48 protein-coding genes and 1 tRNA gene (1 of these 49 running past the window's edge) are annotated in these 57671 nt (G+C 66.6%); 31 read left to right on the top strand and 18 right to left on the bottom strand.

Translation table 11 applies throughout. The features are described 5' to 3' along the window. On the top strand, positions 1–1174 hold the 3' portion of the coding sequence (locus tag AVE30378_RS23855) for a D-alanine--poly(phosphoribitol) ligase (protein WP_129244228.1). The gene continues 275 nt to the left of window position 1, outside the view; only the last 1174 of its 1449 coding nucleotides appear in the window; the start codon falls outside the window, past its left edge; it ends in the stop codon at positions 1172–1174. Positions 1175–1181: 7 nt separating this feature from the next. Here the strand turns inward: AVE30378_RS23855 and AVE30378_RS23850 are convergent, their stop codons facing one another. The 5 genes from AVE30378_RS23850 to AVE30378_RS23830 form a co-directional block, all read right to left on the bottom strand. Then, the gene (locus AVE30378_RS23850) at positions 1182–1742 is read right to left on the bottom strand and encodes a YggT family protein (protein WP_129244226.1); all 561 of its coding nucleotides are present in this window, start codon (positions 1740–1742) and stop codon (positions 1182–1184) included. Between the two features lie 225 nt (positions 1743–1967). Beyond that, on the bottom strand, positions 1968–2669 hold the full coding sequence (locus AVE30378_RS23845; protein ID WP_129244224.1) for a histone H1-like DNA-binding protein: 702 nt from the start codon (positions 2667–2669) through the stop codon (positions 1968–1970). 424 nt (positions 2670–3093) lie between these two features. Next, complete coding sequence (locus tag AVE30378_RS23840) at positions 3094–4293, bottom strand: ribonucleotide-diphosphate reductase subunit beta (RefSeq protein WP_129244222.1); 1200 nt, start codon at positions 4291–4293, stop codon at positions 3094–3096. Between the two features lie 20 nt (positions 4294–4313). Further along, positions 4314–7244: a ribonucleoside-diphosphate reductase subunit alpha gene (locus tag AVE30378_RS23835; protein ID WP_129244220.1), complete on the bottom strand. Its 2931-nt coding sequence runs from the start codon at positions 7242–7244 to the stop codon at positions 4314–4316. 302 nt (positions 7245–7546) lie between these two features. Next, positions 7547–11053: an indolepyruvate ferredoxin oxidoreductase family protein gene (locus AVE30378_RS23830; RefSeq protein ID WP_129244218.1), complete on the bottom strand. Its 3507-nt coding sequence runs from the start codon at positions 11051–11053 to the stop codon at positions 7547–7549. A 128-nt stretch (positions 11054–11181) separates the two neighbouring features. Here AVE30378_RS23830 and AVE30378_RS23825 point away from each other — a divergent pair, with 128 nt between their 5' ends. Continuing rightward, complete coding sequence (locus tag AVE30378_RS23825; RefSeq protein WP_008159001.1) at positions 11182–11631, top strand: Lrp/AsnC family transcriptional regulator; 450 nt, start codon at positions 11182–11184, stop codon at positions 11629–11631. A gap of 61 nt (positions 11632–11692) precedes the next feature. Here AVE30378_RS23825 and AVE30378_RS23820 read toward each other — a convergent pair whose 3' ends face one another. Further along, positions 11693–12658 carry a Bug family tripartite tricarboxylate transporter substrate binding protein gene (locus AVE30378_RS23820; protein ID WP_129244215.1) on the bottom strand — a complete coding sequence of 322 codons (966 nt, stop codon included), beginning with the start codon at positions 12656–12658 and terminating at the stop codon, positions 11693–11695. A gap of 46 nt (positions 12659–12704) precedes the next feature. Then, positions 12705–13553 (bottom strand): alpha/beta hydrolase, encoded by an 849-nt coding sequence (locus tag AVE30378_RS23815; protein WP_129244213.1) that lies wholly within the window; start codon positions 13551–13553, stop codon positions 12705–12707. A gap of 86 nt (positions 13554–13639) precedes the next feature. On the opposite strand from AVE30378_RS23815, the gene AVE30378_RS23810 reads away from it, so the two are divergent. The 3 genes from AVE30378_RS23810 to AVE30378_RS23800 all read left to right on the top strand — a co-directional run bounded on the left by AVE30378_RS23810 (position 13640) and on the right by AVE30378_RS23800 (position 16530). After that, positions 13640–14539: a LysR family transcriptional regulator gene (locus AVE30378_RS23810; RefSeq protein ID WP_129244211.1), complete on the top strand. Its 900-nt coding sequence runs from the start codon at positions 13640–13642 to the stop codon at positions 14537–14539. 189 nt (positions 14540–14728) lie between these two features. Next, complete coding sequence (locus AVE30378_RS23805; RefSeq protein WP_129244209.1) at positions 14729–15235, top strand: hypothetical protein; 507 nt, start codon at positions 14729–14731, stop codon at positions 15233–15235. A gap of 95 nt (positions 15236–15330) precedes the next feature. Next, positions 15331–16530 carry an MFS transporter gene (locus AVE30378_RS23800; RefSeq protein WP_129244207.1) on the top strand — a complete coding sequence of 400 codons (1200 nt, stop codon included), beginning with the start codon at positions 15331–15333 and terminating at the stop codon, positions 16528–16530. 187 nt (positions 16531–16717) lie between these two features. Here the strand turns inward: AVE30378_RS23800 and gltX are convergent, their stop codons facing one another. Then, on the bottom strand, positions 16718–18124 hold the full coding sequence (gltX, locus tag AVE30378_RS23795; protein WP_129244205.1) for a glutamate--tRNA ligase: 1407 nt from the start codon (positions 18122–18124) through the stop codon (positions 16718–16720). Positions 18125–18256: 132 nt separating this feature from the next. Here gltX and AVE30378_RS23790 point away from each other — a divergent pair, with 132 nt between their 5' ends. After that, positions 18257–20698, top strand: a complete 2442-nt coding sequence (locus AVE30378_RS23790) for a bifunctional acetate--CoA ligase family protein/GNAT family N-acetyltransferase (protein ID WP_129244203.1) — start codon at positions 18257–18259, stop codon at positions 20696–20698. A gap of 22 nt (positions 20699–20720) precedes the next feature. Here AVE30378_RS23790 and AVE30378_RS23785 read toward each other — a convergent pair whose 3' ends face one another. The 6 genes from AVE30378_RS23785 to yjgA all read right to left on the bottom strand — a co-directional run bounded on the left by AVE30378_RS23785 (position 20721) and on the right by yjgA (position 25622). Continuing rightward, positions 20721–21413, bottom strand: a complete 693-nt coding sequence (locus tag AVE30378_RS23785; protein ID WP_129244202.1) for a cysteine hydrolase family protein — start codon at positions 21411–21413, stop codon at positions 20721–20723. Positions 21414–21422: 9 nt separating this feature from the next. Further along, positions 21423–22259 (bottom strand): ABC transporter permease, encoded by an 837-nt coding sequence (locus AVE30378_RS23780; RefSeq protein ID WP_129244200.1) that lies wholly within the window; start codon positions 22257–22259, stop codon positions 21423–21425. A 3-nt stretch (positions 22260–22262) separates the two neighbouring features. Next, complete coding sequence (locus AVE30378_RS23775; RefSeq protein ID WP_129244271.1) at positions 22263–23078, bottom strand: ABC transporter ATP-binding protein; 816 nt, start codon at positions 23076–23078, stop codon at positions 22263–22265. Continuing rightward, complete coding sequence (locus AVE30378_RS23770) at positions 23078–24082, bottom strand: ABC transporter substrate-binding protein (protein WP_165360284.1); 1005 nt, start codon at positions 24080–24082, stop codon at positions 23078–23080. Before AVE30378_RS23770 ends, AVE30378_RS23775 begins: the two co-directional genes overlap by 1 nt. A gap of 291 nt (positions 24083–24373) precedes the next feature. Beyond that, entirely contained in the window at positions 24374–25051 is a 678-nt protein-coding gene (locus AVE30378_RS23765; RefSeq protein ID WP_129244198.1) for an alpha/beta hydrolase, read from the bottom strand. Between the two features lie 19 nt (positions 25052–25070). Continuing rightward, on the bottom strand, positions 25071–25622 hold the full coding sequence (gene yjgA, locus AVE30378_RS23760) for a ribosome biogenesis factor YjgA (RefSeq protein ID WP_129244196.1): 552 nt from the start codon (positions 25620–25622) through the stop codon (positions 25071–25073). A gap of 58 nt (positions 25623–25680) precedes the next feature. On the opposite strand from yjgA, the gene pmbA reads away from it, so the two are divergent. From pmbA to erpA, 12 genes are all read left to right on the top strand, one after another. Further along, entirely contained in the window at positions 25681–27045 is a 1365-nt protein-coding gene (pmbA, locus tag AVE30378_RS23755; RefSeq protein ID WP_129244195.1) for a metalloprotease PmbA, read from the top strand. 164 nt (positions 27046–27209) lie between these two features. Beyond that, complete coding sequence (locus AVE30378_RS23750; protein ID WP_129244192.1) at positions 27210–28307, top strand: TRAP transporter substrate-binding protein; 1098 nt, start codon at positions 27210–27212, stop codon at positions 28305–28307. Positions 28308–28563: 256 nt separating this feature from the next. Next, complete coding sequence (locus tag AVE30378_RS23745) at positions 28564–29718, top strand: ABC transporter substrate-binding protein (protein ID WP_129244189.1); 1155 nt, start codon at positions 28564–28566, stop codon at positions 29716–29718. Between the two features lie 169 nt (positions 29719–29887). Next, a complete protein-coding gene (locus tag AVE30378_RS23740) occupies positions 29888–30769 on the top strand; it encodes a branched-chain amino acid ABC transporter permease (protein WP_129244186.1) in 882 nt (293 codons plus the stop codon). A 3-nt stretch (positions 30770–30772) separates the two neighbouring features. Beyond that, entirely contained in the window at positions 30773–31648 is an 876-nt protein-coding gene (locus AVE30378_RS23735; RefSeq protein WP_129244183.1) for a branched-chain amino acid ABC transporter permease, read from the top strand. After that, on the top strand, positions 31641–32429 hold the full coding sequence (locus AVE30378_RS23730; RefSeq protein WP_129244180.1) for an ABC transporter ATP-binding protein: 789 nt from the start codon (positions 31641–31643) through the stop codon (positions 32427–32429). The genes AVE30378_RS23735 and AVE30378_RS23730 overlap by 8 nt, the downstream gene beginning before the upstream one ends. Continuing rightward, entirely contained in the window at positions 32426–33136 is a 711-nt protein-coding gene (locus tag AVE30378_RS23725) for an ABC transporter ATP-binding protein (RefSeq protein ID WP_129244177.1), read from the top strand. The genes AVE30378_RS23730 and AVE30378_RS23725 overlap by 4 nt, the downstream gene beginning before the upstream one ends. 290 nt (positions 33137–33426) lie before the next feature. Further along, positions 33427–33855: a 50S ribosomal protein L13 gene (gene rplM / locus AVE30378_RS23720; protein WP_043544818.1), complete on the top strand. Its 429-nt coding sequence runs from the start codon at positions 33427–33429 to the stop codon at positions 33853–33855. Positions 33856–33864: 9 nt separating this feature from the next. Next, positions 33865–34257 (top strand): 30S ribosomal protein S9, encoded by a 393-nt coding sequence (rpsI, locus tag AVE30378_RS23715; RefSeq protein ID WP_006226692.1) that lies wholly within the window; start codon positions 33865–33867, stop codon positions 34255–34257. 181 nt (positions 34258–34438) lie between these two features. Then, positions 34439–35503: an N-acetyl-gamma-glutamyl-phosphate reductase gene (argC, locus tag AVE30378_RS23710; RefSeq protein ID WP_129244175.1), complete on the top strand. Its 1065-nt coding sequence runs from the start codon at positions 34439–34441 to the stop codon at positions 35501–35503. Positions 35504–35547: 44 nt separating this feature from the next. Beyond that, positions 35548–36294 carry a DUF6776 family protein gene (locus tag AVE30378_RS23705; RefSeq protein ID WP_129244172.1) on the top strand — a complete coding sequence of 249 codons (747 nt, stop codon included), beginning with the start codon at positions 35548–35550 and terminating at the stop codon, positions 36292–36294. An 86-nt stretch (positions 36295–36380) separates the two neighbouring features. Continuing rightward, entirely contained in the window at positions 36381–36752 is a 372-nt protein-coding gene (erpA, locus tag AVE30378_RS23700; RefSeq protein WP_006388644.1) for an iron-sulfur cluster insertion protein ErpA, read from the top strand. A 76-nt stretch (positions 36753–36828) separates the two neighbouring features. On the opposite strand, the gene AVE30378_RS23695 is transcribed toward erpA, so the two are convergent. Continuing rightward, positions 36829–37962 (bottom strand): anhydro-N-acetylmuramic acid kinase, encoded by a 1134-nt coding sequence (locus tag AVE30378_RS23695; protein WP_279636207.1) that lies wholly within the window; start codon positions 37960–37962, stop codon positions 36829–36831. Positions 37963–38045: 83 nt separating this feature from the next. Beyond that, positions 38046–39455, bottom strand: coding sequence for a M23 family metallopeptidase (locus tag AVE30378_RS23690; protein ID WP_129244169.1), 1410 nt, complete (start codon positions 39453–39455; stop codon positions 38046–38048). Between the two features lie 259 nt (positions 39456–39714). Between AVE30378_RS23690 and tyrS the strand changes: the two genes are divergently transcribed. From tyrS to nrdR, 4 genes are all read left to right on the top strand, one after another. Next, entirely contained in the window at positions 39715–40944 is a 1230-nt protein-coding gene (gene tyrS, locus AVE30378_RS23685) for a tyrosine--tRNA ligase (protein WP_129244166.1), read from the top strand. Between the two features lie 149 nt (positions 40945–41093). Beyond that, complete coding sequence (locus AVE30378_RS23680) at positions 41094–41747, top strand: YbhB/YbcL family Raf kinase inhibitor-like protein (protein ID WP_129244163.1); 654 nt, start codon at positions 41094–41096, stop codon at positions 41745–41747. Between the two features lie 256 nt (positions 41748–42003). Continuing rightward, positions 42004–43254, top strand: a complete 1251-nt coding sequence (gene glyA / locus AVE30378_RS23675; protein ID WP_129244160.1) for a serine hydroxymethyltransferase — start codon at positions 42004–42006, stop codon at positions 43252–43254. A 184-nt stretch (positions 43255–43438) separates the two neighbouring features. Further along, positions 43439–43921 (top strand): transcriptional regulator NrdR, encoded by a 483-nt coding sequence (gene nrdR / locus AVE30378_RS23670; protein ID WP_129244157.1) that lies wholly within the window; start codon positions 43439–43441, stop codon positions 43919–43921. A 20-nt stretch (positions 43922–43941) separates the two neighbouring features. Here the strand turns inward: nrdR and AVE30378_RS23665 are convergent, their stop codons facing one another. Further along, a complete protein-coding gene (locus AVE30378_RS23665; protein ID WP_129244154.1) occupies positions 43942–44904 on the bottom strand; it encodes a GlxA family transcriptional regulator in 963 nt (320 codons plus the stop codon). Between the two features lie 18 nt (positions 44905–44922). Then, positions 44923–45486 (bottom strand): cysteine hydrolase family protein, encoded by a 564-nt coding sequence (locus tag AVE30378_RS23660; protein WP_129244151.1) that lies wholly within the window; start codon positions 45484–45486, stop codon positions 44923–44925. 163 nt (positions 45487–45649) lie between these two features. Here AVE30378_RS23660 and ribD point away from each other — a divergent pair, with 163 nt between their 5' ends. The 9 genes from ribD to AVE30378_RS23615 form a co-directional block, all read left to right on the top strand. Then, positions 45650–46801, top strand: a complete 1152-nt coding sequence (gene ribD / locus AVE30378_RS23655) for a bifunctional diaminohydroxyphosphoribosylaminopyrimidine deaminase/5-amino-6-(5-phosphoribosylamino)uracil reductase RibD (RefSeq protein ID WP_341868041.1) — start codon at positions 45650–45652, stop codon at positions 46799–46801. A gap of 752 nt (positions 46802–47553) precedes the next feature. Beyond that, the gene (locus AVE30378_RS23650) at positions 47554–49470 is read left to right on the top strand and encodes a PrkA family serine protein kinase (protein WP_422393656.1); all 1917 of its coding nucleotides are present in this window, start codon (positions 47554–47556) and stop codon (positions 49468–49470) included. A 12-nt stretch (positions 49471–49482) separates the two neighbouring features. Beyond that, on the top strand, positions 49483–50742 hold the full coding sequence (locus AVE30378_RS23645) for a YeaH/YhbH family protein (RefSeq protein WP_129244145.1): 1260 nt from the start codon (positions 49483–49485) through the stop codon (positions 50740–50742). Next, positions 50739–52292, top strand: a complete 1554-nt coding sequence (locus AVE30378_RS23640; RefSeq protein ID WP_129244142.1) for a SpoVR family protein — start codon at positions 50739–50741, stop codon at positions 52290–52292. The genes AVE30378_RS23645 and AVE30378_RS23640 overlap by 4 nt, the downstream gene beginning before the upstream one ends. A gap of 136 nt (positions 52293–52428) precedes the next feature. Further along, positions 52429–52519: transfer RNA gene (locus AVE30378_RS23635), tRNA-Ser, on the top strand. Positions 52520–52653: 134 nt separating this feature from the next. Then, positions 52654–54288: a Na+/H+ antiporter gene (locus AVE30378_RS23630; RefSeq protein ID WP_129244139.1), complete on the top strand. Its 1635-nt coding sequence runs from the start codon at positions 52654–52656 to the stop codon at positions 54286–54288. 135 nt (positions 54289–54423) lie between these two features. Then, positions 54424–55110 (top strand): response regulator, encoded by a 687-nt coding sequence (locus tag AVE30378_RS23625; protein ID WP_129244136.1) that lies wholly within the window; start codon positions 54424–54426, stop codon positions 55108–55110. 257 nt (positions 55111–55367) lie between these two features. Then, positions 55368–56645 (top strand): EAL domain-containing protein, encoded by a 1278-nt coding sequence (locus AVE30378_RS23620; protein ID WP_165360283.1) that lies wholly within the window; start codon positions 55368–55370, stop codon positions 56643–56645. A 16-nt stretch (positions 56646–56661) separates the two neighbouring features. Further along, on the top strand, positions 56662–57671 hold a 1010-nt coding region (locus tag AVE30378_RS23615), incomplete at its 3' end, for a PAS domain-containing protein (RefSeq protein WP_482757347.1).

Below are 57671 nucleotides of genomic sequence, written 5' to 3'. Positions count from 1 at the left end.
GCGCCGCATCGTCGAGATCGTGCGTCCCGCGGCCGTCTACGACGCGGCGGCCGGCACGTTCACGCCGGGCCAGGGCGCCCAGTTGGCCGAGCGCGGCCTGGCCTACGTCATGTTCACCTCGGGCAGCACGGGCGATCCCAAGGGCGTGCAGATCGGCCGCGAAAGCGTCGGCCTGCTGGGCGACTGGATGCTGGGCAGTTTCGGCCTGGGCGAGGCGCCCGTGTTCATGAACCAGGCGCCGTTCAGTTTCGACCTGTCCATGTACGAGGTGTTCGCCACCCTGGCCTCGGGCGGCAGTTGCGTGCTGAACGCGCGCGAACAGATCGCGGCCGCGGGCGCGTGGATCCCCCGGCTGGCGGAGCATGGCGTGACCGTATGGGTGTCCACGCCGTCGTTCGCCCACCAGCAACTGGCCAACCGCGATTTCTCGCCGGCCGCGCTGCCCGCGCTGCGCACCTTCCTGTTCTGCGGCGAGCCCCTGCCCGCGGCGCTGGCCAGGAAGCTGCGCCAGCGCTTCCCCGGCGCGGTCATCCTGAATACCTACGGTCCGACCGAGGCCACCGTGGCCACCACCTGGATCGAAGTGACCGACGCCGTGCTGGCCGCGCACGATCCGCTGCCGGTCGGCCATGCCAAACCGGACAGCGTGCTGCTGGTGGACGAGGGCGGCGAGATCTGCATCGTGGGCGACCACGTGATGCGCGGCTACCTGAACCGCGCCGACCTGAACGAGGCCAAGCTCTACACCTATGCCGACGGCCGGCGGGCGTTCCGCACCGGCGACCTGGGGCAGATGGGGGAAGGCGGCTTGCTGTTCTGCCGCGGCCGGATGGACGACCAGATCAAGCTGAACGGCTACCGCATAGAGCTGGCCGAGATCGACGAGGCGCTGCACGGTTTGCCGGGCGTGGAGGGCGGCGCTTGCGCCGTGCTGCGCCGGCCCGACGGCACGGCGGTGCGCCTGATCGGCTTCGTGGCGGGCGCCGCTGAAGGCCAGGCGGCCAGCCTGCTGGCGCCGGACGCGCTCGACGGCTGGAAGGCGCGGCTGGCCCGGCGCCTGCCGCCTTACATGGTGCCGTCGGAACTGGTGGCCTGCCCGTCGCTGCCCATGTCGAACAACCACAAGATCGACCGCAAGAAGCTGATCGAGATCTACGCCGCCATTCCGGTGTAGGGGTGCTTCAGACGCCCATCATGCCGTAGCTCAGGCGGGCCAGGACCATCAGCACGATCTGCGCCACGATCAGCAGCACCAGCGGCGAGAAGTCGATCGAGGTGCGGGGCAGGATGCGGCGGATCGGATTGAGCATCGGGTCGGTCAGCGCCTGCAGCAGCGGCATCATGGGGGCCATCGGGTTGACCCACGACAGCACCGCCTGGATCAGCGTCAGCCAGACCACCAGGTTCAGCGCCCATTTGGCGGCCATGATCAGCGCCGACCCCATGGCGGCGGGCAGCAGTTCGAGAGGAATCAGCGCGCCGATCGCCACCAGCCAGATGAGCACCAGGTAGACCAGCGCCGACAGCCAGGCCGCGACCAGGCTCGTCCAGTCGATCTTGTTGCCGGCCGGAATGATCTTGCGCAGGGGCGTCACCAGCCAGTTGGTGGCCTGATAGACCGCGCGGGCGAGGGGATTGAAGGGGTGCAGCCGTATCGCGTGCATCCAGGCGCGGGCAATCAGCGCCGCTCCGAACAGCGTGAACACGATTTCGAGAAGGAAGCGGAAGATTTCACCGAGCATGGACACGATCACCCTGAAAAAGAGGAGACAATTGTCGCACGCTCAAGCGTGAAAAGAACGCCCCTGTGCCGGAACCGTCGGGGGGGCTCTTGCTGTCGGGCCGCCCCAAGGCAAAAGATGCCCTTTTTTGGGGGGGAGCTAGCCCGGTGGCACGGAGGCCAACAAAAAAGCCGCCCGGCCAAGGCCAGGCGGCTCTCGCGAAGCTAAGGCTTCGAACCGTCCTGATTAGGGACGGCCACCGGTCGGGAACGGCCACGACGCGGCGGGGTTCAGCGCGGTCTTCGCGCCCGGGGCGGCTGCCGTGGACGGCGGCGTTACGGGCTTCTTCGGAGCGGCTTTCTTCGCGGCAGGCTTCTTTGCAGCGGCCGGCTTCTTGGCAGCAGCAGGCTTGGCGGCAGCGGGGGCCTTCTTGGCGGCGGGAGCCTTCTTGGCAACGGCCTTCTTGGCAGCAGGCGCCTTCTTGGCGGCCGGAGCCTTCTTGGCAACCGCCTTCTTGGCAGCCGGAGCCTTCTTGGCTACCGCTTTCTTGGCGACGGCCTTCTTGGCAACCGCCTTCTTGGCGACGACCTTCTTGGCTACCGCTTTCTTGGCGACGGCCTTTTTGGCAACCGCCTTCTTGGCGACGGCCTTCTTGGCTACTGCCTTCTTGGCGACGACCTTCTTGGCTACCGCTTTCTTGGCGACGGCCTTCTTGGCTACTGCCTTCTTGGCGACGGCCTTCTTCGCTACCGCCTTCTTGGCGACGGCTTTCTTGACGGCCGGCTTCTTGGCGGCAACCTTCTTCACTGCCGGTTTCTTGGCGGCGACTTTCTTGACGGCTACCTTCTTGACGGCAGCTTTCTTGGCCGGAGCGGCCTTCTTCGCTACTGCCTTCTTGGCGGCGGGCTTTTTCACCGCTTTCTTTACGGCTTTCTTGGCTGTTGCCATGGTCATGCTCCTTAGGTTCAGGGGTCCCAGAACTTAAACCCGTGCCCCGACCCGCCAACAAGACGGATCGTGCCCGGGCTATTCATCGGCGCATGCCGCTGTTCTGTGCGAGCAACAGCTACTACGGTTTGCGCTAATGAATTCGGCACAGCCATTTGATATGGCCCCCGCTCCTTTGGCGCGAGCCATTTCAAATGGCGCCGGTGGGCAGTCTGATCACAGACCGCCTACCGCTTGTTCTACGTGTTCGAAACTGTCCCCGCGCCGCGCTTTCGGCTCGCTGCCCCCGAGGGGGTGCGTTTTTGCCTTGAGGCGGCCCGGCGACAAAACACCCTGACCGAGGAGAGCGCCATCAAGCCTGTCGCGAACGCGACGCTCCTTGATTCTGGAGCGTGCCCGCGCCGGGCCTGATGACGAACTGCGTTTACTCCCAGCTCAGCGTGCCACCGGTTTGGTATTCGATCACGCGAGTTTCAAAAAAGTTGCGTTCCTTTTTAAGGTCGATCATTTCCGCCATCCACGGGAAGGGGTTTTCTTCCTGCGGGAACAGCGGTTCGATACCGATTTGCTGGCAACGGCGGTTCGCGATGAAGCGCAGGTAGGACTTGAACATGGGGGCGTTCAGGCCCAACACGCCGCGCGGCATCGTGTCTTCGGCGTAAGCGTATTCGAGTTCGACCGCTTTGCGGAAGAGTTCCCGGATTTCTTCGCGGAATTCCGGCGTCCACAGATGCGGATTTTCCAGCTTGACGGTGTTGATCAGGTCGATGCCGAAGTTGCAGTGCATGGATTCATCGCGAAGGATGTACATGTACTGCTCGGCGGCGCCGGTCATCTTGTTCTGGCGGCCCAGCGCCAGGATCTGCGTGAAGCCAACGTAGAAGAACAGGCCTTCCATCAGGCAAGCGAAGACGATCAGCGACTTCAGCAGCGTCTGGTCGGCCTCGGGGGTGCCCGTCTTGAAGTTGGGGTCCGCGATCGCGTCGATGAACGGGATCAGGAACTCGTCCTTGGCGCGGATGGACGGGACTTCGTTGTAGGCGTTGAAGATCTCCGCCTCGTCCAGGTCCAGGCTTTCGACGATGTACTGATAAGCGTGGGTGTGGATCGCTTCCTCGAACGCCTGGCGCAGCAGGAACTGGCGGCACTCGGGCGCCGTGATGTGGCGGTAGGTGCCCAGCACGATGTTGTTCGCGGCCAGCGAATCGGCCGTGACGAAGAAGCCCAGGTTGCGCTTGACGATGCGGCGCTCGTCCTCGGTGAGCCCGTTCGGGTTCTTCCAGAGGGCGATGTCGCGCGACATGTTGATTTCTTGCGGCATCCAGTGGTTGGCGCAAGTGGCCAGGTACTTCTCCCACGCCCACTTGTACTTGAAGGGCACGAGCTGATTGACGTCCGTCTCGCCGTTGATGACGCGCTTGTCGGCAACCTTCACGCGCTGCGAGGTGGCGGAGCCGCTGACGGCCAGGCCGGCCGCGTGTTCAGGCGCGGCGGGCGTGGGCATGGCGGCGTCGCCGAATACACCGGTCGCCGCCCGTACTTCGGGCGCAGCCTGCCCGCCCGCCGCGGGGGCGGGCGATTGTGCAGGTTGCGTGGCGATGGTGTCGTCTTCCCAATTAATCATGATTCATTCTCCGGAGGCGGTTATTGGCAGGCTTCGCACTCTTCGAAGCCGGGGTCTCCCGGCCGCATGGTGCAAACCGCCCCGAGAACTTCGGGTTCCGGCAAAACAGGTGCGGCGGCCACGGCCGAAGCCGTGGATTGGCCACCCGCGGTGACGGCGTTCAATTCGCCGCCGCGTCCCGTGGACTTCTCGGCGCTGGTGGCGCCAAGGGTGCGCAGGTAGTAGGTCGTCTTCAGGCCACGCTTCCAGGCCAGCTTGTAGGTGTCGTCCAGCTTCTTGCCCGAGGCGCCGGCCATGTAGATGTTCAGCGACTGGGCTTGATCGATCCACTTCTGGCGGCGCGACGCGCATTCAACCAGCCAGCTCGGTTCGACTTCGAACGCGGTGGCGTAGAGTTCGCGGAGTTCGGAAGGTACGCGATCGATGCGGGACAGGCTGCCGTCGAAGTACTTGAGGTCGGCGACCATGACTTCGTCCCAGAGACCGAGTTTCTTCAGGTCACGCACGAGGTAATCGTTAACGACCGTGAACTCGCCGGAGAGATTCGATTTGACGTACAAGTTCTGGAAAGTAGGTTCGATGCACGCAGATACACCAATGATATTGGAAATAGTCGCGGTTGGGGCGATTGCGATGCAATTGGAGTTGCGCATGCCATGTTCTTTGATGCGCGCGCGCAACGTATCCCAATCGAGCGTGCTCGATTCATCGACCTCGACATGGCCGCCGCGTTCATCGCGAAGCATCTTCAACGTGTCTTGCGGCAGGATGCCGCGCGACCACAGCGAGCCTTCGTACGACTGATAGCGGCCGCGTTCTTCGGCCAGCAGGCTCGAGGCCCAGTACGCGTGATAGCACACGGCTTCCATCGAGCGGTCGGCGAATTCGATGGCGTCCTGCGAAGCGTAAGGCACGCGCATCATCTGCAGGCAATCCTGGAAGCCCATGATGCCCATGCCCACCGGACGATGGCGCGCGTTCGAATTGCGGGCCTTCTCGACGGCGTAATAGTTGATGTCGATCACGTTGTCGAGCATGCGCATGGCGATGCGCACCGTGCGCTTGATCTTGTCGTGGTCGAGTTCGAAACCGCCGCCGGCGGCCGGCTTCATGTGGGCGACCAGGTTCACCGAACCCAGGTTGCACACCGCGATTTCGGATTCGTTGGTGTTCAGCGTGATCTCGGTGCACAGGTTCGAGCTGTGGACGACGCCCACGTGCTGCTGCGGCGAACGGATGTTGCACGGATCCTTGAAGGTGATCCACGGGTGGCCGGTTTCGAACAGCATCGACAGCATCTTGCGCCACAGGGTCAGCGCCGGCATCTTCTTGAAGAGCTTCAGCTCGCCGCTGGCGACCTTGGATTCATAGCCGACGTAGGCCTTCTCGAATTCCTGGCCGACCTTGTCGTGCAGGTCGGGGCAGTCGGACGGCGAGAACAGGGTCCATTCGCCGGCTTCCATGACGCGCTTCATGAACAGGTCGGGAATCCAGTTCGCCGTGTTCATGTCGTGGGTGCGGCGGCGTTCGTCGCCGGTGTTCTTGCGCAGTTCCAGGAATTCCTCGATGTCCAGGTGCCACGTTTCCAGGTACGTGCACACGGCGCCCTTGCGCTTGCCGCCCTGGTTCACCGCCACGGCGGTGTCGTTGACGACCTTCAGGAACGGCACGACGCCCTGGCTTTCGCCGTTGGTGCCCTTGATGTGGCTGCGCAGCGCGCGCACCGGGGTCCAGTCGTTGCCCAGGCCGCCGGCGTACTTGGCCAGCAGCGCGTTTTCCTTGATGGCGTCGTAGATGCCTTCCAGGTCGTCGGAGACGGTGGTCAGGTAGCACGACGACAACTGCGAGTGCAGGGTGCCCGAGTTGAACAGCGTCGGCGTCGAGCTCATGAAGTCGAACGAGGACAGGATCTCGTAGAACTCGATGGCGCGGGCTTCGCGGTCGGCTTCGCGCAGCGCCAGGCCCATGGCCACGCGCATGAAGAACACCTGCGGCAGTTCGATGCGGGTGCCGCGGATGTGCAGGAAGTAGCGGTCGTACAGCGTTTGCAGGCCGAGATAGCCGAATTGCAGGTCGCGCTTGGCGTTCAGGGCGTGGCCCAGCTTGGCCAGGTCATAGCTGGCCAGTTCGGGCGACAGCAGGCCGCCTTCGATGCCGCGGGCGATGAACGTGGGGAAGTATTCGGCGTAGCGGGCGCCCATGCCGTCCTGCGACACTTCTTCGCCCAGCACTTCCTTGCGGATCGTGTGCAGCAGCAGGCGGGCGGTGACCTGGCTGTAGGCCGGGTCCTTTTCGACCAGCGCGCGCGCCGACAGGATGGCGGACTTGAACACTTCGTCGACGGGGATGCCGTCGTACAGGTTCTTGACCGTTTCCTTCAGGATGGCTTCGCTGTCGATGAATTCGGCCAGGCCTTCGCCGGCGGCGACGATGGTCGCGCGCAGTTCGGCCAGGTCCAGCGGACGGCGCACGCCGGCGTCGGTCACGTTCAGCACGTGTTCCTGCGGGGCGGCGGCGGCCTTCTCCTGGCCTTCGGCGGCGGCTGCCGCGGCGCGTTCCTGCGTGCGCTTCTCGCGGTACAGCACGTAGGCGCGGGCGACGTCGTGCTCGCCCGAGCGCATCAGCGCCAGTTCGACCTGGTCCTGGATGTCTTCAATATGGAAGGTGCCACCGTTGGGGCGGTTGCGCACCAGGGCGTTGACGGCCTGGCCGGTCAGATTTTCGACCAGCTCACGCACGCGCGCGGAGGCCGCGCCCTGGCCGCCGTTCACGGCCAGGAAGGCCTTGGTCATGGCGATGGCGATCTTGTTGGGTTCGAACCCGACCACCGAGCCATTGCGGCGAATGATGTTGTAGCTGGCCCATTGCCCGCCATTGGCGTCGGCAGGGGAATCGGTTTGAGAGGGCGGCACGGCCGAAGGCCGGGTCACAGAGGCGATCGTAGTCTGCATGGAAGCTCCTGTGCGAAAAGCGCGTAGATAACGACATGACGGGGTCATGTCCGGTACGAAATCGGGTCTTTGAGGGGAATCGCGACGCTTGGACGGACTAGTCCAAAAGGCGTGGCCGACGGGAATCAGCGCTTAGGCGACCACAACATGTAGTGTAGCACCCCTCGATGGACACTAATTCTAGTGATCGAGTACGACAGGGACAAGAAGAAGATAAGACGAAGCTCACAAAAGATTGTTACCAAATGCACTAGGCGCGCCCAGCAAGGCGCGCCCAGGAAGATGCCGCTCGGAGCGAATGTTTATGCGGTTTTCCGCAGGGGCATGTCGCGCGGGGCAGGCGCCGTATAGCTTTGCATCAATCGGCCTAACTCCGTCCGATATTTCTCGACGCTCGCCGCCTTGACGTGGCCGAAGCCGCGTATGGTTTCTGCAAGGGCGGCGATTGTAGCCGCTTGGGCAATCTTGTCCCCGTTCAACCCCACGAGCAACTGGTCTATGGTCTGGCGGTACTCGCGGATCAGCGCCCGTTCCATCTTGCGTTCGGCGGTGTGGCCGAAGGGATCGAACCAGGTGCCGCGCAGACCCTTCAGGCGCGCCAGCGCTTTCAGCGCCGTCATGGTGCGCGGGCCCAGCGTCATCTTGCGCGGCACGCCGGTGCGCGGGTCCTTGCGGGCGAAGACCGGCGGCGCCATGTGGAAGCGCAGGCTGTAGTCGCCTTCGAACTGGCTCTTCAACTGCGCCCGGAACGATTCGCCCGTGTAGAGCCGCGCCACTTCGTATTCGTCCTTGTAGGCCATGAGCTTGAAGAGGCCGCGCGCCACCGCCATCGCCAGGCGCGGGGTCCGGGCGTCGGGCGCCAGTTCGCGTTCGCGGGCCGCCACGGCCTCGACCACGTCCTGGAACTCGCGGGCATAGGCGGCGTTCTGGTAGGCGGTCAGGTCCTCGACGCGGCGGGCCACCGCGCGTTCGAAGGTCTCCGGCACGTGCAACTGCACCACCTGGGCGGCGGGCCGCAGCGCGGCGCCCAGCGCGTCGGGCTGGTGCGCGGCCAGGCGGCCGCTGTCGAACGCGGCGCGATTGGCGGCCACCGCCACGCCGTTGAGTTCGATGGCGCGGTAGAGGGCGGCCTGCGACAGCGGCACGCCGCCGCGCTGCCATGCGTAGCCCAGCATGAACATATTGGACAGGATGCTGTCGCCGAACAGCGCCAGCGCGGCGGCGTGCGCGTCGATCTCGGCGGTATGGGACTCGCCCGCCGCATGGCGGATCTTGGCCAGCAGCGCCTCGGGCCGCATGGCGGCATCGGGGTTGCGCGTGAAGTCGGACACGGGGGCCACATAGGTGTTGACGGTCACCTGGGTGTGGCCGCGGCGCAGCGCGCCCAGCGAGTCCGGCGCGACGGACGCCACCGGGTCGCACAGGATCGCCGCGTCGGCCTGCCGCCAGTCCAGGCGCACCGGGCCGTCCGGCGCGCCCGGGGGCGCCAGCCGGATGTGGCTGACCACGGTGCCGCCTTTCTGCGCCAGGCCGGTCAGGTCCAGCACGGCGGCGGACAGGCCCTCCAGGTGCGCCGCCATCGACACGATGGCGCCGATGGTGATGACGCCGGTGCCGCCCATGCCCGCGACCAGCAGGCGGTACGGGTGTTCCAGCGCGGGCGGGGCCGGCGGGGGCAACTGCGCGATCAGCTTTTGCAGGCGTTCCTGGTCGGCCTTGGGCGCCGCGCTCTTCCTGGGCTTGCCGCCCATGACCGAGACGAAGCTGGGGCAGAAGCCCTCCGCGCACGAGTAGTCCTTGTTGCAGCTCGACTGGTCGATGGCGCGCTTGCGGCCGTAAGGCGTTTCCAGCGGCACCACCGACAGGCAGTTCGACTGCACGCCGCAGTCGCCGCAGCCTTCGCAGACCGCGCTGTTGATCAGCATGCGGCGCGCCGGGTCGGGGAACTGGTTCTTCTTCCGGCGGCGGCGCTTTTCGGCGGCGCAGGTCTGGTCGTGGATCAGCACCGTCACGCCGGGGATCTCGCGCAGTTCGCGCTGCACGGCGTCCAGTTCGCGGCGGTGGAGCACCTTGATGCCCGGGCCCAGGTCCACGCCCTGGTATTTCTCGGGCTCGTCGCTGGTGACGACAATGCGGGCCACGTTTTCGCCGCGTAGCTGCTGGCAGATCTGCGGCACGGAGATCGGGCCGTCGACGGGCTGGCCGCCGGTCATGGCCACCGCGTCGTTGAAGAGGATCTTGTAGGTGATGTTGGCGCGCGCGGCCACCGCCTGGCGGATGGCCAGGTAGCCCGAGTGGTAGTACGTGCCTTCTCCCATGTTCTGGAAGATGTGCGGCATTTCGGTGTAGCGCGACAGGCCGATCCAGTCCACGCCTTCGCCGCCCATCTGGGTCAGGCCGCCGGTGTCGCGGTCCATCCAGGCGGCCATGTAGTGGCAGCCCACGCCGGACAGCGCCTGGCTGCCTTCGGGCACCTTGGTCGAGGTGCTGTGCGGACAGCCCGAACAGAAATAGGGGCGGCGGCGCATGCCGTCGGCGTCGTTGGACAGCGGGGCCTGGCAGTCGAAGGCGGACAGGTCGGCGGCCGGCGGCAGGCCGGCGGCGCGGCTGAGCCAGCCGGCGAGCGGACGCGCCAGCAGGGACGGGCGCAACTGGCCGGCCGACGGCACCATCGGCTCGCCGTCGAAGCCCTTCTTGCCCGTGACCGACGGGCGGTCCGGCATATTGAACAGCAGGTCCTTGATCTGGCTTTCGACCACCGCGCCCTTTTCCTCGATCACGAGGATGTGCGACAGGCCGCGCGCGAATTCCAGCAGGCGGCCGGCGTCCAGCGGCCAGGTCAGGCCGGGCTTGTAGATGCGGACGGGCGCGTTCGCGGTGACGGTGTCCACGCCCAGGCGCGACAGCGCTTCCATGGTGTCCAGGTGCGCCTTGCCCACCGTGACGATGCCGACGGCGGCCTTGGGGGCCGGACAGGCCAGGCGGTCGATGCTGTGGCGGCGCGCGAACGCGGCGACCGCCTTCATGCGCAGGTTCATGCGCGTTTCGACGGCCAGCGACAGGAAGTCGCGCGCCGAGTATTCCAGCGATTCGGGCGGCAGGTCCGGGTCGGCGGGCATGTCGTAGGACGCGACCGGGGCGGGCGTGAAGGAGTGCCCGCTTTCGATGGTTTCGGACACGGCCTTGAAGGCGACCCAGGTGCCCGAATAGCGCGACAGCGCCCATCCCCACAGCGCGAAGGTCTCGTATTCGTCGATGGAGGCGGGATGCACGATGGGCATCTGCCAGCCGATCAGCGAGGCCTCGCTGGCATGCGGGATCGAGGACGAGACGGCCGTGTGGTCGTCTCCCACCACCACCAGCACGCCGCCGTTGCGCGAGGCGCCCGCGGCGTTGCCGTGATGCAGCGCGTCGCCGGCCCGGTCCACGCCGGGGCCCTTGCCGTACCACATCGCAAAGACGCCATCGACCTTGCGGTCGGCGCGCAGGCCCGCCTGCTGCGTGCCCATGACGGCGGTGGCCGCCATGTCTTCATTGATGCCGGGCAGGAAGCTGATCTGGTTGGCGTCCAGCGCCTTCTGCGCCTTCCACATGGCCATGTCCACGCCGCCCAGCGGGGAGCCGCGGTAGCCCGAGACGAAGCCGGCCGTGTTCAGGCCGCGCTCGCGGTCCCGCCGGCTCTGGGTGAGCATGATGCGCACCAGCGCCTGGGTGCCGGTCAGGAAGATGCGGCCGGAGGTTCGGGTGAGGTTGTCGGCCAACTGGTAGTCGAGATCCAGCGGCGGTTCGGCGGCGGGGGTACCGTCCATGGTAAATACTCCTGGTTTCGGCACCATGATAGGTTCGCGAGGGATCAGGTTTATTGCGTTTTTGGATCGTGCTATCCCTATAATTCGAAATAAACGTTTCGTGTTGAACAAAACCAGGAGACTAAGAGATGGACAAGACCGATATCGGCATCCTCAAGGCCTTGCAGGAGGACGGCCGGGCTTCGGCGCAGCAACTGTCGGAGAAGGTCGGCCTGTCGGCCGCGCCGGTGTGGCGGCGGGTGAAGGCGATGGAGGCCAGCGGGGTGATTCAGGGGTACAGCGCGCAGGTGGACCGCAGCAAGGTGGGGCTGGGCTGCATGTTCGCCCAGATCAGCCTGGAACGGCATTCCGCGAACACGGTCGAGAACTTCGAGCGGTCGGTGCGCGACGCGCCCGAGATCCTGGAATGCTATGCGGTCACCGGGGATTCGGACTTCCTCTTGAAGATCCTGGTGGAAAGCCCCGAGGCCTACGACCGCTTCCTGCACCGGTTTCTCTTCAACATGCCGGGCATCCGCCAGACGCGCACCATCGTGGCGCTGCGCGAGATCAAGCACGAGCAGCGCCTGCCGCTGTAGCGGCGCGCGCGCTTCTCCTCTATCTATATAGAAGGGAGGCGCGCGGAAAGGGACGGGCCGCTTATTGGGGCTGGATGCCCGAGATGCGGATCCATTCCTTCCAGCGCGCCGTGTCTTCCTTCACGAAGGCGTCGAAGCGCGCCACGTCCATCGATTCGGGCGTCAGCCCCAGCGCGCGCAGCTTCTTCGCGGTGGCTTCGTCCTTGACCGCCGACTGCAGGTGGGCGTTCATCTTCGCCACGATGTCCGGGGGCGTGCCCGCCGGGGCGGACAGGCCCAGCCAGCCGGCCACGACGAAATCCGGATAGTAGGTCGCCATGGTCGGCACGTCGGGCCAGGCCGCCTGCGGCTGCGCGCCCGTGACGGCGATGGGGATCAGCCCCTTGCCGTCGATCTGGCCCATGGCCGTGAGGTAGTCCACGAAGGCGAAGCTGATCTGCTTGCCGCGCAGGTCGGTGATGATCTGCGTGATGTTCTTGTAAGCGGCGCCGCTGATCTCGATGCCCGCGCGCTGCTTGAACAGTTCGGACGGCACTTGCGAGGACGAACTGTAGTAGCCGAAGAAGACCTCGCCGGGATGCTTTTTGGCGTAGTCCACCAGCTCGGGCACCGTGCGGTACGGGCTGCCCGGCGCCACCACGCCGACCGTGCCGAAGGTGCCCAGCAGGCCGACCTGCCGGAAGTCCTTTTGCGCGTCATAGGGCAGGCTCTTGTACAGGAACTGGTTGGCGGCATGGGTGGAGTTCGTGGACAGCAGGAACGTATAGCCGTCCGGCGCCGCGTTGCGGGCGGCGTTGGTGCCGACGATGCCGCCCGCGCCGGGGCGGTCCTCGACGACGACGGTCTGGCCGGTCTGCTCGCCCAGGTACTGGGCGAAGGTGCGCGCGGTCAGGTCGGCCGCGCCGCCGGCCGCCGACGGCACGATGAGGGTCACGGGTTTCTCGGGCCAGCCGGCGGCCTGCGCCGTGGCGGCCAGCAGCAGGCCGGCGCCGATCAGCGCCGGGCGGAGTCGTCGGGAAATGGACATGCTTGTCTCCTGGTTGCGTTCTTGCGCGGTTGCGCTGTTGTCGTTGTCAGCCGAATTGCGCCCGATGCCATTCCAGGATGGCGCCGGCGCTGGCTTGCCAGTTGTCCGCGTACATCATGCAGTGCGGCTGCCCGGCAAGCACGGCGTGGGAAAAACCGTAGCGGCGAGCGATCGCCAGGTCCTGTCCGGGCGGATGCCGGTCATGGGTGTCCAGGCCGGCCTCCAGGCACAGGCCGGGCGCGCCGAGGGGGGCGGCGCCGACCGCCACGCGCAGCAGGTAGCGGTCGTTGAGCACCTGCGGGCTTTCGGCGCACAGGCGCCGGGAAACCGCGCCGACGTCGCGGCCGGGCGCCGTCGCCAGGAAGCGGGCGCGGATCTCGGCGGCGCCGGGCGCGGCGCGGGGCGCGGCGTCGGGCACCGGGGGCAGGGCCAGCGCGCCCGGCAGGTCGCCGGGAGGCGAGGGCGCCAGCAGCACCACGCCGGCCACCGGGCACTGGCGCGCGGCCAGCAGGGCCGGCAGCGCGCCCATGCTGTGGCCGACCACGACAGACGGCGCTTGCAGCGCGTCCAGCGCGTCGGCCACGTCGCGGCCCAGGTCGGCGATGGTCGCGGACGCAAAGGCCGCGTCCTGCGGCAGCGCGCCATGGCCGCGCACGTCCAGGGCCGCGCAGGCCAGGCCGGCGGCGGCGAAGTAGGCCAGGTAATGCGCGTAGCACCAGGCGCCGTGGTACGCCCCCGGCACGAACAGCAGGCCCGGCCGGCCGTCCCGCGGCGGCGCGCCGATCAGCAGCCGGCCGCGGCCGGCGGCGCGGGCGGGCAGCCTGTCGGCCAGGCTGAAGTCCAGCGGATCGGCGCTGGCGTCGAGGAGGGCGGGAGCAGGGGCGGCGGCATTCATATTGCGGCCATCTTAAGTGCCGGCCTATGATCAGAAAACTTTATTTTTCCAATGCTTCGATAAGCTTTCCAAATACACCGCAGCGCATGCCCTCCCAGCCCGACCTGTCGATCGCGCACTACCGCCATTTCCTGCTGGTGGCCGAGTTGCGCAGTTTCCGCGCCGCGGCCGCCCGCGCGTTCCGCTCGCAGCCGGCGCTGTCCCTGTCCATCCGCGAAATGGAGCAGCGGCTGGGCCAGCCGCTGTTCGAGCGCGGCAACCGCAACACGCTGACGCGTTTCGGCCAGGACTGCCTGCCGCTGGCGCGCGAACTGGTCGAGCATCACGACCGCGTGGCCGGCGCGCTCGCGGGGCTTGCCAGCAACGGCGCGGGCACCCTGACCATGGCCTCGGTCGCGACGGTGGCCACGCATTGGCTGCCCGAGCTGGTGGCCGCGTACCGCGAGCGCTATCCGGCGGTGGCCTTGCGGCTGTTCGACGACAACTCCGAGGGCGTCGAGCGCATGGTGCTGGCGGGCGAGGTCGAGCTGGGCGTGTGCAGCCCGGTGTCGCAGGACCGCCGGCTGTCGTTCGAGCCCCTGCTGCGCGACGCCTTCGGGCTGGTCTGCCACCGCGGCCATCCGCTGGCGGGGCGCAAGTCCGTCACCTGGCGCGAAATCGCCGGCCTGCCGCTGGTGGGCACGATGGCGCACCGCCAGCTTGCCGGCTACCCGCAGGCGGCCTTCATGTTGGACCGGCAGGTGTTCGTCTCCAACATGATGTCGCTGCTGGCGATGCTGGAGCGCGGAGTGGGCGTGACGGTGCTGGCCCGATTGGGCGTGCCGCCGGACTCGCCCGGGCTGGCGTTCGTGCCGCTGTCGCGGCCGCGCATCGAGCGCGAACTGGGCATCACCCGCCTGGCGGGCCGCAGCCTGTCTCCGGCCGCCGCGCGCATGGAGGAAATGCTGCGGGCGAAGGCGCTGCGCAGCGGCCGCGGTGTCGCTTGAAACCAACGCATTTTTGCGGTTTCCGGCGCTAAAGCCGGTTCTTTCCCGCGCGGACTGTTGCGCAATTGCACACCGCGCGGATCGCCGTTGATTCTTCCCTGGCGGCTCTTTAGAGTGCGGAATGTTTGCTGCGCGAAGAGGGCGCCGGTGTGATCGGCGCGGCGCGTCGACAGACGTGTTGAGGAAGTCATGAGCAGTGTGTATTTGCGTTCGGCCGGCATCGCCTGCGCCGTTCTGGTCCTGGCCGGCTGCGCCGCCAGGAAGCCCGCCGCCATCACCGAGGTCCGGCCCGCGGAACCGCCCAAGCCGGCGGCATGCGTGCCCGCCAGGAGCGGCGACCCGATGATCGGCACGTGGCTGTCGAACACCCGTCCGCGCGACGTCAGCGGCGATCTGCAATCGCTGATCGTGCTGTCCGCCGATGGCACGATGGCCTACGAATCCCTGTTGAAGATCGGCCGCAAGACCCGTCCCGCGCTGCGCGAGACGGGTTGCTGGACGGTGGCGGACGGCATCTACACGATGCAGACCACCAAATCCGCCGGCGAGCCCGTCGACGCCAACGATCCGATCTATCTCAACCGCTATCGCGTCGAAAAGGTCGAGCAGGCCAGGCTGACGCTGCGCGAACTGAAAAGCGGCGGCCAGCTCATGACCGCCCGCCGCATGCCGGCGGGCTACCGCCTGCCATACTAGCCGCGCAGGGCGGACGCTCCGCCTGGCGGTTTCGCCAAGACGGCCGGGCTGCGGTAAGGTGCGGTCTTCGTCCCCACCCTTGCCGCCGGTAATCCATGCCCGCCCTGTCTTCCGAAGCCCGCGCGATCGCGCTGCTTGCCCTGGCCGCCTTCGTCAGCGCCAGCGCGTTCCGCATCTGTGACCCCATGTTGCCGCAATTGGCGGCGGAGTTCGGCACCACCACGGGCCAGGCCGCGCGCGCGGTGACCGCGTTCGCCGTGGCCTACGGCGTGCTGCAGATGTTCTTCGGCCCGCTGGGCGACCGCTACGGCAAGTACCGCGTCGTCAGCGTGGCGACCTTCGCCTGCGCGCTGGGCAGCGCGGGGGCCGTGATGGCCGGATCCCTGGACGTGCTGGTGTTCTGCCGGGTCCTGTCGGGCGCGGCGGGGGCGGGCATCGTGCCGCTGTCGATGGCCTGGATCGGCGACAACGTCCCGTACGAGCGCCGCCAGGCGACGCTCGCGCGCTTCCTGACCGGCACCATCCTGGGCATGTCGGCGGGCCAACTGGCCGGCGGCCTCTTCGCCGATACGGTGGGCTGGCGCTGGGCCTTCGCCGCGCTGGTCTGCGGCTACCTCGCCGTCGGCGTGCTCCTGCTCATGGAAGTGCGCCGCCAGCGCGCCTCGGGCCTGGGGCGCGTGGATCCGGGCGCCGCGAGGCAGGGCTTCGTGGCGCAGGCGCGGCTGGTGCTGGGCACGCCCTGGGCGCGCGTGGTGCTGGCGACCGTCTTCGTCGAAGGCCTGCTGGTCTTCGGCGCCCTGGCTTTCGCGCCGTCCTACCTGCACGAGCGTTTCGGCATTTCGCTGACCGCCGCGGGCGCGCTGGTGGCCGTCTACGCCGTGGGCGGCCTGATCTATACGGTGGTGGCCGGCCGCATCCTCAAGCGCCTGGGCGAACGCGGCCTGGCCGTCGCTGGGGGGCTAGTCCTGGGCGTGGCGTTCCTGTCCTACCTGCTGGGGCCCGTCTGGATGTGGAGCCTGCTGGCGAGCGTGCTGGCCGGCTTCGGCTACTACCTGCTGCACGCCACCCTGCAGACGAACGCCACGCAGATGGTGCCGTCGGCGCGCGGCACGGCGATCGCCTGGTTCGCGTCCTGCCTGTTCATGGGCCAGGCGGCCGGCGTGGCCCTGGCGGGCGCGGTGGTCGATGAAATCGGGGCGCCCGCGCTGTTCGGCGGGTCGGCCGTGATGCTGCCGCTCCTGGGCGCGTTCTTCGCCCGGGCGTTGAAGGCGCGGCCGAGGGTGGGGGGGGGTTGACGTCTTGGGGGGTGTCAGACACCCGTGAGGCACCTGTCGGCATTGGCGGGCGTCTCGTACGGGTGTCAGACACAGACGTGCGCCAAGTGTCAGACACAGGCGCGTGCCAGGTGTCAGACACCCGTACGAGACGCCCGCCGGGCTGAAGCAGGCCTACCCGGGTGTCTGACACCCCCCCAAAAAAAACTCAGATCCCCGCCAGCCGCTTCAGCACGGCTTCCTTGCCCAGCAGGGCCAGCACCGCGTCCACGGCGGGGGTCTGGGTCTGGCCGGTGACGGCCACGCGCAGCGGAATGGCCAACTGCGGCATCTTCATGCCGCGGTCCGCCAGCACGGCCTTGATCAGCGCCGACAGCGCCTCGCGGGTCCAGTCGGTCCCCTGGGCGCGCTGGGCGAAGTCGGCCAGCGCTTCGCGGGCGGGGGCGGTAAGGTGCTGCTCCGCCAGTTCCGCGGGCGCGCCTTTGAATTCGGCGCAGAACAGCATGGCGCCGTCGGCCAGTTGTTCCAGCGTTTCGGCGCGGTCCTTCAGCAGCCCCATGACGCCCGGCAGGTCGATCTTTTCCGGGTGGCCGCCGCGCGTCGCCACGCGGGGCGCCACGCGTTCGGCCAGTTCGGCGTTGTCCATCTGCTTGATGTAGTGGGCGTTGACCCAGTTCAGCTTCTTCGGATCCCACTGCGACGCCGACTTGGACAGGTGCTTGGTGTCGAACCACGACACGAGCTGCTCGCGGCTGAAGAGTTCGTCGTCGCCATGGCTCCAGCCCAGGCGGGCCAGGTAGTTGACCATCGCCTCGGGCAGGTAGCCCTCGTTGTCGTACTCCATCACGTTGACGGCGCCGTGGCGCTTGGACAGCTTTTCGCCGTCCGGGCCCAGGATCATCGGCACGTGGCCGTATTCGGGCAGGGTGGCGCCGAGCGCGCGCAGGATGTTGATCTGGCGCGGCGTGTTGTTGACGTGGTCGTCGCCGCGCAGGACGTGGGTGATGCCCATGTCCCAGTCGTCGACCACGACGCAGAAGTTGTAGGTGGGGGTGCCGTCCGGGCGCGCGATGATCAGGTCGTCGAGTTCGCCGTTGTCGAAGCTGATCGTGCCCTTGACCATGTCGTTCCAGGAGGTGGCGCCTTCCTGCGGGTTCTTGAAGCGCACGACGGGCTTGCGGCCCTCGGGGATGGCGGGCAGCGTCTTGCCGGGTTCCGGGCGCCAGGTTCCGTCGTAGCGCGGCTTGTCGCCGCGGGCGCGCGCGGCCTCGCGCATGGCTTCCACTTCCTCGGGCGTGCTGTAGCAGTGGTAGGCGGTGCCGGCGGCCAGCATCTGCGCGACCACTTCGCGGTAGCGGTCCATGCGCTGCATCTGGTAGAAGGGGCCTTCGTCGGGCTGCATGCCCAGCCAGTCCATGCTGTCCAGGATGGCCTGCACGGCCTCCGGCGTCGAGCGCTCGACGTCCGTGTCCTCGATGCGCAGGACGAAGGTGCCCTTGTGGTGGCGCGCGAAGGCCCAGGAGAACAGCGCCGTGCGGGCGCCGCCCAGGTGCAGGAAACCCGTGGGCGAAGGCGCGAAACGGGTACGAATGGGGGAAGAGGCGTTGGAGGTCATAGATGGCAATGATAGCGGCTGCGGCGCCACAAAACGGCGTCGGGCTGTGTCCGCGTCAAGCGGATCGCGGGCTTGTCTTGTTACGATGAACGGTATTTTAGATTAGGGCTCGCGCCCTGGCCCGCCACCCCTATGCTGCGACACGCTCTCGCCCCGATGTTCGAACCCAGTTCGCTGGTGATCGTCGCCGACCGGCCCTTGCCGGCGACGGGTTCGCTGTCGCCCGCGCTCAAGGCGAAAACCACGGTGGTCGCGTGCGAGGTGGGCGCCGCGCCGGACCTGCCGGACAGCCTGCAGGGCCTGGCGGCGGGGGAGCGGCCTGATCTGGCCCTGGTTTGCGTGTCGCCGGCGGTCCTGCCGGAGACGCTGCGCCGCCTGTCGCCCCTGTCGCCCCGCTCGGTGATCCTGCTGCCGCACGAACTGCCCGATCCCTATCCGCGCGGCACGCTGGCGCTGTGCCGCGCCTGGGCCGAGGAAAACCGCTGCGAACTGCTGGGCCCGCGCTCTTTCGGCGCCCAGCGGCCGCACGCGGGCCTGAATCTCAGCCAGCATCCGGTGCTGGCGCGCGCCGGCCGCGTGGCGCTGCTGGCGCAGTCGCGCTCCATCATGGCCGCGGTCATGGACTGGGCCGAGGACGTGCACATCGGCTTTTCCACCGCCGTGTCGCTGGGCGACGAAGCGGTGGTGGGCCTGCCCAAGGTACTGGACTACCTGGCCAGCGACCCGCGCACCGACAGTATCGTGCTCTACCTCGAAGACGTGGGCCCGGCCCGCGAATTCATGAGCACGCTGCGCGCGGCCGCCTCCGTCAAGCCAGTGATCGTGCTCAAGGCCGGCCGGCCCGACACCGACAGCGGCGACGCCATCTTCGATGCCGCCCTGCGCCGCGCCGGCGCGGTGCGGGTGCGCTACTTCGTGCAGTTGTTCTCGGCGGTGAAGGTGCTGGGCTACACGCGGCGGCCCAAGGGCCGGCGCGTGGCGCTGATCTCCAACGGCAGCGGGCCGCCCCAGTTGGCCATGGACCTGATCGGGCCCGACGCGGCCGTGCTTCGCGCGGAACTCGCGCCCGCGACCCAGCGCGCCCTGGCCGCCATGCTGGAGCCGGACGCGGCCAGCGCCAATCCCGTCATCACCTACACGCCGCTGACTCCGGAGCGCATCCGCGCCATCCTGGACGCGGTGCTGGACGACACCGGCGTGGACGGCGTGCTGGTGCTGCTGGCGCCCGACGCGCTGGCGGACATGCCGGCCGTGGCGCGCGAACTGGCCCAGATCGCGCCCAAGGCGAAGAAGCCGGTGGTGACCTGCTTCATGGGCGACGCCGGCATGCGGCCCTTGCGGCGCATGCTGGACGACGCGGGCACCTCGGCGTTCCGCACGCCCGAATCGGCCGCCGACGCTTTCGGCGTGCTGGCGACCCATCACTACAACCAGCAGTTGCTGCTGCAGACGCAGCCGCCCGAGCCCGCCACCCACGTGCCCGACCTGGCCGCCGCCCGCGAGGTGCTGGCGCGGGTGCGGGCCGATTGCCGGCGCGAACTCACCAGCTCCGAAATCCGGACCCTGCTGGCCCTGTTCTACGTGCCGCTGCGCGATATGCCCACGGACGTCGCGGCCGCCGAACCCGAATCCCGCCCCATGGCGATCCGGGTCCGGCGCGATCCCCAATTCGGCCCGGTCATCCGCTTCGGCGCGGGCGGGCCGGACGCCGTGCTGTCCCTGTCCGACCGCGGCGTCGACCTGCCGCCGCTCAACGGCTTCCTGGCCCGCCAGTTGATCGAGCGCAGCCGGCTCTGGCGCCGGGTGCTGGCTCCGCGCATCGGCCACATGGCGGCCGAGGCGCTGCAACAGGCCGTGGTGCTGGTGTCGGAGCTGGTCTCGGAACTGCCCGACATCGAGACCCTGGACATCGATCCGCTCTACGCGGGCGAAACGCATCTGCGCGCCGGCGGCCTGCGGATGAGGCTGACCGAGAAGCCGGGCTGCGAATCGCCCCAGGCCGCGGGCTATCCGCACATGGCGATCCACCCGTATCCGGCCCGCCTGGTGCAGGTGCGCCGCTTCGAGGACGGCATCCCCTGGGTCCTGCGGCCCATCCGCCCCGAGGACGCCGAGCCGCTGCAGGAGTTCATCCGCGGCCTGTCCGAGCGTTCGCGCTATATGCGCTTCGTGTCCATGATGCGCGAACTCACGCCGCGCATGGTGTCGCGCTACACCCAGGTCGACTACCACCGGGAACTTGCCCTGGTGGCCGCCACGCAGGTGCCCAACCCGGCCAACCGCGGGCATCCGCGCGAGGTGCTGGTGGGGTTCGCGCACTACCTGCGCAATCCGGACGGACGCGGGGCGGAGTACGCACTGGTGATCGGGGACGACTGGCAGCGGCGCGGCCTGGGCCGCCAGTTGATGACGGCCCTGATCGACGCGGCGCGCGAACAGGGCCTGGAATACATCGACGGCCTGGTGCTCTCGGGCAACCGGCCCATGCTGGCGCTGATGACCAGCCTGGGTTTCACCAACGACGCGGATCCCGAGGATCCGACGATGCGGCGGGTCTGGCTGAACCTGGTCTGACCCGGCGGCGGGCCGGGCCCGCTCAGGCGGCTTTTTCGGCCGGCCGGGCGGGCCGGAGCCGCGCCGTCGCCTCGTCCACGGACAGCACGTCGCCGAAGAACAGGATCCAGCCGTGCAGCGCATGCTCGTGCTCGGCCGGCGTGACCGCCGCCAGCGCGTCGTCGACCATGATGCTGCGGAAGTCCCGCATCATCGCGTCGCGCGCGGTGGATTCGCAGCACACGTTGGTGACCGTGCCGGCGATCAGCAGCGTGTCCACGCCGCGTCCGCGCAGCAGGGGTTCCAGCTCCGATGAGCCGGGCGCCATGGCGCTGTAGAAGCGCTTGACCACCCGCAGGTCCGAATCGTGGGCGCGCAGATCCGGGTGCAGCGCGAAGCCGGGCGAGTCGCGGCGCAGCGTCTCCAGGCGTTTCGCGCTGCGCTCGGGCGTCAGCATCACGCGATGGTGGTGCGACCAGAACGAATCGGCGTTGTCGGAGGCGGTCTGCACCCAGACGATGGTGCCGCCGGCGGCCCGCACCGCGTCGCACAGGCGGTTGATGGGGGCGATGATCCCGCGGGCCGGCGCGCATTCGCCCTGGTAGCCCGGCAGCGTGAAGTATTGCTGCATGTCCACCACCACCACGGCCAGGCGCGCGGCGGGCAGTTCGTCATAGGGATGCAGGCGGCCCTGGCGGGCCACGACGCGATCCTTCACCCATTGGGGGAATTCCATGGCGGTTCCTTATCCGTAGCGCCGCGCCACGGCGGCTTCGATGCGATACACGACCAGGTACATCACGCTGGAAATCACGGCCAGCGCGGCGATGGCCGTCATGACGATGTTCAGCTTGAACACCTGGCTGCCGTTCATGATGAGAAAGCCCAGGCCGGAATCCGCCGACTGGAACTCGCCCACGATGACGCCCACCAGCGCCAGGCCGATGTTCATCTTCACGGCCGCGATGAGCGTGGGCACGCTGCCGGGCAGCACCACCTTGGTCAGCACCTGCCAGCGGCTGGCGCCGAAGGTGTGGGCGAGCTTCATCTTGTTCAGGTCGATGCCGCGAAAGCCCGCGTAGACCACCATGATGGTCACGAACACCGCGATCGCCACGGCCATGCCGTACACCGCGTAGTCCGACCCCAGCCACAGGTAGAAGATCGGCACGAAGGCGATCTTGGGCATGGCGTTGGCCACCACCAGGAAGGGGTCCAGCACCTTGTACAGGAAGTCGGACCACCACAGCGCGGCCGCCACCGCGATGCCGATCAGCATGCTGAGGGCGAAGCCCACCAGCGTCGCGGAGAGCGTGGTCATGATGTGCTTGCCCAGGCTGCCGTGGTTCCACAGTTCGATGAACGTGGGCCACAGGGCGCTGGGATAGCTGGTCAGCAGGGGATTGAGGACGTGCATGCGCGGCAGGATCTCCCAGGCGCACAGGAAGACCGCCAGCAGCAGGACCTGCGCCATCCGGATGTGCCGGCGGCGCGCGCGGTCGCGGCGCAGGTAGTCCAGGTACTTTTCGCTGGGCGCGCGCACGGCGCGCAGGGGAACGGTGTTGGCGACGGGCGCGTTCATGGGTCAACCCTCCACGTGGACGTCCAGCTCGTCCCAGAGCTGTTTGAAGTAGGTATTGAATTCCGGCCGCGAACGCGCCTGGAACGGCGTCGGCCGGGCCTGGCCGTCGCCATAGTGGATGCGGTACTGGCTTTTCAGGCGGCCGGGGCGGCGCGACAGCACGATCACGCGGTCCGTCATGGCGATGGCCTCGCCGATGTCGTGCGTGACCAGCACCACCGTCTTGCCCTCGCGGCGCAGGATGTCCACGACTTCGTCGGAGATCGCCAGCCGCGTCTGCGAATCCAGCGCGGAAAAGGGCTCGTCCAGCAGGATCACGTCCGGCTCGGTGACCAGCGTGCGCGCCAGCGCGGCGCGCTGGCGCATGCCGCCCGACAATTGGCGCGGCGTGTGCGACAGGAAGGCGCCCAGCCCGCATTTTTCCAGCAGGTGCACGGCGCGCGCCTCGCTGCGCGCATCGCGCCGGCCCTGGATCTCCGCGCCCAGCATCACGTTGTCCAGGATGCTGCGCCATTCGAACAGGTAGTCCTGCTGGAGCATGTAGCCGATGCGCGGATTGGGCTTGGTCACGGCCTGGCCGTCTATCGTCACCGAGCCCGAGGTGGGCGGGATCAGGCCGGCGATCAGGGACAGCAGCGTGCTCTTGCCGCAGCCGCTCTGTCCGATCAGGCTGACGAATTCGCCCGCGGCCAGCGTGAACGACACGTTCGACAGCGCCTCGGTCTCGCCTTCCTGGGTGAAGTACGACAGACAGACGTCGCGCAGCTCGATTTTCGCCGTGGCCGCGTCCGGCTTCAGGTTGTGGACGACCGCGCCCATCATTGCGCCTTCCTGGCGAAGTCGGCCACCACGACGTCCTCGTACTTCGCGCGGGCGCTGTCCTTCATGACCGCGCTGGCGACCAGCATGTCCTGCAACTGCGTCATCGCTTCCGCCGTCACCAGCGGCGAACGCTTCCAGATCTGGTATTTCTTGTAGCGCTCGATGGCCTCGGTCACGGCGGCCTGGTCCATGCCCGGGAAGTAGGTCATGATCTGCGGCGTCAGGGTGGCCGCGGGCGTGTCCTGGACGTATTTTTCGGCGCGCGCCACGACGTCGGTCCAGGCCTGGATGACCTTGGGGTTGTCGCGGATGTATTTGTCGGTGGCCGTGAAAACGGTGTAGTCCACCTGGCCCACTTCGTGGCCGACCGAAGCCACGATATAACCCTTGCCGTTGCGCACCAGTTCGCCGGCCTCGGGTTCCAGGAAGATGCCGTATTCGCCCTGGCCCGCCATCCAGGCGCCGGCGCGCGCCGGAATGCCGATGTTGTTCAGCAGCTTCACGTCCTTTTGCGGATCCACGCCATGCTTGCGCAGCGCCGTTTCCAGGAAGACCAGCGGGTTGGAGCCGGGGCGGAAGCCGATGACCTCCTTGCCCTTGAGCATGGACCAGTCGAACTTCTCCACCGGCTTGCGCGCCAGCAGGAAGAAGCCGTCGGTGGCGGTCAGCCCGGCGAAGATCCGGGGCTTGACCGGGGACTCGCTGTTCTGCACGTAGATGGAGGCCTCGGGGCCGATCAGCACGATGTCGGCGCTGCCCGAGAGCAGCGCGGTCATGCCTTTGTCGGTGCCCTGGGACGTCTTCATCGACACGTCCAGGCCCGCGTCCTTGAAGTAGCCCTGCGACAGGGCCACGTACTTGGGCACGTAGAGGATGGAGCGCACCACCTCTTCGTAGCGGACCTTCACCGGGGGATTCAGGGCTTCGGCCTGGGCGGCCAGGGGGGCGAGCAGCGCGAGCAGCGCCGCGCCCGCCAGTCGGGGCGATGGCAAGGATTTCACGGGACTTTCTCCTGCGTCTTGATGCCACGCCGATACCCGGCGCAACACACGGCCAATGGGATGGGTCGACTGCAACAACAGGGAAGCCCGAACACCTTTTGCCCGGGCCGGTAAGGCTTGGATCGAATACTATATTCAATACAAACAGGCGACAAGCCCTTTCGAGATCGGCGTTTTTCTCTATGGACGCACGGAAGCGCAGCCCTGAAAATTCAAGGCTGGAATACTAGTTGGTATACAAAATGGTTTTTGCCCCAAGGGGCGGGGCCGCGCAGGACGCGCGGCCCGGGGTCAGGCCAGGACGCCGCGCAGGAAGGTGGAAATGTCGGCCACTTCCTCGGCGCAGACCGAATGCGGCATCGGGTACGTGTGCCAGCGCACGTCATAGCCCAGCCGCTGCAGCTCGGCCAGCGAGGCCTGGGCGCGCGCCAGCGGCACCACGGGGTCGTACTGGCCGTGGGCCAGGAAAATCGGCGTGTCCCGATTGGCGCCCTTGCGTTCGGCCTCGGCCGTATCCATGAGCGGCAGGTAGCCGGACAGGCCCATCATGCCCGCCAGTTTCTCGGGCAGGCGGATGCCGGTGTGCAGGGTCATGGCGCAGCCCTGGGAGAAACCGGCCAGCACGATCTTCGAAGTCGGGATGCCCCGGGCGTTCTCGCGCGCGACCAGCTTGCGGATCGCGGCTTCCGAGGCGCGGATGCCCTGGCCGTCTTCGACGCGCACCAGGTCCATGACCAGGATGTCGTACCAGGAACGCATCGCCATGCCGTTGTTGATCGTCACGCGCTGCACCGGCGCGTTCGGGAACACGAAGCGCACCGCAAGGCCGGCGGGCAGGTCCAGTTCCGGCACGATGGGCGCGAAATCGTTGCCGTCGGCGCCCAGGCCGTGCAGCCAGATCACGGCGTGCGTGGGGTTGGGGGCGGGTTCGATCTCGATGCAATCGAGCAGGTCGGTCGTGGCGTTCATGGACGGCGGGCGGTGAAAATCAGGGGGTGAGGGTCTTCAGGGCCTGGAACAGCGCGCGGTAATGCTTCTTTTGCGGTTCCTGGCCTTGCAGCAGCGATGCGTTGGCCTGCCGCTCCTTGCGGGCGGCGCGGATCAGGGAGCGCAGTTGCTGGGCATCCGCCTGGGGATTGTTGGTGAGCAGCCGGGTGAGGGCGTCGTCGTCGTCCAGCAGGCGGTCGCGCAGCGTTTCCAGCCGGTGCATGGCGGCGGTTTCCTCGCGCGAACCGTTTTCCCAGACGTCCAACTGCGCGCGGATCTCGTCCGCGGGGGCGTCCCGCATCAGCTTGCCCACGAAGTGAATCTGGCGCCGGCGGCCTTCGCGCCCGGTGGTGCGCTGCGCCACCCGGATCGCCTCGTAGAGGCGTTCCGCCAGGGGCAACTGCTTGAGGCGTTCGGGCGACAGTTCGATCAACTGCTTGCCCAGGTCCAGCAAGGCGTGCATTTCGCGCTTGACCTGGGACTTGCTGGGGCGGTCGTAACCGTTCTCGTCGTAGCCGTCGCCGGCGGATTCTTCTTCGATATGGGAATTCATGGAAAACTGCGCAATGACAGACTTGGCTATGATAACCGTCTCTGCAAATTGGACTGCAATGGTTAAATCCTCCTCATCCTTGCCGCTGGCGGCGAATCACGCGCGTTTTTCCGAACTCGTCGAACAAACCCTCGCCTATGCGCGCCAGATCGGCGCCTCCGACGCCGCGGCGGAAGTCTCGGAAAGCCTGGGCCTGTCGGTCTCCGTACGCAAGAACGACATCGAAACGGTGGAGCAGACCCGCGACCGCTCGCTGGACCTGACGGTCTACGCCGGCCAGAGCCGCGGCTCCGCCTCCACCTCCGACTTTTCCGAGGCGGCGCTGCGCCAGACGGTCGAAGCGGCCTGGCATATCGCGCGCCATACCGCCGCCGACCCGGCCGCCGGCCTGCCCGACGCCGACCAACTGGCCACCGAATTCCCCGATCTGCGCCTGCATCACGCCTGGAGCGTGTCCACCGAAGAAGCGGCCGAACTGGCGCTGCGCGCCGAGCGCGCCGCCCGCGAGGTCGACCCCCGCATCACCAACACCGACGGCGCCACCGTGGGCACCTACGAAGGCCAGTTCGTGATGGGCAACACGCGCGGCTTCCTGGGCGGCTATCCGTATTCGCGCCACAGCCTGTCGGTGGCGCCCATCGCCGGCCGCGGCAACGGCATGCAGCGCGACTACTGGTACACCTCCGAACGCGATCCGGCCAAGCTGGCCTCGCCCGAGGCCATCGGCCGCTACGCCGCCGAGCGCACGCTGTCGCGCCTGTCGGCCCGCCGCATCCGCACCGGCAAGTTCCCCGTCCTGTTCGAAGCGCCGCTGGCGCTGGGGCTGGTGGGCGCCCTGACCCAGGCCGCCAACGGCGGCGCCCTGTACCGCAAGGCCAGCTTCCTGCTGGACGCGCTGGGCAAGCCGATCTTCCCCGAACACATCAACCTGACCGAAGACCCGCACATCCCCGGCGCCATGGGCAGTTCGCCCTTCGACGACGAAGGCGTGCGCACGCGCCGCCGCAACGTGGTGTCGGCCGGCGTGCTCGAAGGCTATTTCCTGTCGTCCTACACCGCCCGCAAGCTGGGCATGGCGACCACGGGCAACGCCGGCGGTTCGCACAACCTGGTGTTCAGCTCCACGCTGACCCGCCGCGGCGACGACTTCGAGGCCATGCTCAAGAAAATGGGCACCGGTTTCCTCGTGACCGAGCTCATCGGCCAGGGCGTCAACTACGTGACGGGCGACTATTCGCGCGGCGCGTTCGGCTACTGGGTGGAAAACGGCAAGATCCAGCACGCGGTGCAGGAAATCACCATCGCGGGCAATCTGGCCGACATGTTCAAGCAGATCGTCGCGGTCGGCGCGGACACCATTTCGCGCGGCACCAAGACCACCGGCTCGATCCTGATCGAAGCGATGGCCATCGCCGGGACCTGACCCCCGCCGGCGGCGGCCTCTTGCGGCCGCCGCCGCGCATCCTTTGCCGTCCGGCCTTTGCAATCCCTTACCGGATCGGGGCTTCCTCTCCGGGCCCGTCTCGGCGTGTAATATCCGGCGGGTATCGCTCGATGTCCCAGGTGTCGCTGTAAAGGAGCAAAGAGATGCAACGACGTTCATTCTTGAAGCGCGCCGGGCTGGGCGCCGTCGCGACCGGCGCTGCCGTCGGCGCGCCCGCGTTCGCCCAGGACATGCCGTCCGTCAGTTGGCGCCTGTCGTCCGGCTTTCCCGCCATCCTCGACCTGCGCATCGGCACCGGCGAGAGCTTCTGCAAGTTCGTCTCCGAAGCCACGGGCGGAAAATTCAATATCCGCCATTTCCCCGAAGGCGAGATCGTGGCCGCCGGCGACCTGATGGAAGCGGTGTCCACCCGGAAGGTGGAATGCGGCCACGTCTCTTCCCGCGCCTACTACTCCAAGAATCCCGTCTTCTGCTTCGACGCCGCCGTCCCCTTCGGGTTGAACGCGCGGCAGATGAACGCCTGGATGAGCGAGGGCGGCGGCCTGCGCCTGACCCGCGAACTCTTCAAGCCCGAAAAGATCATCAACTTTCCGCTGGGCAATACCGGCGCCCAGATGGGCGGCTGGTTCAACAAGGAAATCAAGCGCCTGGGCGATCTCAAAGACTTGAAAATGCGCGTGGGCGGCCTGGCCGGCGACGTGCTGGCGCGCATGGGCGTGGTCCCGCAGCACGCGGACATGGCGAAACTGGCCGAGGCCTTCGAGAAAGACGGCCTGCAGGCCGTGGCGGGGGCGGGCGCCTACGACGACGACAAGCTCGGCCTGAATAAAGTAGCTAAGTATTACTACGCACCCGGCTGGTGGGCCGGCGGCGAGCAGCTATCGCTGTACGTCAACGACGAAGCCTGGAACGCCCTGCCCAAGAATTACCAGGCCGTGGTGGAATCGGCCGTGCAGGCCGCGCATTCCGCGGCCACTGCCCGCTATGATGCCCGCAACCCGGGCGCGCTGGCCCAATTGGCGGCCAATGGCGCGCAGATCCGCGCGTTTCCCCGTTCCATCATGGACGTGGCGTTCGAGACCACCCAGAAGATGTACGAGGACTTGGGCGCCAAAGACCCCAGGTTCAAGGCGATGCACGATAGTTACATGGGTTTTCGCGACAGCGAGATGCCCTGGTTCCGCCTGACCGAAAGCGCTTACGGCCAGTATCTGGGCGTCGCGCTATCGGGCAGAATATAGGGCGGGGGCCTGTGCTGAATGGCATTCGGCATGCGTTAGGGTTTTTGCTAGTAACCCCGCATTTTTTACAAAAAAATGGGCGGTTTGTAGGCTTTTGTTGAATGGCGTTCGAGTATCGGCCTGATACAAAGGAGTAATATCCCGGGTCTTGACGCGCAAACATGGCGCCTTTAGGCGGCATCCGACGTCAATCCGGCAGGATTACAACAGCCCGGATTACCAATATTCCGAGACAGACTATAAGGTGGTACCAACCATGCAATCCAAGACCAAGAAGCTGCTGGCCGCGCTGATCGCCGCCGGTGTCCTCCCGGCTGCCCACGCAGCCGACATCAAGCTGGGCGTGGCGGAAGCCCTGTCCGGCGGCGCCGCCCAGTACGGCGTGTCGATCCGCAACGGTTTCCAGCTCGCCGCTGACGAAATCAACGCCGCCGGCGGTATCAACGGCAACAAGATCGTGCTCGTGGTCGAGGACGAACAAGGCAAGAAAGAAGAAGCGATCAACGTCTTCAAGAAGCTGATCTTCAAGGACAACGTCCTGATGGTCTTCGGCCCCACGCTGTCGAACTCGGCCCAGGCCGCCGATCCGATCGCCCAGGCCGCCAAGACGGTCGCCTTCGGCACGTCCAACACCGCCGACGGCATCACCTCCATCGGCAACTACGTGTTCCGCAATTCGGTCACCGAAGCCGACGTGCTGCCGGCCACCATCTCCACCGTCAAGGCCAAGACCGGCCTGAAGAACGTGGCCGTCCTCTACGGCAACGACGACGTCTTCACCAAGAGCGGCTACGACAACTTCAAGAAGGCCCTGGAAGACCAGAAGATCCCGGTCACCACGACCGAAACGTTCGCCAAGGGCGACGTGGACTTCAAGGCCCAACTGACCAAGATCAAGGGCACCAACCCCGACGCCATCGTGCTGTCCGCGCTGCTGGCCGAAGGCGCCCCGATCATGGTCCAGGCCCGCCAACTGGGCCTGAACGTGCCGGTCATCGGCGGCAACGGCATGAACTCCGTCAAGATTTTCGACCTGGCCCCCGGCGGCGCGTCGAACAATCTGTGGATCGGCAGCCCGTGGTCGATCGAGAACAAGGCGCCCGAGAACGTCAAGTTCATCGATGCCTACAAGGCGAAGTTCAACGGCGCGCCCGACCAGTTCGCGGCCCAGTCGTACGACGCCATGTACATCGCCGCCCAGGCGCTGAAGAACGTCAAGCTTTCCGGCGAACTGGCCAAGGATCGCGCAGCCCTGCGCGATGCGCTGCCCTCCGTGACCTGGACCGGCGCCACCGGCCCGTTCAAGTTCCGCCAGGCCACCGACCGCGCCGGCAAGCCCGCCGGCTACGACGCCGACCAGGCGCCGATCGTCAGCGTGACCAAGGACGGCAAGTACGTCATCGAGAAGTAAGCGCTACGCATCCCCGCGCGGGGGGATGCGCCTTGCGGACGGCGGCGCCGTCCGCAAGGCGCTTTTTATCGCAGGGCCGCCACCATAGAAAAAGCGCCTCCCCGCAAGGAGGCTCAAGGCCATGCAGTGGGCGCTGCATGGGGCCCTCACAGCTTTGGAAAGTCCCATCATGTTCGAACAACAATTCGTCAACGCCTTGTCGCTGGGCTGTGTGTATGCACTGTTCGCGCTGGGCTTCACGCTGATCTTCGGCGTGCTCGGGGTGATCAACCTGGCGCACGGCGCCGTCTTCATGGTTGGCGCCTACGCGGCACTGTTCGTCGTGCAGCATTTCAGCCTGCCCCTGTGGGCCGGGCTGATGGCGGCGTTCTTCGTTGCCGGCTTTACCGGGGTCATCATCGACTACCTGGTGCTCAAGCCGCTGCGCAAGCGCAATGCGCCCCACCTGATCCCCATGATCGCCACCATCGGCGTGGGCATCATCCTGAACAACGGCGCGCAGGGCATCTTCGGCGCCAGCAATCTGCGCTTCCCGCACGGCACCGTGCCCGAGGAAGTCATCGAGATCGCCGGCCTGCACCTGACCGTCATCGAACTGGGCATCATCTTCCTGTCTTTCGCGCTGATGGCCGTGCTGATGTACGTCATGCGCCGCACGCAATTCGGCCGCGCCCTGCGCGCCATCGCCGAATCGCCCAAGGCCGCCTGGCTGCTGGGCATCAACGTCGAAAAGCTGTTCGTCACCACCTCGTTCGCCGCGGCCGCCCTGGGCGGCGTGGCCGGCGTGCTGATCGGCCTGTACTCGAACGCATTGTTCCCCCTGATGGGCCAGCCCATGCTGCACAAGGGCATCGCGGTCATCATCCTGGGCGGCATGGGCGACATCCGCGGCGCCATGCTGGGCGGCCTGTTCCTGGGCTTCGCCGAGGTGCTGTCGGTGGCCTACATCGGCTCCACCATGCGCGATGCGGTGGCTTTCGGCCTGCTGTTCCTGATCCTGCTGGTGCGCCCGCAAGGTCTGTTCGGCAAAGTGGTTCAACGCAAGGCTTAAAGAATGAGCGGATTCGAAAACTTCTGGGCCATCTACGGCAACCTGGTGCTCACGCTGGGCACCAACGCCTTGCTGGCCCTCTCCATCTGGCTGACCCTGGCTTGCGGCATGCTGGCCATGGCCAATGCCGCCTTCATGGGCATCGGGGCGTACACCGCCGCGCTGCTCACCATGAACTATGACGCCCCGTTCTCGGTCGCGCTGGCCGGCGGCATGGCGGCGCCCGCGCTGGTGGCCGCGCTGATCGGCTTGCCGACCTTGCGGCTGTCCGGGGTCTACCTCGCGATGGCCACGCTGGGCTTCGGCGAAGTGGTCCGCGTGACCATCCTGAACACCGAGTCCCTCACCGGCGGCGCGCTGGGCCTCAACGGCATCCCGCAGTTGACGCAGTGGTGGCACGTGGTGCTGGCGGTCGTCATCGTGCTGTTCGTGCTGTGGCGCGTGCGCGCTTCCAAGATCGGACGCTCGTTCGACGCCATCCGCGGCGACGAAACCGCGGCCGGCCTGATGGGCATCGACGTGCGCGCCAACAAAATGCTGGCCTTCGTGGCCGGCGCGATGATCGCCGGCCTGGCCGGCGCCCTGAACGCGCACCTGACCTTCTTCATCGGCCCCAATGAATACGGTTTCGACCGTGGCGTGGAAATCCTGACCATGGCCATCCTGGGCGGCATCGGCGGCCTGGCCGGCCCCGTGCTGGGCAGCTTCATCATTACCGTGCTGCCCGAATTGCTGCGCGGTTTTGCCGATCTGCGCCTGGTCGCGAATGGAGTGATTCTGGTGGTGATTGTGTTGTTCCTGCCGCAAGGCATCTGGGATCCGGCGCGCTTCAAGCGCTGGATGCGCCAAGGACGCCAGGGAGGCAAGCGCCATGCTTGAGCTTTCTTCCGTCTCCAAGAGCTTCGGCGGCCTGCACGTGCTGCATGACGTCAGCCTGTCCGTGCCCGAAGGCGCCATCTTCGGCCTGATCGGCCCCAACGGCGCCGGCAAGACCACGGTGTTCAACCTGATCACCGGCCTGCTGCCGCCCAGCGGCGGCACCATCGCGTTCAACGGCCAGAGCGTCCTGGGCAAGCGGCCGCACCGCATCACGCGCATGGGCATCGCCCGCACGTTCCAGAACATCCGTCTCTTCAAAGAGATGACGCTGCTGGAGAACGTGGTGGTGGGCGCCTATCGCCACATGAACTACGGCTTCCCCAGCCTGCTGCTGGGCCTGCCGGGCTACCGCGAGCACGAAAAGCGCGCCCGCGAGCGCGCGCACGAACTGCTCACCTGGATGCGCCTGGACCACAAGGCCAACGACCTGGCCGACAACCTGTCCTACGGCGAACAGCGCCGCCTGGAGCTGGCGCGCGCGCTGGCCACCGAGCCCAAGCTGCTGCTGCTGGACGAGCCCGTGGCCGGCATGAACACCGGCGAACGCGCCGAACTGATGCGCGAGATCCTGGCCATCCGCGACCGCGGCTACACCATCCTCATGATCGAGCACGACATGCGCTTCGTCATGGGCCTGTGCGAGCGCATCGCGGTGCTGAACTTCGGCAAGATCATCGCTTGCGGCGGACCCGAAGAGATCCGCAACAACGAACAGGTCATCGAAGCCTATCTGGGCCGCGAGGACGACGAAGACACCGAACAAGCGGAGGCCGCCAAATGAGCGCCATGCTGGAAGTCCGCGGGCTCGAGGTCAACTACGGCCACATCGAGGCCGTCCGCGGCATCGACCTGGACCTGAACGCCAAGGAAATCACCGCCCTGGTCGGCGCCAACGGCGCCGGCAAATCGACCACGCTGCTGGCGCTGTCGGGGCTCCTGCCCAAGGCGCGCGGCAAGATCGTCTTCGAAGGCGAGGACATCACCAACCTGGCGCCCCATCAACTGGTGGCGCGCGGCATCGTCCAGGTGCCGGAAGGTCGGGCCATCCTCACGACCATGACCGTGCTCGAAAACCTGGAGCTGGGCGCCTACCGCCGCGGCCTCAAGAACGTCGGCTCGGACCTGGAATACGTGTTCAACCTGTTTCCGCGCCTGAAAGAACGGATCACCGGCATCGCCGGCAACCTGTCGGGCGGCGAACAGCAGATGCTGGCCATCGGCCGGGCGCTGATGGCCAAGCCGCGCCTGCTGCTGCTGGATGAACCGTCGATGGGCCTGGCGCCCATCGTGGTGCAGGAGATCTTCCGGTCGCTGCGGGCGATCAACGCCGACGGCCTGACTCTGTTCCTGGTCGAGCAGAACGTGCGCCAGGCGCTGAAGATCGCCCAGCACGGCTACGTGCTGGAGAACGGCGCGATGGCGCTGACGGGCACGGGCCGCGAACTGCTGGGCCATCCCCGCGTGCTGGAAGCCTACCTCGGCGCCTGACAGGGCGCGGGGATGCGTCCCCCGCATCGAATCGGCCGGCGGACGCCTCGCGCGCTGCCGGCCAGTTCTCTGCCACCACGGGGTTGCCCACTTTTTGAGCAACTGTGGTAGAATCATCGGCTTTCCCTCATTTTGGCTATTGCACGGGCGGGTAATAACGCTTAGGCGGGACGCCGATATCAGCCGGGGTTTGCCGGAAGCCGCAAGGTTTTTCCGGGATTTCGGCCCAGTTCGGGGAAAAGCACTGGCTGGATGGTCCAGCCAGGGAATTTTTATTCTTAGGAACCATCATGAAGACCTTTGTGGCCAAGCCGCATGAAGTCCAACGTGACTGGTTTGTGATCGACGCCAAGGGCAAAGTCCTCGGTCGTGTGGCCAGCGAAGTCGCACGTCGTCTGCGTGGCAAGCACAAACCTGAATTCACGCCGCACGTTGATACCGGTGACTACATCGTCATCATCAACGCTGCCGATATCGTCGTTACGGGTAGCAAGGCGAAGGACAAGAAGTACTTCCGCCACACGACGTACCCGGGCGGTATCCGTGAAACGAACTTCGAGAAGCTCCAAGAGCGTTTCCCCGGCCGTGCCATCCAGAAGGCTGTCAAGGGCATGCTGCCCAAGGGTCCTCTGGGCTACGCCATGATCAAGAAACTGAAGGTGTACGCCGGTGCCGAGCACCCGCACACCGCCCAGCAGCCCAAGACGCTGGATATCTAAGGAAACGCCATGATCGGTAACTGGAATTACGGAACCGGCCGTCGCAAAACCTCGGTGGCTCGCGTTTTCATCAAGAAGGGCACGGGTAAGATCGTCGTCAACGGCAAGCCCGTCGACGAGTTCTTCGCCCGCGAAACCGGCCGCATGATCGTGCGCCAGCCGCTGGAACTGACCGGCCACCTGGAATCGTTCGACATCAAGGTCAACGTGCACGGCGGCGGCGAAACCGGCCAGGCCGGCGCAGTCCGTCACGGCATCACGCGTGCCCTGATCGACTACGACGCGACCCTGAAGCCCGCGCTGTCGCAAGCCGGCTTCGTGACCCGCGATGCCCGCGAAGTCGAACGCAAGAAGGTCGGCTTCCGCAAGGCACGTCGGCGCAAGCAGTTCAGCAAGCGTTAATGTCTTGCAAAAAAGCCCGCTTCGGCGGGCTTTTTTTTCGTGCACGCCTATTTTCCGCGCGGAACTCCGCGTATTCCCTCCGGTCGGAAAGAAGGGTTGCGGTGCCATTTCGGGCGCTCTGCCGCAACACCCGATTTCCCGAGCGATACAATCGATCCTCGTTCTACGAAGAGCACACATCATGGCCCAAGCATCGAACACCCGCATCAAGGTTGGTATCGTCGGCGGCACCGGTTATACCGGCGTCGAGCTGCTGCGCTTGCTGTCGCAGCATCCCAACGTGGAGTTGACCGCCATCACGTCCCGCAAGGAAGACGGGCTGCCGGTGGCCGACATGTACCCGAACCTGCGCGGCCGCGTGAAGCTCGCCTTCTCCGCGCCGGAAAAGGCCACGCTGACCGATTGCGACGTGGTGTTCTTCGCGACGCCCCACGGCGTGGCCATGGCCCAGGCGCAGGAACTGATCGCCGCGGGCACCCGCGTCATCGACCTGGCCGCGGATTTCCGCCTGCAGGACATCCCGACGTTTGAACGCTGGTACAAGATTCCCCACACCTGCCCGGACATCCTGGCCGAATCGCAGTACGGCCTGGTGGAGCTGAACCGCGAAGCCATCTCCAAGGCGCGCGTCATCGGCAATCCCGGCTGCTACCCGACCACCGTGCTGCTGGGGCTGGCCCCGCTGCTCGAAGGCGGCAAGAAGCTGGTCGACGCCCAGACCCTGATCGCCGACTGCAAGTCGGGCGTGTCGGGCGCGGGCCGCAAGGCGGAAGTGGGTTCGCTGTTCTCCGAAGCGTCCGACAATTTCAAGGCGTATGGCGTCGCGGGCCACCGCCACCATCCCGAAATCGTCGCCCAGCTCGAGAAGATCGCGGGCGGCACGGTGGGCCTGACCTTCGTGCCCCACCTGGTGCCGATGATCCGCGGCATGTTCTCCACGATCTACGCGCGCATCCTGCCCGAAGCCCGCGACACCGACTTCCAGGCGCTGTTCGAACAGCGCTACGCGGATGAGCCGTTCGTGGACGTGATGCCCGCCGGCAGCCTGCCCGAAACGCGTTCGGTGCGCGCTTCGAACAATCTGCGCATCGCGCTCAGCCGCCCCGGCAATGGCGACCAACTGATCGTGATGGTGGTGCAGGACAACCTGGTCAAGGGCGCCGCCGGCCAGGCCGTCCAGAACATGAACCTGATGTTCGGCATCCCCGAATCCACGGGCCTGGACCAGGTCGCCATCCTGCCCTGATGTATCCGGGCTTGCGGCCGCCGGCCGCGGGCCGCCGTCCCTCCATGCCAGCCGACCCTCTCCCAACGCTCCAGCCTCGCCTTGCCGGCGGGCTGGCGCGCGTGGCCGCGGGCCTGCTGGCCGGGGTGCTGCTGGGCGGCTCCGCGGGCTATTTCTATGCCCGCCAGCTTTACCGGCCGCAGGACGCGGTCGTCATCAGCGTCCGGCAGGCCGAGGCCCAGGAAGAGGCCGCGCGCCAGCAGGCCACTCAACTGCGCTATACGCAGGGGCAGCTCGATACCGCCGACGGCGAACTCGTCATCGAGCGTTCGGCGCGCCAGGAACTGGAAACCCAGTTGCGCGCCGCCCAGGCCGAGATCGGCAGGGTGCGCGACCAACTGGCGTTCTATGAACAACTGCTGCCCCCCGGGCCCGAGGGGTCGGTGGACATCCGCGGCGTGGAGATCGACCGCAGCGGAGCCGGCCTGCGCTACAAGGTCCTGCTGATGCGCAGCGGCCGCAACGGCGGTTCGCCGTTCGCGGGCGCCCTGCGGTTCCAGGCCACGGGGACCTTGAAGGGCGAAACGGTGACGGTGGATCTGGCCCCCATGCAGGTCAAGGCCGAATCCGGCCCGGTGGCCGTCACCGGCGAGAACACCGCGGCGGCGTCGCTGGCCCTGCAGTTCGACCAGTACCAGCGCAGCCAGGGGATGCTGGCCGTGCCCGAGGGATTTGTCCCCGAAAGCGTGACCGTCAGCGTCCTGGAGGGAGAAACGGTCCGTGCTTCCCGCAGTGTCAAGCTGGAACTTTGAGTCTGCGCAAACCCTGCGCTATAGTGACACCATACGAGCGGCGAGGCCGCTCATCGAAATATGGCCGAACCGGCCAGGAGTGAACCATGAATGCAGTGACCGAAACCGTCGACCTGCAGGCCGCCCCGCCTGCCCCCCTGGTCTTTACCGACTCGGCCGCGGCCAAGGTGAAGGATCTGTTGGCCGAAGAAGGCAATCCTGAACTCAAGCTGCGCGTCTTCGTGCAGGGCGGCGGCTGTTCGGGCTTCCAGTACGGCTTCACCTTCGACGAAGTCGTGAACGAAGACGACACCGTGCTGGACAAGGCCGGCGTGCAACTGCTCGTCGATCCGATGAGCTTCCAGTACCTGGTCGGCGCGGAAATCGACTACAAGGAAGACCTGGAAGGCGCGCAGTTCGTCATCCGCAATCCGAACGCCAGCACCACCTGCGGCTGCGGCTCCTCGTTCTCGGTGTAAGCCGCCGGCCGGGCAGTCAGAAGGGCCCTTCGGCACGTGCCCAAGGGCTTTTTGCATTGGGCGCGGATAAAAGACCCTAGGCGGGATAGAGCGCGCCCAGGATGCGGGGCCCGCGCGCGCCGGTAACGGCGGGCAGCCCCGCCGGCCGGCGCTCCATGAATGCCTGCGCCAGCCAGGCGAAGGCCAGGGCCTCGACTTCCTGCGCCGGCACGCCCAGCGCGTCGGTGGCGCGCACGGGGCGCTGCAGGCAGTACGCCAGCTCGCGCATCAGGCCGGGATTGCGCGCGCCGCCGCCGCATACGAACACTTCCCGCGTGCCGGCCGCGGCCGCGTCGATGGCGTTGGCCACGGTCCGGGCCGTCAGGCGCTGCAGCGTGGCCTGCACGTCCTGCGGAGCCGGCGTGGGCCCGTCGTACGCGGCCAGCCGGGAATCCAGCCACTGCATGTTGAAGAGGTCGCGGCCGGTGGATTTGGGCGGCGGCAGGGCGAACCACGGCTCGCCGGCGATCAATTGTTCCAGCAGCGGCGCCAGCACCTGTCCGCTGGCGGCCCAGCGGCCGTCGGCGTCGAAGGGCGTTCCCAGGTGGCGCTGGCACCAGCCGTCCAGGAAGACGTTGGCGGGGCCGGTGTCGAAGCCCCGCGGGGATTGGCCCGGCTCCAGCAGCGTCACATTCGCGATGCCGCCCAGGTTGAGCACCGCGCGGCCCTGGGGCGCGCCGAAGACGGCCGCGTGAAAGGGCGGCACCAGGGGGGCGCCCTGGCCGCCCGCGGCCACGTCCCGGCTGCGGAAGTCGGCCACCACGTCGATGTTCGACAATTCCGCCAGCAGGGCGGGCGCATTGAGCTGCAGGGTGTAGCCGCTGTCGGGACGGTGCCTGACCGTCTGGCCGTGCGCGCCGATGGCGGCCACGTCCCGCGCCGCCACGCCGGCGTCGCGCAGCAGCGCGGCCACGGCCTGCGCGTACAGGCGGGCCAGCGCATTGGCGGCCAGCGCGCCGCGGGCCAGTTCGTCCTCGCCGGACAGGTTCAGCGCCAGCAGTTCCTGGCGCAGGTCCGCGGGCATGGGGAGGCTGGCGCTGGCGAGCACCCGCGGCGGCTGGCCGCCGCCCAGCCGCGCCAGCACGCCGTCCACGCCGTCTACGCTGGTGCCCGACATCAAGCCGATGTAGAGCTTGGAATCCTGGCTTTGCACGGGCAGGGCGGAAGTCACGGGCGCCTCTCGAAAAAAGAAAAAGCGGCCGCGCAGTGGATCTTGCGGGGCCGCCTTCGGGGACGTTCTGCCGGGTGGTCCGCCTAGCGGCTGGCCACGTTCGTCAGCGCGTCGGGCAGGGTCTGCTGGAACTGGGTCAGTAGCTGGATCTGCTGCTTGTAGGGCGCCACGGCCTGGTTGAAGGCGCGCACTTCGGCGGGCTCCAGGCTGCGCGCGACCGGCAGGTCCACCGACAGCGGGTCGATCGGCTGGTTGTCCACGCGGAATTCATAGTGCAGGTGCGGGCCGGTCGCCCAGCCGGTGGAGCCCACGTAGCCCAGCAACTGGCCTTGCGAGATCTTCGCGCCCTTGGTGACGCCTTCGGCGATGCGGCTCTGGTGGGCGTACAGCGTCGAGTACTTGCCGTGGTGCTTCACGATGACCACGTTGCCGTAGCCATTCTGCCAGCCGGAGAATTCGACCGTGCCGTCGGCGGTGGAGTGGATCGGCGTGCCGGAGGGCGCGGCGTAGTCCACGCCCTTGTGCCCCGTCCAGGTCTTGTGGATGGGGTGCATGCGCATCCCGAACGTGGAGCTGATGCGGCTGAACTTCAGGGCGGTGCGCAGGAACGCGCCGCGCAGGCTGGTGCCGTCGAAGTCGTAGTACGAACCGCTCTTTTCGTCGGGGCTGAACCAGACGGCGTTGTAGGTCTTGCCGCCGTTGATGAATTCCAGCGCCAGCACGCGGCCCGCGCCGGCGTAGCGCCCGTCGTGCGAACGCACTTCGTAGACCACGCGGAACTGGTCGCCCTGGCGCAGGTCGCGCAGGAAGTCGATCTTGGCGCTGAGGATGTCGGCCATCTGCATGGTGACCGAATCCGGGATGCCGGCGGCGTCGGTGGCGCCGAACAGCGACGAGCGGATCGTGCCCACGGCGACGCGGGTCTGGCGCTCGGTGTTTTCGGCGACTTCCTCGGCCTTGTAGCTGTCGCCCGACGGCGCGACGTGCAGCATGCGCGTCACCACCTGGCCATCGGTCTCGTTGCCGGGGGTATGGATGTAGCGCAGCCAGATCAGCTTGCCTTCCTCGTCGGTCGCGGCCTGCACGGAGCGGCCCGGGTACAGCTTGTAGATGCTGCGGGCGCTGGCGTCGTGGGTCAGGAAGGTTTGCAGATTGGGCGCGTCGAGTTCCAGGCGCTGCAGCACGGCGGAGAGCGTGTCACCGGGCCGGATGCGGGTCTCGCTGATATAGGGGGCGGCGCTGGGGGCGCTGACTTCGACTTGCTCGGCGCTCAGCGGCAGGACGCTGCGGATGATGCGCGAAGGGGGGAGTTCGCTGCGGTCGGGTTGCTGCACCATGCCGAGAGCGGCGGCGCCTGCGAACAGACCGAGTGCGGTGACGAGAAGAGTGCGGCGGAAAAGTCCCGAGCGCTGGGGCTTGGGTTCTGCGGGCGCAAACAGGGCAGCAACTTTGCGCTTGATGCTACTCGCCAGTTCGTGGAGGCCACGATTCATCGTGAAGAGACCCTCTCAGGTGGCAGGAGCTCGCAGGGTGCGCAATGCGGACAAGCCCTCGCGCGCCACGGTTTCCGGGGGCAAGGGCTGGCGCGAGGCGCATCTTGTGAACAACGGATGGTAGAGCGACCGCAACTGCGTATACCAGGCAATTGCGTATGATTAGGGCGGTATCCTAGCCGATTCGGCTAGAATTTTCGATAGTTTTCGTCACTTTTTACACCTTTTTGTCGGCTGAAGCCGCGTCGGTCCCCCTGCCATGTCATCCACAGAAGCCCCTATCACCCCTGAAGTCGAAGCCGATCTGCGTATAGCCAAGCGCGGTTGCGACGAACTCCTGGTCGAGTCCGAGTTCGCCCGCAAGCTGGCCAAGAGCCGCGCCACCGGCGTGCCGCTGCGCATCAAGCTGGGGCTGGACCCGACCGCGCCGGACATCCACCTGGGCCACACGGTGGTGCTGAACAAGATGCGCCAGTTGCAGGACATGGGCCACAACGTCATCTTCCTGATCGGCGATTTCACCTCCACCATCGGCGACCCCAGCGGCCGCAACAACACGCGTCCGCCGCTGACCCGCGAGCAGATCGAGGCCAACGCCAAGACCTATTACGCCCAGGCCAGCCTGGTGCTGGATCCCGCCCGCACCGAGATCCGCTACAACTCCGAGTGGTGCGACCCGCTGGGCGCGCGCGGCATGATCCAGTTGGCGTCGCGCTACACGGTGGCGCGCATGATGGAGCGCGAGGACTTCACCAAGCGCTTCAAGAGCGGCATCCCGATCTCGGTGCACGAATTCCTGTATCCGCTGATGCAGGGCTACGACTCGGTGGCGCTGAAGTCCGATCTGGAGCTGGGGGGCACCGATCAGAAGTTCAATCTGCTGGTCGGCCGCGAGCTGCAAAAAGAATATGGCCAGGAGCCGCAGTGCATCCTGACGATGCCCTTGCTGGTCGGGACGGACGGCGTAGAGAAGATGTCCAAGTCCAAGGGCAACTACATCGGCATTTCGGAGTCGCCCGATTCGATGTTCGGCAAGCTCATGTCGATTTCCGACACGCTGATGTGGCGCTACTTCGAGCTGCTGTCGTTCCGGTCGCTGGAAGACATCGCCGCGCTCAAGCAGGAAATCGACGGCGGCCGCAATCCGCGCGACGCCAAGGTCATGCTGGCCCAGGAAATCGTTACCCGCTTCCATTCCGCCAAGGCGGCGGAGGACGCGCTGGCCGCGTTCGAGGCCCGTTTCCGCGACGGCGCCATTCCCGAAGACATCCCCGAAGTGAACATCGGCGGCGCGCCCGTGGGCATCCTGAAGCTGCTGCGCGAAGCCGGCCTGGTCGCTTCCGGATCGGAAGCGCAACGCAACGTGGAACAGGGCGGCGTCCGCGTAAACGGGGACCGTGTGGAAGACAAATCGTTGCAATTGCCGGCGGGGACTTACGTCGTTCAGGTGGGCAAGCGCAAGTTCGCGCGTGTTAACTTGAACCCCTGATCGCGGAGTTCTTGCCTGGGACGGCCCGGCGGCAAAAAAGCCCCCTTTGGGGGCAGCAAGCGCGCGGCGTGCCGCGTGGGGGCTTTTTTGATACGCTGAGGGTACGGACAGGGGCAGTGGGGCCTTTGCGGCACATCTAGGAGCACGACATGGAACTTTCGAGTTTGTCATTTTCCGATCACGAGTCGATTCCCGAGCGCTACGCGTTCGGCAGGATCGATGCGCAATCGCACGTCGCGCTGGCAGACAACTTCAACCCGCAGTTTTCCTGGGACGACGTCCCGGCGGGCACGCAGTCGTTTGCCCTCATCTGCCACGATCCCGACGTGCCCTCCAGTCCCGACGACGTCAACCAGGAAGGCCGCGAAGTGCCGGCCGATCTGCCGCGCGTGGACTTTTTCCATTGGGTGCTGGTGGACTTGGCCGCCGACATGCGCGAGATCGAGGAAGGCGCCTTCTCCAACGGCATCACGCCGCGCGGCAAGGGCGGCCCCCTGGCGCCCATGGACGCCCGCCAGGGCATCAACTCCTATTCCTCGTGGTTCGCGAACGACCACGACATGAGCGGGGACTATTTCGGCTACGACGGCCCGTGCCCGCCCTGGAACGACTCGCTGGTGCACCGGTACGTGTTCACGCTGTACGCCCTGGACGTGCACAGCCTGAACCTGCAAGGTTCCTTCACCGGCGAAGACGCCTTGCGGGCCTTGCAGAAGCATGTGCTGGCCAAGGCGTCCCTGACGGGCACCTATACGCTCAACCCGAAGCTCGCGCCCAAGCAGATCGGCGCCACGTCCGCCTGACGCGGCCGCGCCGCCAATCGGGGGCCGCCATGCGGCCCCTTTTTCTTTGCATGAAAGTTCCTCAAGTCGGGTTGAGAGGGGTTTCCGGGCGCGGGACGATGGCGTGGTTTTCGCGCCCGTCGAGGCGATTTTGCCGGGATTGAAGGCATTTTGGCGGCAATCGATCGGGCCCGACGCGGTAAACTATCCGGCATTCTCCGGGTTTACCCACCCGACGCCGTTTTCTCCTTTCTTACCGTCTCAGGAACCCCCCGTCATGTTTGACCGCAACCTCACCCTGTCCAAGGCTGACCCGGACGTTTGGGCCGCCATCCAGAAGGAAGACGTTCGCCAAGAGCAGCACATCGAGCTGATCGCTTCGGAGAACTATGCCAGCCCGGCCGTCATGGAAGCCCAGGGCACGCAGCTCACGAACAAGTACGCCGAAGGCTATCCGGGCAAGCGCTACTACGGTGGTTGCGAGTACGTGGACGTGGTCGAGCAACTGGCCATCGACCGCCTGAAGCAGATCTTCGGCGCCGAGGCCGCCAACGTGCAGCCCAACTCGGGCTCGCAGGCCAACCAGGGCGTGTACATGGCCGTCCTGAAGCCGGGCGACACCGTGCTGGGCATGAGCCTGGCCGAAGGCGGCCACCTGACGCACGGCGCGTCGGTCAACGCGTCGGGCAAGCTGTACAACTTCATCTCGTACGGCCTGGACGAAAACGAGGTCCTGAACTACGCGCAGGTCGAGCAACTGGCCCGCGAACACAAGCCCAAGCTGATCGTGGCGGGTGCCTCCGCCTACGCCCTGCACATCGATTTCGAGCGCATGGCCCGCATCGCCCGTGAAAACGGCGCGCTGTTCATGGTCGACATCGCCCACTACGCGGGCCTGGTCGCCGGCGGCGCCTATCCCAACCCGATGCCCCACGCCGACTTCGTCACCTCGACGACGCACAAGTCACTGCGCGGCCCGCGCGGCGGCGTCATCATGATGAAGGCCGAACACGAAAAAATCGTCAACTCGGCCATCTTCCCCGGCATCCAGGGCGGTCCGCTGATGCACGTCATCGCCGGCAAGGCCGTTGCCTTCAAGGAAGCGCTGGAGCCCGAGTTCAAGGACTACGCGCAGCAAGTGGTCAAGAACGCCAAGGTGCTGGCCGACACGCTGGTCAAGCGCGGCCTGCGCATCGTCTCGGGCCGCACCGAAAGCCACGTCATGCTGGTGGACCTGCGTTCCAAGGGCATCACGGGCAAGGAAGCGGAAGCCGTGCTGGGCCAGGCCCACATCACGGTCAACAAGAACGCCATCCCGAACGACCCGGAAAAGCCCTTCGTGACCAGCGGCATCCGCCTGGGCACGCCGGCCATGACCACCCGCGGCTTCAAGGAAGCGGAAGCCGAACTGACCGCCAACCTGATCGCCGACGTGCTGGACAACCCGCGCGACGAAGCGAACATCGCCGCCGTGCGCGCCCGCGTCAATGAACTGACCTCGCGCCTGCCGGTCTACGGCAAGAAGTAAGCCCACGACCCGCCCGCGGGCCCCGCCCGCGTTCGGGTCCCACGCAAAGGGACGGCCCCGCAAGGCGCCGTCCCTTTGCTTTTCGGGCCCCCGGGGGCCGGGATTGGCCCGTATTGGCGCTGGCAGCCCGGCGCATCGTTACAATATGCTTAACTATTGCCACCAGTGTCTTTAGGGATCACACATGCGGTGTCCATTTTGCGGCCATGCCGAAACGCAGGTCGTCGACAGCCGGGTCTCGGAAGAGGGCGACGCCATCCGCCGCCGCCGCCGCTGCCTGTCCTGTGACAAGCGATTCACCACCTACGAGCGGGTGGAGCTTGCCATGCCTTCCGTCGTGAAGCGCAACGGCAGCCGCAGCGACTACGATCCCGGCAAGCTGCGCGCGAGCCTGAGCCTGGCGCTGCGCAAGCGGCCCGTCAGCACCGAAGACGTGGACGCGGCGGTCGCTCGCATCGAAGAGCAACTGCTGGCCAGCGGACTGCGGGAAGTGCCGACCGAGCACATCGGCGAACTCGTCATGAACGAACTGCGCAAGCTCGACAAGGTGGCGTACGTGCGTTTCGCGTCGGTCTACAAGAGCTTCGAGGACATCGGCGAATTCGTCGAGGCCATCCGCGAGATGCAGGGCCCGCTGCTGCCCGGGAAGCTGCGCAAGGAAAACTAGCTCGCGCCGCGCGGGCGCCGTCAGCGCGGGGCGGCCGCGCGCGCCACGCTGGGCGTGAGCGGCTGGAACTTGCGCCAGACGCGCCGCATGTGCTGCGCCGACCCGAAACCCGACTTCTCCGCCACGCGCTCCAGGTCCAGCCGGGTTTCGCGCAGCAAGTCGCGCGCCAGCGCGACGCGTATCTGATAGAGATAGTCCATCGGCGTGCATCCCGCGTGCTCGCGGAACAGCCGGGTCAGGTGGCGGGCGCTGGTATGCGCATGGTCCGCCAGCGATTGCGCCGACCAGGGCGCGGCCGGATCGCGGATGACCGCATCCTGCACCCGGTGCACGCCCGGATGCAGGTGGCTGCGGTGGTCCAGCCAGGGCGACAGCGTGGAATCCGTGCCGGCGCGCCGCTGGTAGACCACCATGTCGCGCGCCACCTCGCTGGCCACGCGCGGCCCGCAATGGCGCGACACCATGTGCAGCGCCAGGTCGATGCCCGCCGTGATCCCCGCGCTGCTGACCAGCTTGCCGTCCTCGACGAAGATGCGGTTGTCGTGCAGGCGCGCGCTCGGGTCGATGCTGGCCAACTGTTCCAGGCAGGTGTGGTGCGTCGTGCATTCGCGCTGCCGGGTCAGGCCGGCGGCCGCGGCGAACAGCGCGCCCGCGCAGACGGTCATCAGCGTGAAGCCGTCCGCCGGGTGCCGGACGGCCAGCCAGTCGATGATGGCCCGGGCGCCGGGGTCTTCCAGGCGAGTCGGCTTGCCCACGATGCCCGAGATGATGACCAGGGCTTCCGGCGGAACCGCCGCCGGCAGCGCCTTGACGTGCGCCAGGTGCAGCCCGGGAATGCCGCTTTCGACTTCTCGGGACGGGCCGCAGAAATGCTGTTCGAACGTCCCGGGACACAGCTTGTTGGCCACCCGGAAGGCCTCCGCCGGGCCGGCCACGTCCAGCAGGACGATGCCCTGCGACAGCACGAAATACACCGGAACCATGGGGGCTTCCGCGGGCGGCTAGGCCGTCAGCGCATCGGCGGCGCGCGCGATGCGGGCGAAGCGCCCCTGCAGGACCAGTTCGGTGCGGTCGCGGATCTCGGCCGGCGTGTAGTGCTTGCCGGACGGGCTTTGCATGGCGAACGTCAGGGTGGCGTCGGTGGGGAACACCACCTTGAAGCCGGCGTCGCTGGCATGGCGCGAGGTGGTCTCGCAGCACTGTTCGGTGCGGATGCCGCAGACGATGACGCCTTCGATACCGTGTTCGCGCAGCCAATCCTGCAGGCTGGCGCCGCCGGCGTCCTTGGCGTAGAGCGACGAATGCACGGTCTTGTGGAACACGGCCGCGGGGGCGACGCGCAGTTCCTTCAGCGTCCGGACGTGGCCCGAGGCCAGCGAGAAGGGGTTGGCGGGGTCGCTGGAGGTGCTGGTGTGGAACACCTGGAGCACCGGAATGTCCTGGGCGGCGGCCGCATCGATCAGGGATTGGATCTGCTGCACGAAGGCCGGATACTCGGTTTCATCCCAAAACGGACGGTGCCGGAAAGATTCTTGTACGTCGATGACGATCAGCGCTTGTTTCATGGGACCGGGCTCCTGGCACGGGAATAAGAAGGGTGTAGTTCTATTTTTACTGCAATCCCGGGCGTTCGCGAGCATCGCGGAAGACGCCTATCGGCCCGAAACGGACATTTGGTGACAGTGCCGTGCCGGCGCGCCGGCGGCCGCGGCGACATACAATCCCAGCATGATGATCCCGAGCGACACCGACGACCTGTTCTGGATGCGACGCGCCCTGGCGCTGGCGCAGACCGTCATGTACTCCACCGCGCCCAACCCCCGGGTCGGCTGCGTCATCGTGCGCGACGGGCGCGTGCTGGGCGAAGGGGCGACCCAGCCGCCGGGCGGCCCGCATGCCGAAGTCCGCGCCCTGCGCGACGCCCAGGCGCGCGGCGAATCGGTCGCGGGCGCCACGCTTTACGTGACCCTGGAGCCGTGCAGCCATTTCGGCCGCACGCCGCCCTGCGTGGACGCCGTGCTGGCGGCGCGCCCGGCGCGGGTGGTGGTGGCGCTGGGCGATCCGAATCCGCTGGTCAACGGGCAGGGGCTGGCGCGGCTGCGCGACGCCGGCATCGCGGTGGCCACCGGCGTCTGCCGGGAAGAGGCGCTGGCCGTCAACGCCGGCTTCATTTCCCGCATGAGCCGCGGCCTGCCATGGGTGTGGATGAAGATGGCCGCGTCGCTGGATGGGCGCAGCGCGCTGCATAACGGCGTATCGCAATGGATCACGGGCGCCGACGCCCGCGCCGACGGGCACCGCTGGCGGGCGCGCAGTTGCGTGGTCCTGACCGGCATGGGCACCGTCCTGAAAGACGATCCGCAGCTCAACGCGAGGGGCGTGGACACGCCCCGCCAGCCGCGCAAGGCCGTCGTGGACGGCCGTTTCGAGATTCCCGAGCACGCCAGGCTGTTCGACGGCGCGGAAGTCATTCTTTTCACCGCCCGCGAGGATGCGGCCAAGGCCGAACGCCTGAAGGCCAGGAACGCCCGCGTCGTGGTGTTGCCGGGCGAGGCGCCGGGCCGGGTGGACCTGCCCGCGATGATGCGCTGGCTGGCCCAGGAACACGTCAATGAAGTGCACGTGGAGGCCGGCGCCGGCTTGAGCGGCGCGCTGGTTTCCGCCGGCTGCGTGGACGAACTGCTGCTGTATCTGGCGCCGGTGCTGCTGGGCGATGCGGCGGGCATGGTCCGCCTGCCGATGCTGGAACACCTGGAAGGCGCCCGGCGCTACGAATTCATCGACGCCGAGCGGGTGGGCGCGGATCTGCGCGTGCGCGCCAGAGTCGCCGATACGTGGCGCGAACTGATGCGGCGGGTCGAACTGCCTGCGCTGTCCTGACCTCGGTAAACCGTATTGGCGCAAGGGGTACTAGCACTCTGCGCTTGCGGCTGCCAAGCGCGCGAAACGCCGCGATTCAAGGCCTGGGAGCGATTGCGCCGGCGCGATGGCATCAAATTCGAGAACACTTCGCGCGCATGCGCGGCCATGCGCGCCACGACTATTTTCAGCGGCGCGCCAAATGAATTGCCACAAAACCGTCAATTGGCTATAGCATAGACACATGACTTGGCGATACGCCCTGAAGGATTAACCCGCTCAGCGCCACGCGCCCTCGTCACCACGGATTCCCGTGCCGCGTTATCGGCGCTTTTTCACGACCGGACCGGCACGCTGCTGAACGAAGACGCTACGCGCCGTTCAGACCGTCCGCTGCCATCGCATAGCGGGCGCATCGGGTTTACACCCGCATCATAAGAATCCCGGGATATCGCTCTTCCCTTCAAATCATTGCTGAGCATTTCATGTGCGGCCGCATCAACCGCGCGCGCATACAGCGATATGCTGAGGGCGAACGAGCGAACTTATTCACGTAAGTTGCATTCCCTGACGGAACTTGTGTCTCGAGGGTGCAGCCTAAACGGAAAGGGCCCGATCGTGCTCATGGTTGATGTGTGGCGAAAGCAACATACCTTCCGGCCGATGATGCTTATCGCGAGATTGTCTAGTAATGCGCAAGCGCTGAGGCACAATGGGGACACGTAGGGACGTATTGGATTTTTCGCGTGTTGTAGGAGGTTTCCGTGCAAAACATCGTCGAAGGCTTCAAGTCGCAGTATGCAAGAGAGCAGGAATCAGAACTCTCCCTCGAGGAATATCTGAGCCTCGCCAAACGCGATCCCATGGCGTACGCCAGCCCGGCTGAGCGCATGCTGGCCGCGATCGGCGAACCTGAGATCGTGGATACGCGCAACGACCCACGTCTTTCCCGTTTGTTTTCCAACCGGACCATCCGGCGCTATCCGGCGTTCCAGGAGTTCTACGGCATGGAGGACGTGATCGGGCAGATCGTCGCGTTCTTCAAGCATGCCGCGCAAGGGCTGGAAGAGCGCAAGCAAATCCTTTATCTGCTGGGCCCCGTGGGCGGCGGCAAGTCGTCCATCGCGGAACGGCTCAAGGCCTTGATGGAGGCTTATCCCATCTACGCCCTGAAGGGTTCGCCGGTGAATGAATCGCCCCTGGGCCTGTTCCATCCGGAACGGTTCGGCGACACGCTCGAAAAGGAATACGGCATTCCGCGGCGCTACCTGACCGGCATCATGTCGCCGTGGGCCGTGAAGCGCCTGAAGGAATTCGACGGCGACATCTCGCAGTTCCGCGTCGTGCGCCTGAATCCTTCCGTGCTGCGCCAGACCGCCATCGCCAAGACCGAGCCGGGCGACGAAAACAACCAGGACATCTCCTCGCTGGTCGGCAAGGTGGACATCCGCAAGCTCGACCGCCATTCGCAGGACGATCCGGACGCCTACAGCTATTCCGGCGGGCTGTGCCTGGCGAACCAGGGGTTGCTCGAATTCGTGGAAATGTTCAAGGCCCCGATCAAGATGCTGCACCCCTTGCTGACGGCCACCCAGGAAGGCAACTTCAAGGGCACCGAGGGCTTCTCCGCGATCCCGTTCAACGGCATGATCCTCGCCCACTCGAACGAGTCGGAATGGCAGACCTTCCGCAACAACAAGCACAACGAGGCGTTCCTCGACCGGATCTACATCGTCAAGGTGCCTTACTGCCTGCAGGTCTCGGAAGAGGTCCGCATCTACGAGAAGCTGCTGCACCACAGTTCGCTGTCGGCCGCGCCGTGCGCGCCGGGAACGCTGGACATGATGGCGCAATTCTCGGTCCTGACGCGCCTGAAGGAACCCGAGAATTCCAGCATTTATTCGAAGCTGCGAGTCTACGACGGCGAAAGCCTGAAGGACGTGGACCCGAAGGCCAAGGCCCTGCAGGAGTACAAGGATTACGCCGGCACCGACGAAGGCATGACGGGCGTGTCGACGCGTTTCGCGTACAAGATCCTGTCCAGCGTCTTCAACTACGACCAGACGGAAGTGGCGGCCAATCCGGTGCACCTGATGTACGTGCTCGAGCAGCGCATCGGCCGCGAGGACTACCCCGAGGAAATCCGCCGGCGCTATCTTGAATTCATCAAGGGCTACCTGGCGCCGCGCTATGCGGAATTCATCGGCAAGGAAATCCAGACCGCCTACCTGGAGTCCTACTCCGAATACGGCCAGAACATTTTCGACCGCTACGTGACGTTCGCCGACTGCTGGATCCAGGACGAGGAATTCCGCGACCCGGAAACCGGCGAAAGCTTCGACCGCAGCGCGCTCAACGATGAACTGGAAAAGATCGAAAAGCCCGCGGGCATCGCGAATCCCAAGGACTTCCGCAACGAGATCGTCAACTTCGTGCTGCGGGCGCGCGCCAACAACAATGGCCGCAACCCCACCTGGACCAGCTATGAAAAGCTGCGCGAAGTGATCGAGAAGAAGATGTTCTCGAACACGGAAGACCTGCTGCCGGTGATTTCGTTCAATGCCAAGGCCTCGGCCGAGGACAAGTCGAAACACCAGAGCTTCGTGGATCGCATGGTCGAAAAGGGCTACACGGAAAAGCAGGTCAGGCTGCTGTGCGAGTGGTACCTCCGTGTGAGGAAGTCTTCCTGAGCGAGGTGAATCATGAATTCACTGATCGATCGCCGTCTCAACGGGCGCAATAAAAGCGCCGTCAACCGGGAGCGTTTTCTCCGGCGTTACAAGGACCAGATCCGCAAGGCGGTCCACGGGATGATCCGCGACCGTTCGATCCAGGACATGGACCAGGGCGGCGAGATCAACCTGCCCGTCCGCGACATCTCCGAGCCGACCTTCCATCACGGCCAGGGCGGCGACCGCGAGATGGTGCACCCCGGCAACCGCGAGTTTGCCAAGGGCGACACCTTCGACCGGCCGCAGGGCGGGCAGGGGGAAGGCGGGTCCGAGCCGGGCGAGGGCGAATCGGTGGACCAGTTCACCTTCAGCCTGTCGCGGGCCGAATTCCTCAACCTGTTCTTCGAGGACCTGGAGCTGCCGCACATGGCGCGCACCCAGTTGGGCGAGGTCAGCCAGAAGAAATGGCAGCGCGCCGGCTACACGACTTCCGGCTCGCCCAGCATGCTGAGCATCAGCCGCACGCTCAAGTCGTCGCTGGCGCGCCGCGTCGCGCTCGGCGTGAAGGCGCGGGCCGACCTTGAAGATGCCGAAGAGCGCCTGGCCAAGGCGCGCGAGGCGGGCGCCCCGGCCGACGAGATCCGGGCGCTGGAGCAGGAGGTCGAGGATTGCCGCGAGCGCCTGGTCCGCGTGCCGTTCCTGGACGACCTGGACCTGCGCTACCGCAATCGGGTGTCGGTCTCGATCCCCATGGCGCGCGCCGTGATGTTCTGCCTGATGGATGTGTCGGGCTCCATGGACGAAGGCAAGAAGGACCTGGCCAAGCGGTTCTTCTCGCTGCTGTATTTGTTCCTGTCGCGCAAGTACGAGCACGTGGACCTGGTTTTCATCCGCCACACGGACAACGCCGAGGAAGTGGACGAGCAGACCTTCTTCTACGATCCCAAGAGCGGCGGCACCATCGTGCTGTCCGCGCTGGAGCTGATGCGCGAGATCCTCGAAAAGCGCTATCCGCCGGGGTCCTGGAACGTCTACGCGGCGCAGGCCAGCGACGGCGATTCTTTCGGCGCCGACGCCGGCAAGAGCGCGCGCTTCCTGGCCGAGCACCTGTTGCCCGCCACGCGCTACTTCGCCTATATCGAGGTCCCCGATTCGCAGGAAGCGCGCAAGAGCAGCCTGTGGGCGGAATACGAACAGAAACTGGAGCCGCACTTCGTGATGCGGCGCATCTGCGAACGCAGCGAAATCTTCCCTGTGTTCCATGATCTGTTCAAAAAGGAGACCGCATGAATACCATCGTCGGAGCTCTCGTGGAGCCGGAGGCCGCCGGCAGCGCCCGGCCGATCTCCCAAGGTTCCGAATGGACGTTCGAACTGATCCAGTCCTATGACGAAGCGATTTCCAAGATCGCCGCGGAATACGGCCTGGACACGTATCCGAACCAGATCGAGGTGATCACCTCGGAGCAGATGCTGGACGCCTATGCCTCGGCCGGGTTGCCCATCGGGTATCCCCACTGGTCGTACGGCAAGGAGTTCATCCGCAACGAGCAGTTCTACCGCCGCGGCATGCAGGGGCTGGCCTACGAGATCGTGATCAATTCCAACCCTTGCATCTCGTACCTCATGGAAGAGAATTCCATGACGATGCAGGCGCTGGTGATTGCGCATGCCTGCTACGGGCACAACTCCTTCTTCAAGGGCAATTACCTGTTCCGCCAATGGACGGACGCGGACGGCGTGCTGGACTACCTGGTCTTCGCGCGCAAGTACGTCATGGCCTGCGAGGACCGCTACGGTATCGAGGCCGTCGAGGCGCTTCTCGACTCCTGCCATGCGCTGTCGCACCACGGGGTGGACCGCTACAAGCGCCCCGCGCCGATTTCCTACAAGGAAGAGGCCGCGCGCCAGGCCGAGCGCGCGGAGCATGCCCGCCTGCAGTACAACGACCTGTGGCGGACCCTGCCGCGGCTCGAGGACGAAAAGGACACGCGGGTCGAGGCTTCGGTGTTCCCGCCCGAACCTGAAGAGAATCTGCTGTACTTCATCGAGAAGTACTCGCCCAAGCTCGCGCCGTGGCAGAAGGAACTGGTGCGCATCGTCCGCAAGATCGCGCAGTACTTCTACCCGCAGACGCAGACCAAGGTCATGAACGAGGGCTGGGCCACGTTCTGGCACTACACCATCCTGAACCGGCTGCATGAAAAGGGGCTGGTGAACGACGGCTTCATGATGGAGTTCCTGCAGAGCCACACCAATGTGGTCAGCCAGCGCGGCTTCGACGAGCGCGGCTACGGCGGCATCAACCCGTATGCGCTGGGCTTCGCCATGATGTCGGACATCCGCCGCATCTGCGAGGCGCCCACGCCCGAGGACCGCCGCTGGTTCCCCGACATCGCGGGCGGCGACTGGCTGAAGACGCTGGACTTCGCCATGCGCAACTTCAAGGACGAATCCTTCATCTCGCAGTACCTGTCGCCGCGCCTGATCCGGGAATTCCGCTTTTTCGCGATCTCGGACCACCAGGCCAATCCGAAGCTGGAAGTGGCCGCGATCCACGACGACGAGGGCTACCGCGACATCCGGCGCCTGCTCGCCGCGCAGCACAACCGCGACAACCAGGTGCCGGACATCCAGGTGGTCCGCTTCAACCGCGACTCCGACCGTTCCCTGGTGCTGCGCCACCTGAAGACCCGCGGCCGCCCGCTGGCCGGCGAAGACGCCGAACAGGTCATGAAGCACCTGGCGCGGCTCTGGGGGTTCAGGGTGCGCCTGGAAGAGACCGAGCCGGACGGCACGGTCAGCTCCTACCGCGAACAGGACCCGCCCGCCAGCGCTTAGTGGGCGAACAGGCCGAGAGGGGGGACGCCAAGGCGTCCCCTTTTTTCATGTGGCCTTGCCGCGGATGCGCGCAATCTGCTAGAATCGCGGATTCGCATTTTTCGCAGCGGTAAAAACACGCCGAAAAACGCAGTTAGGACAGGTGGCCGAGTGGTTGAAGGCGCACGCCTGGAAAGCGTGTATACGTCAAAAGCGTATCGGGGGTTCGAATCCCCCTCTGTCCGCCAAGAATGCACGAGCCCCTGATTTCGCCGAGAAATCAGGGGCTTTTTTGTTGGCGGCGGATGTTGCGCCGCGCTTCGCGCGCGGGTACCTTGCTGCCAGGATCCGCCATTCGATTCCGGATTCGGGAGGAACGCCCTTGGAGACTTTCACCGTCGTCATGGCCATGCTGGTCGCCGTCCTGCTGAGCGGCGTGCTGGTCCGCCTGCTGCCGCTGGCCGTTCCCTTGCCCTTCGTGCAGATCGGGCTGGGCTTCGTGGTGGCCGCGGTGTTCCAGCGCGGGGTGCTGATCGAGCCCGACATTTTCTTCCTCCTGTTCCTGCCGCCGCTGCTGTTCCTGGACGGCTGGCGGGTGTCGAAGCTGGCGGTCATGCGCGAATCGTCGTCCATCCTGCAACTGGCGTTCGGGCTGGTGTTCGTGACCGTGATCGGCGTGGGCTACCTGATCCACTGGATGATCCCGGCGGTGCCGCTGGCGGTGGCCTTCGCCATCGCGGCCATCGTATCGCCCACCGATCCGGTCGCGGTGGAGGCCATCTCGCGCAAGGTCGCCGTTCCGCGGCGGATGATGGCGATACTGGAAGGCGAGGCCCTGTTCAACGACGCCAGCGGCCTGGTGGCGTTCCGGTTCGCGGTGGTGGCCGCCGCCACCGGCACGTTTTCCCTGACGCAGGCGGCCCTGTCCTTCGTCTGGGTGTCCGCGGCCGGCATCGCGATCGGCGCCGGGCTGACCTTGCTGGCGATGCGCGCGCGCCGCCTGGTTTCGCGGCGCCTCGGGGAAGAGCCGGGCGTGGACGTGCTGCTCAGCCTGGTCACCCCGTTCTTCGTCTACTACGTCGCCGAGCAGGCCGGCGCGTCCGGCATCCTGGCCGCCGTCGCGGCGGGGATCGCCATGAGCTATGCTGAAATGTCCGGCGGGGCGCTGGCGGCCACCCGGATGGAACGCCATGCGGTCTGGAACATGGTGCAGTTCACGCTCAACGGCATGATGTTCGTGCTGCTGGGAGAGCAATTCCCGACCATCCTGGCAAACCTGTCGCGGGCCGCGCAGGAGAGCGGTGGGCATTCCATCTACTGGCTGCCGCTGTACGGCCTGGCGATCAGCCTGGGACTGGTGCTGTGCAGGCTGTTGTGGGTCGTCGTCGCGTTGAAGGTCAACGCGGCGGCGGCCCGCCGCCGGGGCGGCGAGCCCGTCCGGATCGGGCTGCGCGTGATCCTGGCCATGTCGCTGGCGGGCGTGCGCGGCGCGGTGACCCTGGCGGGGGTCATGACGCTGCCCTTCGCCCTGGACAACGGCGCGCCGTTTCCCGCGCGCGATCTGGCGATATCCCTGGCGGCGATGGTCATCGTCTATTCCCTGCTGCTGGCCAGCGCCAGCCTGCCGAGGCTGCTGCGCGGCCTGCATTTCCCGCCCAATGGCCGGGTGCGGCGGGAACTGGCGCTGGCGCAGGAAGCGATGCTGCAGGCCGCGCTGGACGGCGTGGCGCAATATGCCCGGCGCCGGATCGCGGCGCATCCGGAAGACACGGGGCTGTACGCGGACGCCGCCGACAGCCTGGCCGCCGACCTGCGCCGGCAGGCGGGGGAGGTGCCGGACGGAACCTCGGCGGAGGACCTGGAGAAGCAGGCCGGCATCGAGCGCCTGATGCGCCTGGAGGCGATCGCCGCGTCGCGCCAGGCCTTGTTCCGCCTGGCCCGGACGCATCGCATTTCGGACACGCTGGCCCGCGAACAGGTGCGGCTGCTGGATCTGCACGAAGCGCGGTTGCGCTGAGGCGGCCCGCTTTCGTACTAGTACTAGCGCGGTCGCGTTATTAACGAACCAGTACGAATTTGGCCCGGCGGATCCAAACGTACAGTGCATGTTTTCTCTTCTGCAGCCCAAGGCTGTTCCGGAGCCGACTGCACCATGAAAATCAACTTCATCATTGCCGATGACCATCCCATGGTGGTCGTCGGCATCAAGCATGAGCTTTCCAGCATCCATACGCTGCGCAACGCGGGGGTCGCCAGGAACTCCACCGAGGTGCTGGACCTGCTGGCGCGTTGCCACTGCGACGTGTTGATCACCGACTACGTCATGCCCGGCGGAGAATTCGGCGACGGCATGGCCATGCTTTCGTTCATCCGCCGCCGCTATCCGGAACTGAAGATCGTCGTGCTCACGGCCATCGAGAACCTCGCGGTCGTGGCCGAGATGAGGAAGATCGGCGTGCATTCCGTCCTCAACAAGGCGGACGAGGTCGGCCATCTGGTCTCGGCGGTGCATGCCGTCTACGCGGGCGCATCCTACTTTTCCCCGCGGCTGCGGGGAGAGGGCGGCGGGGGCGGCGACGGGCAGGCGCGCGCCTTGTCGCCCCGCGAGGCCGAAGTCGTGCGCCTGTACGTGTCGGGCGCGTCCATTTCCGAAATCGCGCGCCAGCTCAACCGCACCAAGCAGACCGTCAGCTCTCAGAAAAGCAGCGCCATGCGCAAGCTCGGCATCGAACGCGACGTCGACCTGTTCTGTTTCGCCTACGAAACCGGCCTGGTCATCGCGCGCCAGCCGATCGAGGGCGCGGTGCCGGCCTTTCCGCGTCCACCGGCCGCGAGATAGCGCCGAAGCGCTCATTTAGTACCCGTCTGATTGTCCGGGCATGGCCGGGGCCAGATACTGAATCCGTTCATTCATCTGTATCGCAAAGCCAGGCTCCGGGACGCGCAGACATGCCAGTCCAGGGCGGTCGCCATCGATCGGCGCATCGGACAGCCCTGCGGTCCGCGGGCGATACGGGCGGCGCAATGCCATACGCCGGCATTCGCGCAGCCCGCTCCCGCCGGGCCCGCCCCATTGCGACTAGCGAGGATCTCATCGTGAATATTCCAGCCGCTCTATCCGACCAGGCAGGCGCGGGCGCGCCTCATGTCATGGCCTTGGGACCGCTGACCCGTTCCACCGACATGCTGAGCGGCCTGCTGATCCAGGGCGACCTGCACTCCTTGCGCGTGTCGGAAACGCGGGGCCAGCTCGAGGCGGAACTCGCCGCCGAGGCGGTGGACGTCATCGTCTGCGAGGTGTCGGGAGACGCGTCCGAGCACCTGAATCTTCCCGTCCGCCTGTTGCGCCTGTATGCGCTGAACCGCCTGGCCAAGGTGCCCGCGGTAATCTGGCTGAGCGACCTGCCCGCGCAAACGCTGGACGCGCAGGCGTCCGAGCTGCGGGATGCCGGGGTCGGGGTCGAAGTGGCCAGCCTGGTGGACAAGCACAGCCTGGCCGGCGCGCTGGGACGCCTGGCGACTCGGCGTCCGGCCAGGCCGGGGGGCGCCGCCTGCCCGCCCGCGCGTTTCACGGAAGACAAATTGCGGCAGTCGGTCGAGTCGGGCCAGGAGTTCCGGATCGTCCTGCAGCCGCAGTACGACCTGACGACGGGCCGGATGGTGGGCGCGGAGGCCCTGGCGCGCTGGCGGCATGGCGGGTTCGGCGAGATACCGCCGTCCGAGTTCCTGCCCGCCCTGCGCCGCCTGGGCCGCAAGTGCGCGCTGTTCGATTTCGTCCTGGCGCGCGTCCATGAGGTCCTGCACACCCTCCTGCGCGCGAACGCCGCATTGCCGGTCTCCATCAACGCGTCCGCCGCCACCCTGGCGATCCCGGGGCTGCTGTATCGCCTGGATGCCGGCGCGCGGCGCGAAGGCATCCCGGCCGAACTCCTGAAGATCGAACTGACCGAAGACGTCGACATCGACGACATTCAGCGCATCGCGTCGGACCTGGAATGGATGCGCGCGCGAGGCTTCGGCATCAGCATGGACGATTTCGGCACCGGCACGTCGACGCTGGAACGGCTGACCCGCCTGCCGTTCTCGGAATTCAAGATAGACCGCTCTTTCGTGCAGCGCATGCACACCGAGCCCGCGGCGCGCGCCGTCGTGATCACCGCACTGGATCTCGGCCGCCGGCTGGGCATGCGGGTGGTGGCGGAAGGCATCGAACGCTCGGAACACATCTATTTGCTGCGCGAGCTGGGCTGCCACGTGGGGCAGGGCTACGAGCTGTGCCGTCCGCTGGAAGTCTCGGACTTCATCGCCAAGGTCCTGAACGAGGCCTCGGCGCAGCCCTTGCCGCGCAACGGCGAGCAATACAGGGTGGCCTGAGGGCCAGCGCGACACCGTGTCCGAACCCCAGCTCCAGGCCCTGGCCCGCTATCGCCGTTACCAGCGCCTGCTGCTGCTGGGCGGCGGCCTGCTCACGACCCTGATGGTGATCCTGACCTTTGCGCTGGGCATCCAGACCCGGCTGCGCGTCCATCTGGACGCGCAGCGGCAGGGCTTCGTGCTGAGCCGCAGCCTGGTCGAAAAATACGGCCCGAGCGCGCTCATGACGCCATTCGCCCAGGACGACGAAAGCGGATGCGCGATGATCCTGTCGGCCAGCGGACTCGCGCTGGCATCGGGCGGCGAAGCCTGCGAGGACGCCGACCGATTGCCGCCGACCCTGGTCCAGGCGCTGCTGGCGGCGGCCGGCCCAGAACCGCAGGAACTGTACTGGAACGGGGGGATCGTCATCGCCGGCGCGTTCGGGGAAGAGGACCTCGTGCTGGTCCATGCCTATTCCCCGCGAGGCATGGCCGCGGCGCTTGGCTGGAACGTCGGCGCGGACGCCGCCATGTCGCTGGCGACGCTGGCCATCATGTGGCTGTGCGCGGCGGCGCTGAAGCTGCGGGTCTTCCGTCCGCTGCTGGAATGGTCGCGGCAGATCTACGACAGCGAGACGCTGAGCCGGACGCTGATCGACACCGCGCCGGTGGGGCTGGGCCTGATCTCCGCCGATAGCGGAAAGCCCTTGCTGTGGAGCCCTTCCATGACGGAAACCGTCAGCCGGATCGCCCTCCCGGCCGACACCCTGTCGGATGAGCTGACCCGGCGGTATCGGGCGCGCCTGACGGATGGCGGCGGGGGCTGGCGGCGGGGACCCTTGCAGGAGGAACTGGGTTTTCCCACCCACGACGGCAGGGAGATCGACCTGTCGGTGAGCATGGCGCGCGCGCGGTACCAGGGTCAGGACGTGCTGGTGACGGCGTTCGTGGACGTCACGGCGAAAAAACGCGTGGAGCAGCAGTTGCGCAAGGCGCGCCAGGCGGCCGATTCGGCCAACGCGGCCAAGTCGGCGTTCCTGGCGGC

The sequence above is a fragment of the Achromobacter veterisilvae genome (genome assembly GCF_900496975.1).
GTDB classification, from domain to species: Bacteria; Pseudomonadota; Gammaproteobacteria; order Burkholderiales; family Burkholderiaceae_B; genus Achromobacter; species Achromobacter veterisilvae.
This window is presented reverse-complemented; position numbering and strand designations above follow the sequence as displayed.

Coding starts and splice junctions, on each gene's coding strand:
- AVE30378_RS23750 (WP_129244192.1), top strand. CDS start 27,210: ATGCAACGACGTTCATTCTTGAAGCGCGCCGGGCTGGGCGCCGTCGCG.
- erpA (WP_006388644.1), top strand. CDS start 36,381: ATGAATGCAGTGACCGAAACCGTCGACCTGCAGGCCGCCCCGCCTGCC.
- AVE30378_RS23850 (WP_129244226.1), bottom strand. CDS start 1,742: ATGCTCGGTGAAATCTTCCGCTTCCTTCTCGAAATCGTGTTCACGCTG.
- AVE30378_RS23785 (WP_129244202.1), bottom strand. CDS start 21,413: ATGGAATTCCCCCAATGGGTGAAGGATCGCGTCGTGGCCCGCCAGGGC.
- tyrS (WP_129244166.1), top strand. CDS start 39,715: ATGTCATCCACAGAAGCCCCTATCACCCCTGAAGTCGAAGCCGATCTG.
- AVE30378_RS23825 (WP_008159001.1), top strand. CDS start 11,182: ATGGACAAGACCGATATCGGCATCCTCAAGGCCTTGCAGGAGGACGGC.
- AVE30378_RS23845 (WP_129244224.1), bottom strand. CDS start 2,669: ATGGCAACAGCCAAGAAAGCCGTAAAGAAAGCGGTGAAAAAGCCCGCC.
- AVE30378_RS23800 (WP_129244207.1), top strand. CDS start 15,331: ATGCCCGCCCTGTCTTCCGAAGCCCGCGCGATCGCGCTGCTTGCCCTG.
- glyA (WP_129244160.1), top strand. CDS start 42,004: ATGTTTGACCGCAACCTCACCCTGTCCAAGGCTGACCCGGACGTTTGG.
- rplM (WP_043544818.1), top strand. CDS start 33,427: ATGAAGACCTTTGTGGCCAAGCCGCATGAAGTCCAACGTGACTGGTTT.
- gltX (WP_129244205.1), bottom strand. CDS start 18,124: ATGACCTCCAACGCCTCTTCCCCCATTCGTACCCGTTTCGCGCCTTCG.
- AVE30378_RS23790 (WP_129244203.1), top strand. CDS start 18,257: ATGCTGCGACACGCTCTCGCCCCGATGTTCGAACCCAGTTCGCTGGTG.
- AVE30378_RS23690 (WP_129244169.1), bottom strand. CDS start 39,455: ATGAATCGTGGCCTCCACGAACTGGCGAGTAGCATCAAGCGCAAAGTT.
- AVE30378_RS23645 (WP_129244145.1), top strand. CDS start 49,483: ATGAATTCACTGATCGATCGCCGTCTCAACGGGCGCAATAAAAGCGCC.
- yjgA (WP_129244196.1), bottom strand. CDS start 25,622: ATGAATTCCCATATCGAAGAAGAATCCGCCGGCGACGGCTACGACGAG.
- AVE30378_RS23780 (WP_129244200.1), bottom strand. CDS start 22,259: ATGAACGCGCCCGTCGCCAACACCGTTCCCCTGCGCGCCGTGCGCGCG.
- AVE30378_RS23810 (WP_129244211.1), top strand. CDS start 13,640: ATGCCCTCCCAGCCCGACCTGTCGATCGCGCACTACCGCCATTTCCTG.
- AVE30378_RS23765 (WP_129244198.1), bottom strand. CDS start 25,051: ATGAACGCCACGACCGACCTGCTCGATTGCATCGAGATCGAACCCGCC.
- AVE30378_RS23740 (WP_129244186.1), top strand. CDS start 29,888: ATGTTCGAACAACAATTCGTCAACGCCTTGTCGCTGGGCTGTGTGTAT.
- nrdR (WP_129244157.1), top strand. CDS start 43,439: ATGCGGTGTCCATTTTGCGGCCATGCCGAAACGCAGGTCGTCGACAGC.
- argC (WP_129244175.1), top strand. CDS start 34,439: ATGGCCCAAGCATCGAACACCCGCATCAAGGTTGGTATCGTCGGCGGC.
- AVE30378_RS23730 (WP_129244180.1), top strand. CDS start 31,641: ATGCTTGAGCTTTCTTCCGTCTCCAAGAGCTTCGGCGGCCTGCACGTG.
- AVE30378_RS23725 (WP_129244177.1), top strand. CDS start 32,426: ATGAGCGCCATGCTGGAAGTCCGCGGGCTCGAGGTCAACTACGGCCAC.
- AVE30378_RS23835 (WP_129244220.1), bottom strand. CDS start 7,244: ATGCAGACTACGATCGCCTCTGTGACCCGGCCTTCGGCCGTGCCGCCC.
- AVE30378_RS23665 (WP_129244154.1), bottom strand. CDS start 44,904: ATGGTTCCGGTGTATTTCGTGCTGTCGCAGGGCATCGTCCTGCTGGAC.
- AVE30378_RS23820 (WP_129244215.1), bottom strand. CDS start 12,658: ATGTCCATTTCCCGACGACTCCGCCCGGCGCTGATCGGCGCCGGCCTG.
- AVE30378_RS23805 (WP_129244209.1), top strand. CDS start 14,729: ATGAGCAGTGTGTATTTGCGTTCGGCCGGCATCGCCTGCGCCGTTCTG.
- AVE30378_RS23705 (WP_129244172.1), top strand. CDS start 35,548: ATGCCAGCCGACCCTCTCCCAACGCTCCAGCCTCGCCTTGCCGGCGGG.
- AVE30378_RS23745 (WP_129244189.1), top strand. CDS start 28,564: ATGCAATCCAAGACCAAGAAGCTGCTGGCCGCGCTGATCGCCGCCGGT.
- AVE30378_RS23640 (WP_129244142.1), top strand. CDS start 50,739: ATGAATACCATCGTCGGAGCTCTCGTGGAGCCGGAGGCCGCCGGCAGC.
- rpsI (WP_006226692.1), top strand. CDS start 33,865: ATGATCGGTAACTGGAATTACGGAACCGGCCGTCGCAAAACCTCGGTG.
- pmbA (WP_129244195.1), top strand. CDS start 25,681: ATGGTTAAATCCTCCTCATCCTTGCCGCTGGCGGCGAATCACGCGCGT.
- AVE30378_RS23735 (WP_129244183.1), top strand. CDS start 30,773: ATGAGCGGATTCGAAAACTTCTGGGCCATCTACGGCAACCTGGTGCTC.
- AVE30378_RS23625 (WP_129244136.1), top strand. CDS start 54,424: ATGAAAATCAACTTCATCATTGCCGATGACCATCCCATGGTGGTCGTC.
- AVE30378_RS23775 (WP_129244271.1), bottom strand. CDS start 23,078: ATGGGCGCGGTCGTCCACAACCTGAAGCCGGACGCGGCCACGGCGAAA.
- AVE30378_RS23840 (WP_129244222.1), bottom strand. CDS start 4,293: ATGATTAATTGGGAAGACGACACCATCGCCACGCAACCTGCACAATCG.
- AVE30378_RS23815 (WP_129244213.1), bottom strand. CDS start 13,553: ATGAATGCCGCCGCCCCTGCTCCCGCCCTCCTCGACGCCAGCGCCGAT.
- AVE30378_RS23660 (WP_129244151.1), bottom strand. CDS start 45,486: ATGAAACAAGCGCTGATCGTCATCGACGTACAAGAATCTTTCCGGCAC.
- ribD (WP_341868041.1), top strand. CDS start 45,650: ATGATGATCCCGAGCGACACCGACGACCTGTTCTGGATGCGACGCGCC.
- AVE30378_RS23830 (WP_129244218.1), bottom strand. CDS start 11,053: ATGGACGGTACCCCCGCCGCCGAACCGCCGCTGGATCTCGACTACCAG.
- AVE30378_RS23680 (WP_129244163.1), top strand. CDS start 41,094: ATGGAACTTTCGAGTTTGTCATTTTCCGATCACGAGTCGATTCCCGAG.